This window comes from Sphingobium cupriresistens, from assembly GCF_004152865.1.
Lineage (GTDB): Bacteria > Pseudomonadota > Alphaproteobacteria > Sphingomonadales > Sphingomonadaceae > Sphingobium > Sphingobium cupriresistens.
Window position 1 is genome coordinate 1 of sequence record NZ_SEOO01000027.1, and the last position, 55,998, is coordinate 55,998.

Genomic DNA, 55,998 nt, shown 5'->3' on the forward strand with positions numbered 1-55,998 from the left:
GGCAGGGAGCGATCCCGTTGACGGTGGAAGCCATCTGGCTCAGAATGCATGCAGCGCCGATGTTTGTCGGCGCATAGATATCTGTTGGCCAAAACCCGCCGCTGCTTCCTGACCTAGGACGTTATCGCTGACCACCGTATGCGGCTTGCCGCGTATCCCGATCAGCCGCGTCAGTTCCCGCGCGACCCGCACGCCCGACAGCGACGTGTCCGCCACCAGCGCCAGGCATTCGCGCGTGTAGTCGTCTACCACGCACAGGATGCGGAACCGGCGGCTGCAGGTCAGGGTGTCGGAGACGAAGTCCAGCGACCAGCGCTGGTTCGGCCCATCCGGCAGCACCATCGGCGCCCTGGTGCCCAAGGCGCGCTTGCGGCCACCTCGGCGACGGACCCGCAGGTTCTCTTCGCGATATACCCGCAGCAGCTTCTTGTGGTTGGGCGTCATGCCCTCGCGCGCCAGCAGATAGCCCAGACGCCGATAGCCGAACCGGCGACGCTCTGCCGCCAGCTCCCGCAGACGCTGCCGCAACGGACCATCGTCCGGCCGCGACGATCGATACCGGATCACCCGCCGGCTCACGCCGACCAGGCCGCACGCCCGACGCTCGCTCAGCCCGTGGTGTTCACGAGCATGAGCGACGGCTTCCCGCTTAGCGCCGGGCGTTACCATTTTTTTGATGCCAGATCCTTCAGCACCACGTTGTCCAGCATCGCCTCGGCCAGCAGCTTCTTCAGCTTCGCGTTCTCGTCCTCGAGCGCGCGCAGTCGCCGCGCCTCGGATACCTCCAGCCCGCCATACTTCGACTTCCACTTGTAAAACGTCGCCGAGCTGATCCCATGGCGGCGACACACGTCCACCGTCGCCATGCCCGCCTCCTGCTCCTTCAAGATCGCAATGATCTGCTCTTCGCTGAACCTGCTCCGCTTCATGTTCGTCCGACTCCTTTGCGTCGGACTCTACTCAAAATCGGTCACATTTCAGGGGAGCACGTCAGACGCCGCAACAGCGCGAGGCCAATTACCGCCACGCTGTCGAAACCGCGGCAAAAGCCAAGAAGGCCGTCGTCTTCGCCTGGGCGCGGCAAAATCCCATCTTCGGCCTCACCCCTGAGCAGAACAGGCTGATCGATGATGTGAGCGCGGCCAACCCCAACACCATCGTGGTGCTGAACAGCAGCTACCCCGTCGCCATGCCTTGGTTGGGCAAGGTGAAGGCGGTGCTCAACATGTGGTGGGGCGGCGACAAGGGCGGCGAGGCGACCGTCGACATCCTGACCGGCCGGGTCAGCCCGGCGGGCCGTCTGCCCTTCACCTGGGGCAAGGCGCTGGAGGATTATCCCGCGACCGACCCCCGTCATCCCGAACGCGGCGCGCGCGAAGATGGCGTCGTCACCTATTCGGAGGGGCTGGATGTCGGCTATCGCTGGTTCGACCGGCAGAAAAAGGAGCCCCTCTACGCCTTCGGCCATGGCCTCAGCTACACCAGCTTCGCCTATTCTGGCCTGACCGTGAAGCCCGCCGCCGACGGCGGTCTGGACGTCCGTTTCACCGTCGCCAATACGGGAAAGCGGGCATCGGACGAAGTGGCGCAGATCTATCTGGGCGCGCCCGCCAATGCCCCCAGGGGCATCGCCTTCCCGGTCAAGGCGCTCGCCGGATTCGACCGCGTCCATCTGGCGCCATCGGAATCGAAGACGGTGTCGATTCATGTCGCGCCACGCAGCCTGCAATATTGGGATGAAAGGGCGGCCAGCTGGACCACGCCGCAGGGCGTGCGTGCGGTTTATGTGGGCGGCTCCTCACGCGACCTGCCGCTTGCCGCCAAAAGCCGGTAGGGGATTGCGATATGCAGGGGCAATCGCTCGCCATCCGCAGGCGGCCGATCCTTGGTGGCGCGCTGGGCGTTACCTTCGCCACCCTGCTGGCGGGACCGAAGGTGCTGGCGCAAAATAGCCGTTTTGCGCCAGCGATTGCGGGCGAACCCAATGCCGAATGGGCGCGCAAGGCCGACGCTCTGATGCCGACGCTGCATAGCATCGAGCAACAGCCGGTCGCTCTGGTGAACATGATCCCCGACCCCGCGCAGATATTGCGTTTCCGCGTGGAAAAGGCCGCCACCATCGCGGACTTCGCTACCCGCAGCTTCCGCAAGGGCGACAGCTTCATCCTCGATTTCGAAGGGCACCGGACGGGTTATCTGTCCTTCGACCTCGAAACGGTCGGGCGCGAACCGGATGCGCCGGTGCGGCTGAAACTGACCTTCGGCGAAGTGCAGACCGACGTCGCCGAACCGCTGCATCCCTATAAGGGCAAGATCAGCGAAGCCTGGTTGCCCGAAGAGATCATCACCGTCGATTATCTGCCGCAGTCGGTGAAGATGGCGCGACGTTACGCCTTTCGCTATGTCCGGGTCGACGTGATCGACACTTCGCCGGGCTTTGCGGTAAAGTTCCTCAATGTCCGCGCTCACGCGGTGACGTCGGCTGGTCCCATGCCCGCGCCCATGGGCGCGACCCCGCGCCTGCGCCGGATGGACGAGGTCGCGATGGCGACGCTGCGTGACTGTATGCAAACCAGTTTCGAGGATGGTCCGCGCCGAGACCAGCGACTGTGGGTCGGCGATCTGCGGCTTCAGGCGCTCGCCAATTATGCGAGCTTCCAGAACAACGATCTGGTCAAGCGCTGCCTGTATCTGTTCGCGGCCTATCGCGACAAAGACGGGTTGGTCGCCGCCTGCGTCTACGAAAAGCCACATCCCCGCTACGGCGGTATGCACATCGTCGATTATGCCGCGCTCTTCAACGTCACCCTGCGCGATTATGTGATGGCGACCGGCGATGTTGCGACCGGGCGCGACCTGTGGCCGGTGGCGCGACGCCAGCTGGAACTGATCGCGCGCTGGATCAATGCCGACGGGCTGTTCGTCGATCCGGGCAATATGTGGATTTTCATCGACTGGGCGGACAAGCTGGACAAGGGCGCCGCGATCCAGGGCCTGCTCACCTTCGCCTGGAGGGCGACCGCGGAACTGGCCCGACGACTGGGGATGAAGCAGGAGGATGCCAGCCTATCCCATAGGGCTGGAACGATGACCACCGCCGGCCGCGCCGCCTATTGGGACGCGCACAGCGGACGGGTGGTCAGCGGCCCCAGGCGACAGGTCAGTTGGGCCGGCGCGAGCTGGATGATGCTGGGCGGACTCCTGTCGCCGCGCGAAGGGCGCAAAGCCCTGTTCGCTACGCTGGACGATCCGGCGGCGATCAAGCCCTCTACCCCTTATCTTTATCATTATGTCGTGGAAGCGCTCATCGCATGTGGCGAAAAGAAACGCGCCATGGCGCTGCTCGAAAGCTATTGGGGGGCGATGATCGACGCGGGTGTCGATACCTTCTGGGAAGTGTTTGATCCAACCACTCCGCTGTCGTCTCCCTATGGGGACATCCATATCAATAGCTATTGCCATGCCTGGAGCTGCACGCCGTCTTATTTTCTCAGGCAGAAACTCTCCTGATGGCCCCATTCTGACATTCGCTACCAACAAGGCGTGCGCTTGTTCGATGCGGGCGAAAAAGCCTTCCATGCCCATCGGCGTCGACAAGCGATGACATCATAGGGCAGGCGAACGCTGCGATGTCGGGATCATCGAATACCGCCTCGAATATCCGTTCGATCACCCCTTGCTCGACCCAGCGATAATAGCGCCGCTTGGCCGTTGCGGGAATCGCTACAGCCTAGAAAGGGCGCGACCGGTTGCCCGGCCACGCCCTTACTGCGCGCCCGAAATTATAGTTGATCAACCCGCCAGCTGCGTTTCCAGTTCACCCAGTACGCGATAGCAATCGAACACCTTGGCGACGCTGCTGTTCGGATCGCGGCCTTCGCGGATGGCGCTGATGAATTCGCGATCCTGCAATTCGATGCCGTTCATCGACACGGCGACCTGGCTGACGTCGATCGCCTCTTCCTTGCCGTTCACCAGATCGTCGTAACGCGCGATATAGGTGTCGGTATCGCCGATATAGCGGAAGAAGGTGCCGAGCGGCCCGTCATTGTTGAACGACAGCGACAGGGTGCAGATGGCGCCGGTCTCGCTCTTCAGCTGGATCGACATGTCCATGGCGATGCCCAGGTCCGGATGGATCGGCCCCTGGAGCGCGTGCGCCGACACGATTCTGCCCGCCTGATAGGCGAACAGGTCGACCGTATGGGCGGCATGATGCCACAGCAGATGGTCGGTCCAGGACCGCGGTTCCCCCTTCGCATTGATATTCTTGCGGCGGAAGAAATAGGTCTGCACATCCATCTGCTGGACATTGAATTCGCCCGCCTCGATACGGTTGTGGACGAACTGGTGCGACGGATTGAAGCGGCGCGTGTGGCCGACCATGCAGACGAGACCGGTTTCCTCCTGCTTCTTGAGTACCGCCTGCGCATCGGCCCAGCTATCGGCCAGCGGAATTTCCACCTCCACATGCTTGCCCGCATCCATGCAGGCGATCGCCTGCGCGGCGTGCATCTGCGTGGGCGTGCACAGGATCACAGCGTCCACATCGTCACGCGCCAGCGTCTCGTTCAGGTCGGTCGTCACATGGCCGATGCCATATTTCTCCGCGACCTTCTTCGTCGCCTCCAGTTCGCGGCCGATGATCGAGGTGACGGTGACGCCATCGATATTCTTGAGGCCATCAAGATGCTTTTCGCCAAAGGCGCCGGCGCCAGCCAGGGCAATACGCATGAAAAACTACTCCAAAATAAGCCCCTCCCTTTTAAGGGAGGGGGAAGGGGTGGGTGCGAGCGAAGCGAGCCAGCGCCCATCTTGAAGGCAGAAGCGATTGCTAACGCAACCGCCCCCATCCCGACCCCTCCCCTGAAGGGGAGGGGCTTTAAGTTGGTTTATTCAGCCGCGATCGCGTTCACCGTATCGCTGCCGGTCATGTCCAGCCCTTCGCCATTGTCGGGGCGCAGCACCATATGGCCGATCGCGGTGTTGGAGCAGGGCACATGATAATGGCGATGCAGCGCGCGGGTTTTCTTGCCCAGCGCCCCGCGCATCACCAGCCACATCACCATTTCGATGCCTTCGCTGCCGGTTTCGCGCAGATATTCGATATGCGGGATGCGGCGCAGATGGTCGCTCTCGCCGATCAGCCCGTCCAGGAACATATTGTCCCATTCCTTGTTGATCAGCCCGGCGCGCGGCCCCTGCAACTGGTGGCTCATGCCGCCCGTGCCCCAGATCTGGACGTTGAGGTCTTCGGGGAAGCTCTCGACCGCCTTGCGCACCGCCTCGCCCAGCGCCCAGCAGCGATTGCCCGATGGCGGGGGATAGGTGACGACATTGACCGCCAGCGGCACGACCTTGCACGGCCAGGCGTCGGGCTTGCCGAACATCATGGAGAGCGGCACGGTCAGGCCATGATCGACGTCCATCTCGTTGATGATCGTCATGTCGAACTCGTCCAGGATCAGGCTCTGCGCCATGTGCCATGCGAGGTCGGGATGTCCCTCCACGTCCGGCACCGCGCGCGGCCCCCAGCCTTCGTCGGCCGACTTGTAACGCTCGCCACAGCCGATCGCGAAGGTCGGGATGATCTTCATGTCGAAGGCGGAGGCGTGGTCGTTATAGACCAGGATGATGACATCGGGCTTTTCGGCCTTCTCCCATGCGCGGGTCCAATCGTACCCGGCAAAGATCGGTCCGAAATAATCGTCGCGATCCTTGTTGAAGTCCGACGCCACGCCCAGCAGCGGCACATGGCTCGACGCCACGCCAGCAGTAATCCGCGCCATATCAGCGATCCTCTTTCTTCGCGGCGGCGGCCGCCGCTTCATTGGCCTTGATCGACCGGGCGCCTTCGGGCGAACGCCCGCCCCGCATCATCATTTCCCGATATTCGGGGAACGCCATGTCTGTCATGGTGCTGACCGCCTCGGCAAAGGGAACGCCGTCGGTCGAAAACAGCTTGGACAGGAAATAGACATTGCCGCCCAGGTCCAGGCACTTGTTATAATCGCGCGCCAGCACGCCCAGCTTCTGCTCCTCGGTCAGCGGCCATTCGTCCAGATAGGCGCGCTCGTCCGCCTTGAACTTCGCGCGATTTTCATCCTTCATCAGGCTCATCGCAAACTGGTTCAGATGATAGCCCTGCCGGGCGCGCTTGGCGGTGAAGACGCGGGTGCCCGGAATATCCTCCATCTCGGCGAGATATTCGTGGATGTCCTGATGTTTGGGATCTTCTGTTATCATAGTCCCCTCTCCTTCAATTGGGCGTCGAGGCGCGGGAAGACGCGACGGGCATTGCCCGCGAAGATTGCGGCGCGTTCCTCGTCGCTCACGTCCAGCGCATCGACATAGCGTTTGGTGTCGTCGAAATAGAATCCGGTGGTCGGGTCGATGCCGCGCACCGCGCCGACCATTTCCGACCCGAACAGGATATTCTTATTCTCGATCACGTCGGCCAGCAGGTCCACGCCCGGCTGGTGATAGACGCAGGTGTCGAAGAAGATATTGTTCATCAGGTGCGTCGACAGGTCGGGCTTCTTGAGCATGTCCGCCAGCCCGCGATAGCGCCCCCAATGATAGGGCACCGCGCCGCCGCCATGCGGGATGATGAAGCGCAGCGTCGGGAAATCCTTGAACAGATCGCCTTCCAGCAACTGCATGAAGGCGATCGTATCCGCCGCGATATAATAGCCGCCGGTCGCGTGCATCGCCGGGTTGCAGCTGCCCGACACATGAATCATCGCCGGCACGTCCAGCTCGACCATCTTCTCGTAGAAGGGATACCAATATCTGTCGGTCAGCGGCGGATGGGTGAAATGCCCGCCGCCCGGATCGGGATTGAGGTTGCAGCCGATAAAGCCCAGTTCGGTGACGCAGCGCTCCAGCTCCGCGATGCTGTTGCTCATGTCGGCCTTGGGCGACTGCGGCAACATGCACACGCCGACGAAGGTTTCGGGGAACAGGCCGACGACGCGCGCGATCAGGTCGTTGCAGCGGATCGCCCATTCCTTCGCCACCGCCTCGTCGCCCACATGCGGCGCCATCGCGGATGCGCGGGGCGAAAAGATCGTCAGGTCCGCGCCGCGCTCCTTGATCAGGCGCAACTGGTTCGCCTCGATCGTCTCGCGAATCTCCGCGTCGCTGATGTCGGGATAGGGCGGGCACGGCGTCCCGGCCTTGAACGCCGCCTTCTGTTCCTCGCGCCAGGCGTCATGGCCCTTGGGCAGGACGGTGTAATGACCGTGGCAATCGATAATCAGGCTCATCGCGTCTCTTTCCTCAACCCTTATTCCGTCACCCCAGCAAAGGCTGGGGCCTCAGGCGACAGCACGCTACGCCCGCCCCAAAAACTCCGTCACTTCCGCCTTCGCGGAAACGCCGTCGGAAGAAATCACCCCGATCTTCGCGCCCAGCCCTTCCGGCGGCGCCTTCACGCTCAGTGCGCCGATCGCCGCCTGCCGCGCCACCGTGCCGCGCGTCATCGCAGCCCCGGTGCCAAGGCCATCCAGTGTCTTGACGACTTCCTCCATCTCCGCCGCGCGCCGCGTGCCATGCACCAGCATCCGGTCGAGATTATAATCCGCCCGCACGCCCCAAGTCTTCGCCTTCTCGCTCGCATCGAGCGAGGCCAGCACCTCGTCCAGCACATCCGCCTGCGCCGCGGCCAGCACGCATTCGGCGGTCAACGCCTCGATCCCCTTGACCATCACCGAGCGGATCATCTTGATCGAGGAGGCCCGGCCGACATCCGCGCCCACGACCCGCGTCTTCGCAAAACCCAGCGCGCGCAACCGCGCCTCGGCATCCCCGGCTCGCGCGCCGCTCAACAGCAGCGGTACGTTGAGCCGCGCCGGATCGACCGGCGCCATCACCGCCACATCGACATAATGGCCCCCGGCCGCCTCGACCAATGCGGCAGCGGCCTGCTTGGTCTGCGGCGCAACGCTGTTCATGTCACAGAACAGCGTCCCCGGCGCGATCAGCGCCGCGGCGTCGCGCGCCACGGCCAGCGCCTGATCCGCCGTCACCAGCGACAGGATCATCGGCGCGCCCCGCACCGCGTCGTCCAGCCGATCGCGACAGGCGACGTCCATCTGCGCCATCACGCTGGCCCGCGCCGGATCGCGGTCATGCGCCAACGCGCGCGCGCCCCACGCGCCAGCCGCAGCGAATGTGCTGCCCGCCTCGCCAAATCCGATCAGGAGAATATCGGTCGTCATGGCGGGAATCTGCCCGTCGATGCGCGCGACGACAAATCGGAACAGCCGCCCGGTCATTAGCTGGCGCTAAACATCCTTTCTGTATCCCCCCGCGACACGGCCTCCAGATCGGCGATGAACTCCGCCTGCACCGTGGTCGGGCGCCAGGAGGCCCGCGTCGTCACGCCGATAGATCGGCTGGCGGGCGATACCGGCGTGTCGATCCGGCACAGCCACCCCGCCTCCAGCTCCACCGTCACCTGATCGGGTGACAACAGGGTCAGGAAATCATTGTCGATCAGCAATTGCCGGATGGTCATGACCGATCCCGATTCGATCGGCACGACCGGCAAAGCGATGCCATGTTCGCTGAATAACGCCTCCCAGCTTTCGCGCAGCGGCGCGCCCGGCGCGGCGATGATCCAGGGATAGCGCGCCAGATCGCTCATGGCGGGCTGTGTCCCGGCCAGCGGATGGCCTGCCCGCGCGATCACCACCGGCCGGTCTTCGAACAGCGCCGCCTGCTCGAAATCCGCCTCCAGCAGCGGCAGGCGCAACGCCCCCACCATCATGTCGATCGCGCCGTTGCGCAACGGCTCGATCAGTTCGGCGCGCGACCCTTCCAATATGGTGATGCGCACGCCCGGCCGCCGCCGCAGGAAGCGCGACACGGCGGCGGGCAGCACCCGCGCGCGAGACAGCGGCATCGCGCCAATGGCGATGCTGCGCGTCTCATGCCCCTTGAGCGCCGCCAGTTCGGCCAGCGCCGCCATCAACTCCACCCGCGCCAGGCGAAAGGCGCGCGCCATCCGCACACCGGCATCGGTCAGCATCACCACCTTGCCGCGCCGCCGCACCAGCGGCCGCCGCAGCGACAGGCTAAGGTCGTTGACCGCGCGATGCAGCGAAGGGATCGACAGGCCGGTCGCGGCACTCGCCGCAGGGTAACTGCCCGCATCCGCCAGCGCGATCAACGCGCGGAACCGCGCCATCGTCACATGCGGGCTGGCGATATGGTCCAGCGCGGCGTGGAAACGCGGCACCAGCAGCGCGCCCGCATCGGTCACCGTCATCCCGTCATGGCGGCGGTCGAACAAGGGTACGTCCAGCATGGCTTCGAATCGGGCCAACGCCTGGGTTATCGCCGGCTGGGTCAGGTTTACCGCCGCGGCGGCCGCATTCATGGTTCCGCGATCCGCGATTTCCACGGTTGCGCGCAGGTGACGAAGGTTGATGTCGGTCCAGTCCACATTGCCATATTTAGTGAAAACTAATGGCTTGGCCAGATTTCCTTTTTGCCCTTTCCCCCGAACGGGTCCAGCCACCATCCTGTCCCGCGCCGCCCAACCATCAGCTTGGTCCGTGCGCCGCCATGATAAGGAGAAGGTCAGCATGTCCGGCATCGTCGTCCAGAATATCGAACGGGCGGACCTTAGCGTCGTCGACGGCCTCGCCAAATGCGGCGTCGCCACCGTCCATGAAGCGCAGGGCCGCACCGGCCTGCTCGCCTCGTACATGCGCCCGATCTATACCGGCGCGCGCATCGCCGGCAACGCCGTCACCATCTCCGCCGCGCCCGGCGACAATTGGATGGTCCATGTCGCGATCGAGCAGTTGAAGGAAGGCGACGTCCTCCTCCTCGCCCCCACCAGCCCCTGCACCGACGGTTATTTCGGCGACCTGCTCGCCACTTCGGCCCAGGCGCGCGGCTGCCGCGGGCTCATCATCGACGCGGGCGTGCGCGACGTGCGCGACCTCACTCAGATGAACTTCCCGGTCTGGTCGAAGGCGGTCCATGCCCAGGGCACGGTCAAGAACACGATCGGATCGGTCAACGTCCCCGTCATCTGCGCCAATGCGCTGGTCAATCCGGGCGACGTGGTGATCGCCGACGATGACGGCGTGTGCATCGTACCACGCGCCGACGCCGCTGCGGTCCTCGAAAAGGCGCAGGCCCGCGAAGCCGCCGAAGAAGCCAAGCGCGTCCGCCTCGCCGCCGGCGAACTCGGCCTCGACATCTATAATATGCGCCCGCGCCTGGAAGAGATGGGCCTGAAATATATCTGACCGCCTGCCCCCTGTCGCGTCCCCCTCTCCGTTCGGTTCGAGCTTGTCGAGAACCATCGCGCAGGGTTCTCGACAAGCTCGAACCGAACGGAGCTGTAGATGACAGCACATAGCCAATCCCCCGTCCTGTGGATGCGCGGCGGCACGTCCAAGGGCGGCTATTTCCTCGCCCAGGACCTGCCCGCCGACACCGCCGCCCGCGACGCCTTCCTGTTGCGCGTCATGGGTTCCCCCGACCCGCGCCAGATCGACGGCATGGGCGGCGCCGATCCGCTGACCAGCAAGGTCGCGGTCGTGAAAAAGTCACAGCGCGACGGCGTCGATGTCGATTATCTCTTCCTTCAGGTCTTCGTCGACAAGGCGGTGGTCAGCGACGCGCAGAATTGCGGCAACATTCTCGCCGGCATCGGCCCCTTCGCGATCGAACGGGGCCTCGTCGCTGCGCAACAGGACGAAACCCGCGTCGCCATCTTCATGGAAAATACCGGCCAGATCGCCATCGGCACGGTGCAAACCCCCGGCGGCAAAGTCCGCTATGACGGCGACGCCAAGATCGACGGCGTCCCCGGCAGCGCCGCCCCCATCCCGCTGGAGTTTCGCGACACCGCCGGCTCCTCTTGCGGCGCCCTTCTTCCCACCGGCAACGCCTTCGACGAAGTGGAGGGCGTGCGCGTCACCCTGATCGACAACGGGATGCCCTGCGTGGTGATGAAGGCGCAGGACGTCGGCATCACCGGCTATGAAGACCGTGACACGCTGGACAATGATACGGCGCTGAAAGCCCGGATCGAAAAAATCCGCCTTGCCGTCGGCGAACGCATGAACCTGGGCGACGTAACCGACAAGTCGGTGCCCAAGATGATGCTGGTCGCCCCGCCCCGCAACGGCGGCGCAGTCACGGTGCGCAGTTTCATCCCGCATCGCGCCCATGCTTCCATCGGCGTGCTTGGCGCGGTCAGCGTCGCTACCGCCTGCCTGGTCGAAGGATCGCCCGCGGCCGAGGTCGCTTCCATTCCCGGCGGCGATCGCAAGACGCTCTCGGTCGAACATCCGACGGGCGAAACGACCTGCGTCATGGAACTGGACGACAGCGGCGCCGTCACCAGCGCCGCCATGCTCCGCACCGCGCGTAAATTGATGGACGGCGTCGTCTTTTCTTAAACCAGAAACTAGGGCCTATCGCCCTGAGCCTGTCAAAGGGCCGAACGGAGTTGGAACCAATGACCCGCATCACCTCATGGCATGGCGCGCCCTCCAGGCCGCTCTATACGCCCCCCGCCGGCGCGATCGACGCCCATTGCCATGTCTTCGGCCCGATGGCAGACTTCCCCTTCAGCGCGAAGGCGAAATATCTGCCCGAAGATGCCGGCCCGGACATGTTGTTCGCATTGCGCGACCATCTGGGCTTCGCCCGCAATGTCATCGTCCAGGCGAGCTGCCACGGCACCGACAATAGCGCGACCCTGAACGCCATCGCAAAGGCGAACGGTAAGGCGCGCGGCGTCGCCGTGGTCGATCCGGCCATTTCCGCTGCCGATCTCGCCGCCCTCCATGATGGCGGAATCCGCGGCATCCGCTTCAATTTCCTCAAGCGTCTGGTGGACGACGCCCCCAAGGACAAATTCCTCGACGTCGCCAAGCGCCTGCCGGCCGGCTGGCATGTGGTGATCTATTTCGAAGCCGACATCCTCGAAGAACTGCGCCCGTTCATGGACGCCATCCCGGTCCCGCTGGTGATCGACCATATGGGCCGCCCCGATGTGACCCAAGGGCCGGACGGCGTCGACATGAAGGCCTTCCGCGCCTTTCTGGAGAGCCGCGACGACATCTGGTTCAAGGCTACCTGCCCCGACCGGCTCGATCAGGCCAAAGATGGAATTGGTGGCGATCCCTGGAACGCCTTTGCCGACGCGGTCGCACCGCTGGTCGCCGACTATCAGGACCGCGTGCTGTGGGGCACCGACTGGCCGCACCCCAATATGCAGGACGATATTCCAGATGACGGCCATCTGGTCGATATGATTCCCCGCATCGCGCCCACCGCCGAACTCCAGCGCAAATTGCTGATCGACAACCCGATGCGCCTCTACTGGCCGGAAGAAGCATAAGTAATTGATATATAATGACAAGAGCGGCGCTGGTGGGCGCCGCTCTTGTCATTTCAATTGTCCAACTCGCCGTCTCAGTCGTCAATATTGCGGCGGAAGGTTTCCGGCAGGAACAACAGTCCGATGACCGCCGTCGCCGCCGCGATGACGACCGGATACCAGAGGCCGTAATAAATATCCCCGGTCGCCGCGACCATGGCGAAGGCGGTGACGGGCAGGAAACCACCGAACCAGCCCGCCAGATCGCCGACAGTACTCTCTAGCGTGTGGACGCCAATCGGTCGAAAAGATGAAGGATTGGCGTTCGGGCGGAGAGCGTATAGGATCAAACTAGCTTAAATGGCCATATCGTTTAATATATCATATTATATCATTGATATTAGCTTATATATTCTAGGATATGATATCCATGGGAAGGTTGTCGTGTAGGGATGATTGCGACCAAGGGACCATGGACGATGTCACCCTACTCTCTCTCTACGCCGAAGCGCAGGCGGCGCTCGCACGGATCGAGGAGCGGCGACGGCTTAGCCCGGTGCGTCGCCCTTGGAAGATACGATGCTTCATCACCGAACGCCAGGCCTTGGCATGGCTCGATACGACATCGGTTGAGGCGAGCGCGTTCACGGTCAATGGCCGCGGCAGCGTTGGTGGAGCCGCCTACGACCTCACCCATTGGCGGCAAGCCGTCGGAGCGCCGGTAACGCTTGGTACGCTGCGTGCGGACAGCATCGGCCTTCTCGATTGGCTGGGCGTGCATGACGCCCCCGCCCCTGCTGGCCCGTGGGCACCCCCCGGCCTCCCGCTCGCAGACGTCCGACAGCGGGTCGCGCAATGGCAGGCGGAAGCGGCCACCCTGCCCCCCTCCCCTCCCCTGCTCCATGGCGCGCGCCTTGCCCTGGCATGGCGGCGTCGCGCACCGATCGGACGGGGCGATGCGGTGGCCAGCTTCCTGATCGGCGATCGCCACGGTCCGGGTCGATGGGATGCATCATTCGGTGGTCTCGTCGCCCTGGGCTTTCGGGCCAGCGGCGCCGCGTGGAAGATCGCCGACCCGGCCCAGTTCGATCGTCTATGGCTTCGAGCCATCGCCTTGGGCGCCTGCGATCATCTGGATCAGGAAGTTCGTCTGCGCGCCTATGCGGAGCGCGCCGCAGCCCATATCGCATCGCGTCGTCGGCCCGGCCGTCTGAAGGATGTATTGATGATGGCAATGTCGCGACCGTTTATCACCAGTCGGCTCGTCGCCGATCAATTGAACCTGACTTCTGCCGGGGCGATCAAATTGCTGGGCATCGCAACCGACGCCGGACTCCTGCTAGAACGATCGGGGCAAAGCAGTTATCGCAGCTATATCATTCCGGTGAGCCACGCGCCGCACGCCTCTACCGCGCCAGATCCGCTTATTGATCCTCAAATCACCGATTTTTGGTCCGAAGCCTAGAAAATAGTCCTCGCTAGAAGGCCGCTGAGGGCGATCGGCAACTCTCGACATGGGATTATATGCGGAGAGGAAGATGCCGCTGAGGGCGGCTCCTGCGGCCTCTATTCGCATTTTCAGCTTTTGTTCTCTGCGCCGGTCGAATTTTTTTTTGTTCGAGCGCTCCGACCTCTCCCGGCGACCTGCGTCAAAGCAAGGACGACGTCGATTGCATGTGGCCCATACAGGCTGGCTAGCATCCATCTGGGCAACTCCGTGCCGATGCAGATCGCCAATCTATGTCGTCCACCAGATCCAAAAACACGTCTAAGCTCGCCCTCAACATCCTCTAACGTGAGATGCCCGTCTGCCTTTCGGGCTCGGCACTGAAACGGCGATACAAGGCAGAAGGGTCGATAGGGGTAGGGCGCGCGCGATGGCTTTTCACGCGATCATCGTGTTTTCAGAATCACGGCCACAGGGGCAATCGCAACATCATTTTATCGCCATCACGATCTGTCGCGCATCAGCAAAACGGTCAGACGCACGCTTTTCCCGCTATTATTAATGTCCGTTCGCACGGTCCGACAAGCGAATCAAAGCCAAGTCGCGCGATACTTCATCCGAAACACGCGATTCTGAAAACACGTCGATCGATAGCTGTCAGGGACGCAGCCGATATTTGTTGCGGCGGTGGTGTTCCTTCACGAAGCCATAAAAGCGCTTCGAATAGTTACGCGGCAGCTCATGCGGGTTTGCGCCGAGGAAAGCGTCGAATCGGCGCATCAACTCATCATAATCCCAGCCCGGAAAATCGCTGCGAATTGCGGCATGAATGTCGGCATCCAACATCTCGCGGGCGCGGCCACTGACCACCGGCGCATGACGCGCCTTGCTCTTGTCCGCACCCGGACTGCGCAATCCGCCCGCTGCCTGCGCGATCAGCTTCATCGCCTGGCGCGGATCGATCATTGCGTCGATGTCATCGGGAGCCGCCTGAGCGGTGGGGGAGGGAAGGGGGGCGGCGCGCCCGGCACGGACCCGTTCGGCCATATGGCGGCGCATCACCATGCGCATCTTGGGCTTTGGACTATCGGGATTGACGACTTCCAGACTGATGTCCGGCAACTCGTTGGTGCGGGCCAGGTCGAGCAGTTTGCGCTTGAACACTGGATAGTTGCTTTCGCTGCCGCTTTTCTGATGCAGCGTTTCGAATCCGATGACGAAGCCGTCCGCGCCATTGCCGCCAGCATGTTTGCGCGACGCGCGGTAAAGCCATTTGCCCAGCCCGCTGGTGATCTCGAAATAGAGCGGCGATATGGCGAGCACATTGCGCTTGTCCATCACGCCGTCGAAGAACCATTTGGACAGGGTGATTTCCATGCCCAGAGATCGCTGCGTCCTCTCGTCCACCAAATGCGTATAGCTGTCGATCCAGGAGAAGGTTGTCTCCCGGCTCTTGGCGCTGGCGCGAATGTTGGTCTTGATCGTTGTAGCCTGTAACCGGTCGAGCGCGCTTACCAACCGTTCATAGGCCCGGCCGCTGGTGCCCCAGCAGATCCGCTTGAGCAGGTCGCCGGGCTGGAGCCGAATGACCGGAGTCAGGTCGTTCAGCCCGCGCTCGCGCAGTTCGTTCAAGTGCGACGCCAGATAGATCATGATGTCCGCATCCCAGATGGTCGCCATGCCATATGTCGGATTGGCGGAGACATGGACCGTCACCGACCTGTCGGGACTGATATATTCAATGGGCTTCACCCGCTTGCGTTTTGAAAGGCTGAAAAAAGGGCGCTGCATCGTCTCTTGGTAGTCGCGCAGCGAAATGTCGCTGAAATCGGGCAGGGTGAAGAACATTTCGAACTGGACCTTGCGCTCCTTCAGCGCCGTCTTAAGTTCGCCTTCATTCCCCACTGCATCATCCCGTTCCCGCTGTCCCCCCAAGGGGAAATTTGCATAACAAACTGAAATATAAGGGTTATTCCGCTATTTTCAGCTTTTCATCCCCGCATGATCGCCTGTCAACGTCGTCTCGCGCTCCGAATTCGCGCTGCATCGATCACCGGCCGCAATGCCTCCAATATCGCATCGGTCGACAGGTCGGACGGTGTAAGCGACAGCATCAATATCTTCTGCTGGTCTTTCACCACCTCGCCGATCGCTTTGCCATCGCCAACCGCGATCGCCGCCTTCTGCACGCGCCCCTTGACGGTGACGGCCTTGAGCAATCGGCCCATCACCTCGGCGCCCGCGATGGGCTGCTCGTCGCCCGACCGACGGAAACTCTGCTCCGACGAAATCTGTTCGGCCGCGGCCTCCAGCTTCGTCCGGCTGGCCGGATCACGCAGTAAGGGCAGAAGCCGCTCGCCATATTTGGCTTGCAAATCCATCGGTGAATGGAAGGCGCTGACTAGGAAGGGGGGGATCTCGGTCAGGGCGATATAGCGCGACAATTGCGATTTGGAGATTTTCAACCGCTCGGCCATCCGCAACTGAACGCCGCCATAGAAGCGATCGACCGCCGCCTTATAATTGACGCCCCGCTCTAGGTCGGAAATATCCTCCCGCTCGCGATTCTCGATGTCGGCCAGCCGGAACGCCGCCTCATCGTCTAGATCTTCGATGATTGCGATCAGGTCAATGTCGGGATAATGATTGCTGTTGAGCCAGCTGATCGCCCAGTGCCGCCGCGTCCCTGTCACCAGTTCATAGGGCAGGGGGCCATTGGGCGTACGCCGCACCACCGCGGGAATACGATTGCCGCCTTCCGCCAACACCGAATCGATCAGGCTGCGCAGCCGATGTTCGTCCAGCAACGTATAGTCGCGCGCATTGCCTGGCCAGATCGAACATTCCGCAGGCTTTAACCGGATGGTCGGTCGCTTCACGATTCGCGCGGCTTCGCCAAAAGCTTCCAGGCGCTTATTGGTGAAATTGACGCGCCCGGCTGTGGCCGTCGCTTCCGCTTCTGTGGGCGCGATAGGCGCCGGTTCATTAGCGACGGCGGCCAGCGCCTCGCTGATCAGTGACCGCCGGCTCATGCCGCCACGCTCACGCCAGCATCGACGCCGGTCAGGCTGGTCGATGGCCATTGTTGGCGGATCTGCTGCTCGACTTCCCCGAACACCGCGTCCAGATTGTCGCGGCATCGCGTATAGGTTTGGTGCGATGCCGACGGCTTGGATTCATAGATGGATCGAAACGCCTGCGTTGCGTTCTTGATTTCTTCGGACGCCAATATGGGTTGCCCCAGCAACAGCCCGGCATAGGTCGCCTGCATGATCCGCCACATGTCATTCTCGCCCGGCTTGTTGGGCGAGAAGGTCGAACATACGACGCGGATGAAGCCATAATTGACCGGCGTGCCATTTTGTTCGAGAATCTCGATATTGTCCGCGATCGTGTCCATGAAATGGATGGTCGACAGATAATCCAGTTGGCGCGCCGGCACCGGGATCAGCAATCCCGTCGCCGCGGCCATCACGTTGAGCCCCAGGAAACCCATGGCTGGCGGCGGGTCGAGCAGGATGACGTCGAAATCCTTGGTCACGCTGGCGATGCCGATACGCAGCGCTTGCAAACTTTCGCGCACTGCCTGCCCGCCTTCGCGCAGGGTAGAGGTCAAATCCCATTCCGCGTCTTGCAGACCCAGGCTCGACGGCACGATCTTGATCGTCGGCCAGGGCGTGTCACGAATGGTTTCGGCAAAATTGCTGAAGGTGCTGCGCGGGGACAGGAACGCGCCAAGCGTCTGGTCGTCGTCGATCAGCGTTTCGGGCTGGATGTCGAACATAGTGGTGGTCGACGCCTGCGGATCGCAATCGATCACCAGCACGCGATAGCCATGCAGCGCCAGATAATCGGCCAGATGCTTGGTGATCGTGCTTTTTCCGACGCCGCCCTTGAAATTCTGCACCGCCAGCACGACCGCATCCTCGTCCGGTTGCTTGCCGACATGGATGCCCAACGCTTCGCGAATCTGGGTCAGATCTTCCAGCGTATAATAGCGACGGCCATTGGGCAGTTGCTTGGGCTGGGGCAGGCGCCCCTTGGCTTCCGCCTTGGCCAAAGCCTCCGGCGTGCGTCCGATCAATTCGGCCGCGACGGTCGGGCCGAATGTGATGTCGAGCGTCTTGTGCGCGTCGGGACGGAACACGATCGTCTTGATATGATCGCGCATTTGCTGACATGCTGTCGTGACGTTGCGCAGCGTGTTGACGGTAAACGACATAGCGCCCCTCATAACCGAATCATGACGATAAACTGGTTGGTGTTTTATGCGCTCAATATCGAACGAAAGTCAAACCGATCGGTAAGTGCCGCTACGAAGGCGTCCCTCATCTGCTGCGGTGCGTCAAAAGACAACCGGAAGGTGAAGCACAGCGGGAAGGGATTGGACCTGGTTGATAGCCCTTCAACCTTTAACCGCGGCATAGCCTGTGGGGCCAAGCGGCTTTAGGGATTTTATTGAGGGATTAGAGGGGTTAACCGATCAAAATCCGGTTTAAAACCCGCAAAATAACGCGAGTCGCCAATGAAGCCCAAAATCTGATCCCACGTTGATGACCGTGCGATAACACGCCACGATGATTCCGAAAGCACGATCGATCAGTTGTGATAGCACGTCGCATCATGGCGCCGATCTCAACGATCGGGGACCGCCTTGGCGCTGTCCTCCACACCGATATCCATAATCTCTGGCGATGCGGGATCATAGCGTCGCCAGCCTGGCAGCTCGCCGCCATTAGGATCGCCCTTCTGGACGAAATTGACCAGATAGCGGCTGCTGATCCGGGCGATCGCGCGATCCGTGGCCGTCGTCGCGGCGCCATATTTCACTGCGACCGTATCGAAGAAATAGGGGATTTCGCTGGCATGACCCGCGCCCTTCGTCTCCCCGTTCCGCAGCGCCTGTGCGACATAGGAAAAGCGATAATGATAGGTCGGCACGCGCGCCCGCGCGAATAGCTGCGCCATCGTGCGGGCGCCTGTCACCATCGGCCCGGCCGGCCCGCCAATATCGTCGCTCGTCGCGCCGATCATCACCGGCGCCTTGGCGAAACGTCCCGCCCGATAGGCGTCCAGACTGTCCACCGCGACGCGGCCGTCGGCGATCGGGCTGCTATGGGTGCGCGGGCCGCTCGCAAAGAGCGCCGCAAGGTTCAGCCCATCGACCACGGCGTCAGCGGGCAACGCCCGCAATTGCGCCAGCGCCTGGGGATCGTCTGGCGCTATCCCCTTCTTTCGCCCGAACGCCGCGCCGATCGCCTCGGCGGCCGCCAGCGTAGCGTCGCCCATCGGCATCGGTCCGCCGGACTGGATCACCGCCTTGTGGAACAGCCCCTGAGCCATTGGCGAGGTCAGCAACGCATGGATCGACATGCCGCCCGCGCTTTCGCCGATGATGGTGACGTTGGTCGGGTCGCCGCCGAATGCCGCGATATTGTCCTGCACCCAGCGCAGCGCCGCAATCTGGTCCATATAGCCATAATTGGCAAGCCGCCCCTCGTCCGCATCCGCTTTGGTCAGTGCGGGATGCGCAAAAGTGCCAAAGCGCCCCAGCCGATAATTGAAGCTGACCACCATGATGCCCTGCCGCGCCAGCGCCACCCCCGCATATGTCGACGGCGACGAACCGCCATTGACGAAGCCGCCGCCATAGATCCACACCATCACAGGCAGCTTGGCTGTCCGCCGCTGCGGTTTCCATACATTCATATAAAGACAATCCTCCGCCGGCGGCGTGCCGAGCGGCGCGGCATCGCTGGGGAAGGGGAGTTGCATACAGTCATGGCCGTACAGGCTGGCGTCGCGCACGCCTTGCCAGGGCGTCACTGGCTGCGGCGCGCGCCACCGCAGATCGCCCACCGGCGGCGCGGCGAAGGGAATGCCCTTGAAGGCGACGACGTCCTCTTCATTGACCCCGCGCAGCGCGCCGTCCGCGATGGTGATGACCGGCGCCGTGTCCGACCGCGCGCTGGCGACGGGCGCGGTCAGGGCAGCGGCCAACAGCAAGGCGCGCAAAGGCAAAGCCATTTCTTTCTCCCATCGTTCAAGGCAGCGGCATCGCCACGACCCGGTCCTTGCGCGCCGACAGTAGCGCCGCCTCGATGACTTCCTGCACCGCCACCGCTTCGTCCAGCAAAATCGGCGCGACGCTGCCGCGTGTCCATGTATCGGCCATCTGCCGATAAAATTGTTCCTGGCATCCCCTCGTCGCCGGACGCAACGTCATCCCGCCAGCGCCGTCATATACTGCGACCGGATCGGAATCGACGCCCCACCCGGCGTCGCCCGGCCGCATCCCGCCGATCAACTGCGCCTCCTGCGGATCAATTCGTCGTTTGATCAGCGATCCTTTATCACCATGCACGGCGAAGCGCGGACTCCCGCCGCCGCCATCATCCGGCGCATTCAGGCTGGCGTGCAACAGGACGCGCATCCTTTCATAGCGCAGCACCACATGCGCCCAATCGTCCGCGCCCGATCCGGGGCGCAGCGCGACGATATCGGCGCTCACCGCCAGCGGCCGCCCGAACAGCGCCAGCGCCTGATCGACCAGATGCGGCCCCAGGTCGAACCACACGCCCGATCCGGCCGACCCGTCCTCGCGCCAGCGGTCGCGCACTTCCGGCCGAAATCGGTCGAAATGCGACTCGAAATGCGTCACCTGACCGATTGCGCCTTCCTCTATCGCGGCCCGGATGCTGAGAAAATCGCTGTCGAACCGGCGATTGTGGAACACCGCCAATCGCCGTCCGCTGTTCCGGGCCAGCGCTGCCAGCGCCTTTGCCTCGTCCAGCGACAGGGCGAAGGGCTTGTCCACCACCACATGCTTGCCCGCCCGCAGCGCGTCCGCCGCAATCGCTGCATGTGTCGCACTCGGTGTCGCAACCACCACCGCTTGTATGGCCGGGTCGGCCAGGAGATCGGCGGTGAGCGCCACGCAGGGGATCGCCGGGTCGAGCGCCGCGACCGCCTCGGCCCGGCTGGTGACGATCGCCGCCAGTTCCAGTCCCGGCGCGGCGCGGATCAGCGGCGCATGAAAGACGCGCCCCGCCATGCCATAGCCGATCAGGCCGACCCGGATCCGCGCCGTCAAGATGGCAATGCCCCGGCAACCACCGGCGCCAGCTTGCCGACGATGACGGTCACGCCCTTGTCATTGGGGTGGATGCCGTCGGGCAGTTGCAGCGCCCGGTCGCCGATCACCCCGTCCAGCATGAAGGGATAAAGCGTCGCATCATATGTGCGCGCCAGATCGGGGAAAATGGGGTTGAATGCTGCGGCATAGTCCGGCCCCATATTGGGCGACGCCATCATGCCCGTCAGCAGCACCGGGATGCCGCGCTTCTTCAGCTCCGCCAGGATTGCGTTCAGATTGGTCCGCGTCTCGGCGGGAGCAAGCCCGCGCAGCATATCGTTGCCGCCCAGCCCCACCAGCATCAGGTCGGGCTTGCGCGGTAATCCGTCCAGTGTAAACGTCAATCTCGCCAGCCCCGCAGCAGTCGTATCGCCCGATACCCCGGCATTGACCACCCGCGCCTTCACGCCGCGCGCCTTGAGCGCCGCTTCCAGCACCGGGGCCAGCCCCTTGTTCTGGTCCAGATTATAGCCGGCATAAAGGCTGTCGCCGAACGCCACCACAAGCCGCTCGTCGACTGTCGGCGTCGCCACTATCGCCGCGTCAACCGCCTGCTTCTCATACCCGACCGGCGCTGGCGCCGCTGCTTTATCCGAACAAGCCACCGCCAGTTGGACAATCAGCGCCAACGCCCCATATTGCATCCACCTGCCCGCCAAGGAGCGCTCCTTTTCCATGCATTTGCTCATCGATCCCACCACTATCGCGATCCGCGCGCAGGATGTCACCCTTTCGCTGGGAACGCGCGACGCGCCGGTGGCGATCCTCAAGGGCGTCGACCTCACCATATTGCGCGGCGAAAGTCTGGCCATCCTGGGCGCATCTGGATCGGGCAAAAGTTCGCTGATGGCGGTGCTGTCGGGCCTGGAGCGCGCCAGCGGCGGCAGCGTCAGCGTGGGCGGCGTCGATTTCGGCGCACTGGACGAGGACGCTTTGGCCCGCGCCCGGCGTGGCCGCATCGGCATCATTCTGCAAAGCTTTCACCTGCTCCCCACCATGACCGCGCATGAAAATGTCGCCGTGCCGCTCGAACTGTCGGGCCATGCCGATGCCTTCGATCGCGCGGCCGACGAACTGCGCGCCGTGGGCCTGGGCCATCGGCTCGACCATTATCCCGCCCAATTATCGGGCGGCGAGCAGCAGCGCGTCGCCATCGCCCGCGCCGTCGCGCCGCGCCCCACCCTGATCTTCGCCGACGAACCGACCGGCAATCTCGACGTCACGACCGGCGCCACCATCATGGACCTGTTGTTCGAACGGCGGCGGGCGGCGGGCGCGACCCTGGTCATCATCACTCATGATCCGACACTGGCCGAACGCTGCGGCCGGATCGTGGAAATGCGCGACGGCCTCATCGTCTCGGACCGCGCCGCATGAACGCCATCGGTTGGGGCGCAAGCTGGCGCATCGCCCGGCGCGACCTGCATCTGGGCTTTCGCGGGCTGCGGCTGCTGTTCCTCTGCCTGTTCCTGGGCGTCGCCACGCTCGCCGCGATCGGCAGCCTGACCGCCGCGATCACGCAGGAACTCAGCGATCGGGGCCGCAACTTGCTGGGCGGCGACATCGAAATCGCCATGACCCAGCGCGAAGCGCGGCTGGGCGACAAGGAAGCCTTTCGCCAACTCGGCACGCTCAGCGAAACCATCCGCCTGCGCGCTATGGCTCAGCATGAAGGGCAGGGCAGGGGGGATGCCCCGCCTGCCGTGCTGACCGAATTGAAGGGCGTCGATGCCGTCTATCCGCTTTATGGCACGCTTGCGCTGCGGCAGGGCGCTTATCGCCCGCTCGACCCCGACCATATCCTGATCGGCGATGCCTTGGCGGAGCGGCTCGACGTCCGCCCCGGCGACCGGCTGCGCTACGGCGTCGCCAGATTCACCGTCGCGGCCATCATCGCCGACGAACCCGATCGCTTGGGCGAAGGCTTCACTCTTGGTCCGGTCGCCATCGTTTCGCTCGACGGCCTGCGCCGAACCGGCCTGATCCAGCCGGGCAGCCTCTATTCCGCCAAATATCGCATCCGCCTCGCCCCCCGTTTCGACGCCGCGACCGTGCGCGCCGACATGGAAAAGGCGCACGATGCCGACGGCTGGACCCTCAAGGACCGGGATCGCGCCGCGCCCGGCGCCAATCGCTTCATCGATCGAATGGGGCAGTTCCTGTCGCTGATCGGCCTCGCCGCGCTGGTCATCGCCGGCATCGGCGTCAGCAACGGCGTCGCCTCCTATCTCGCGGCCAAGCGCGGCGGCATCGCCACCTTGAAGGTGCTGGGCGCGACCGCGACCGACATCGGCCGCATCTACCGGATGCAGGTCGGCGCGGTCGCCCTGCTCGGCATCGTGACGGGCCTGATCGTCGGCGCGCTCTTGCCGCCGCTGATCGTCGCGCTGGCGGGCGACGTCCTGCCGGTCAGCCCCGGCTTCCGGCTCCACCCGCTGCCGCTATTGACCAGCGCCGCCTATGGTCTGCTGATCGCCTTCCTCTTCACCTTCCCGCCGCTCGGCCGCGCCCGCACCCAGCCGGCCGCCGCTATCTTCCGCGGCGCGGTGGAAAGCGGTAGCGGTACCGACCGGCGCAGCCTGGCCGCCATGGCCGGAGCGGGCGCGCTGCTGGTCGCCTTGGCGCTGCTGACCGCGCGCGAACCGCTCTTCTCCGCCGCCGTGCTCGGCGCGACGGCCGCCGTCCTGCTGCTGCTGCTCGGCCTCGGCTGGGCCGTCCGCCGCCTCGCCCTCATCGCTCCGCGCCCGCGTCGTCCGCTGCTCCGCCTCGCCGTCGCCAATCTCCATCGCCCCGGCGCGCAGACCGCCGCGCTCATCGTCGCGCTCGGCCTCGCGCTCACCCTGTTTGTGACGCTGGCGGGTATCCAGACCAGCCTCGACAGCGAAATCCGCAACGTCGTGCCGGAAAAAGCGCCCAACCAGTTCGTCCTCGACATCCCCTCGGCGCAGGTCGGCCGCTTCCGCACCATCGCGATGCGCCAAGCGCCCGAAGCGGAGCTTAACATCGTCCCGTCGCTGCGCGGCACGATCGTCGCCTATGGCGCTCAGCGCGTCGCCGACCTCAAGGAACTACCCGAAGGCGCCTGGTTTCTGCGCGGCGAACGCGGCGTCACCTACAGCGCCGTCCTGCCGCAGGGCAGCGATCTGACCGCCGGTCAATGGTGGCCGCGCGACTATGCCGGCCCGCCGCTCGTCTCGCTTGATGAGGAAGCGGCGAAGGTCATGAATATCGGCATCGGTGACACGCTGACCGTCAGCATATTGGGGCGTGAGATCACGGCGCGCATCGCGTCGCTGCGCAAGGTCAACTGGGACACGATGGGCTTCAACTATATATTGGTTTTTTCGCCCAACGCGCTGGCCGCAGCACCCCATAGCATGACCGCGACCATCACCATGGACCCCGGCCGCGACGGCGGCATGACCCGCGCGCTGCTGTCGGCCTTCCCCGGCATATCGGTGATCGCGGTCGGCGACGTCATCGATCAGGTCGGCACGATCATGACCCAGATGTCGCGCGCGATCGTTGCCGCCGCCTCGGTGGCGATCCTCGCGGGCATCGCCGTGCTGGTCGGCGCGATCGCCGCCTCGCGCCAGGCGCGCAGCTATGACAGCGTCATCCTGAAGACGCTGGGCGCGACCCGCTGGCAGATATTGGGCGGCCAGGCGCTTGAATATGGCCTGCTCGCGTCCATGCTGGCGCTCGTCGCGCTGGCGCTCGGCACGACCGCCGCCTGGTTCGTCATCGTGCGCATCTTCGACTTCACCTGGTCGCCCGACTGGGCAGTGGTGCTGGCGACGCTGGGCGGCGGCGCGCTGCTGACTTTGGGCATCGGTCTTGCCGGGGCCATCCCGCTCATGTCGGTCCGCCCGGCGCGCGCGCTGCGGCAGTTGTAGCGGCCTGACCTGCGGCAAACGGCAGAGCGCACGGCCAGGCTTTGCGCTCTTGGCGCATAGTGCCGCGCGCACCGGATATCCTGCCCCCTTCCATTCTCTCCAAGGAGGGTCGGCATGACCAGCACCGCAACCCAAACCCGCACCCGTTCCTTCATCGACCTGCGCGCCTGGGCGGCCGATGCGCGTCCCGCCACGCCGTCGGCCGATCCCTTCCTGACCGCGCGCGCAGACCTGCCGCTGGCGGACGGGCCGATCAGCGTCGGCCTCATCGCGCTGCCGCAGGGGGCGGGCGAAGTAACGCTGCTGCCCGCCGAAGAATTTATCATCGTGGAATCTGGCGCGTTGCGCATCGAACAGAGCGGCGCCAGCATCGCTCTGGCCGAAGGCGCCAGCATGCTCCTGCGCGACGGCGCGGCCTTCACCTGGTCTGCGCAAGCCGACACCCGCCTGCTGTTCATGCGCCGCCGCGGCGGTCCGGCCGGCGACGGCGCGATCATCCCGGTCGACACCGACGCCCCGCTCGAACCTTCAGGTGCGCCTTTGGCCGAACTGCTGGTCGGCCCGACGCCGCAATGCCGCAACCATGGCGATTACAAGTCGTCGGATGGCGAACTCATGGTCGGCACCTGGGATTCGACACCCTATTATCGGCGCGCCATGGCCTATCGCCATTATGAACTCATGTATCTGCTCGACGGCGGCGTTACCTTCATCGACGCAGCCGGAACCGAAGGCACGTTCGTCAAGGAGGACATCTTTCTGGTGGAACAGGGCGCCAGTTGCAGCTGGGACAGCCAGGTCCATGTGAAGAAAGTCTATTGCATCTACCGCCCGGCCTGAAACGCCTCGCGGCGTTCGCTAAACATCAATGTTCCCGCGCAGGCGGGAACACGCTATTCTATATTCACCCCATCGGATCGAGCGTCCCCAGCCAGCCCACCAGCCCGATAATGGCTACAGCCGCGCTTGTTTCCACCAGCAGCGACAGCCGCAGATGCGCGATCGCGCGTTGCGGGGTCCCGCTCTCCAGCATCGGCGTCAGGCGCCAGCGGTTCAGTCCCGCCAGCCCCAGCATCACCCCGAACAGCGCCAGCTTGGCGCCCAGCAGCCAGCCATAAAGGCTCCCCGCCAGCTCCGGCAATTGCGCCAGCCCCACGATCATCGCGCCATTGATCGCTCCACTGACCAGCAACGTGCCGACGATCAGCGTTCCCATCAGGGCGAAGCGCGATAGCATCTTGGCCACGCGCCGTATCGCCGCCGTCGTCGGCCGCAGCGTCAGCACGGCATGGCACAACACCACCAGCGCGCCGATCCACCCCGCCGCCGCCCAGATGTGGGCGATATCGGCGACGCGATGGACAGTCCCGGCGATATCCTCGGTCGCCCCCGCATGGCCGGTCCAGGCCAGCGTCGCCGCCGCGACGGCAGCGGCTACTAACGTCAGTCGCGGGCGGTTCAAGCCCGTAAAAACCAGCGCCAGCAACAGCGCGCCACCACGCACCGTCAGCACCGGGCCGATCGGCGTCATGGTCAACAAAATCTGCGCGCTGACCCAATCCGGGGCCGTGATCGGCGTGCCGGTCATCGCGGCGACGCTCGCCATCAGCCACAGCGCGGACAGCGCTATGCCCCCCAGCGCCAGCGCCACTAACACACGCCGGTCCCCCGCCATGCCCATCACCCACCAGAACAGCGGCAGTCCCATGAGCAGGGCAAGGTCGATCATCAGCGCAAACCGCGCGCCGATCAAAGCCCCTTCGATCATTACTTGACCTTGAAGCTGTAGCCGCCTTCCATCTTATGTTGGTCCGCGCCCACGATATGCCATTTCAAGTCATAGCTGCCGGCGGGCAGGGCGCGGGGAAAGGTCAGCGTCATGGTCTTGCCCTCGATCGCGGTCTTGAAACCCTTGATTGGCATGGCGGGATGGTCGCTCATGCCGGGCATCCCGGTCATCACCAGTTCAGCGCCGCTCATCGGCGCCAGGAAAGTCTCGGAAAAAGTAAGCACCAGCTTGGTCGGCTTGGCCACGGTCGCATTGGCGGCAGGGGTGGACGACAACAGCTTGCTGTGCGCGCTCGCAACGCCCGGCAGGGCCAGCGCGAAAGCGGCGACGGTCAGGAAATAACGGTTCATGGCAATGTCTCCAACAAGGGGCGTCAGGGGGAATTACGCATGGACTTGCCGGACCCCTCGACCCATGCGCATAATTTTCCGCTTCATCCGATGAGGGATGCACGTCCCCCGCGCGTATGCGGGAATGCGGATGGAGATGATGATGACCGATCTGGATCAGTTGCTGGCGACGGCGAGGGCGGTGCCGACCGATGCGCGGCTGGCGGACATGGATGCTGCCGTGATGGGCGGACTTGCCCACAGGCGGGACCAGATGACGGCGCGGCGCAGCCTGATGCTGGCGGGCCTGCTGGCGGTTGGCATCGGCTGGGTCGGCAGCATCGTGCCCGCCGCACCCGCGCAAGCTGCGCCCATGCCGATCGGCATGTCCGACTATGCGCCATCGCGCCTGCTCGGCCAATGACCCTGCGCCGCTACGCGCTGGTCGCGCTGGTCGCTTTCGCCGCCGCGCTGGCGGCGGTGCTGGTCGCACGCACCTGGCTCGCACCCACGCCGCGTGTGGAAAGCGAAGTCCACGCCCTGCTGCACCAGCGGATGACGCTCGACGCCGCGCAGGAACAGCGCATTCACGCCCTGGAGGCTGCCTTCGCCCAGCGCCGCGAAGCACTGGAGGCGGAAATGCGCGCCGACAATGAACGGCTCGCCGCCGCGATAGAGGGCGAACATGGCTATGGCCCCAAAGTGGCCGAAGCGGTCGACCGCTCGCATCATGTCATGGGGCAACTGCAAAAGGAAACGCTCCAGCACATCTTCGCGATGCGCGGCGTGCTGCGACCCGATCAGGCGGCGCAATTCGACGCCGCCATCGTCAAGGCGCTGACCCAGCCCGCCCGGTGAGTGCGGCCGACTCCGAACCCGACGACCGGACGCTTGCTACCCGCGCGCTGGCGGGGCATCAGTCCGCCTATGGCGCGTTGATGGCGCGCCACCGCGACGCCGTCTGGCGCCTCGCTCGCGGCCATGTCGGCGATGGCGATGAGGCGCTCGACATCACGCAGGAAACCTTCGTCGCCGCTTTCGCCGCGCTCGCCCGCTATGATGGCGCGCGCCCGTTCCGCGTCTGGATCGCGCGCATCGCGCTCAACAAATGCCGCGACTGGGCGCGTCGCCGAACGGTGCGGCGCTTCTTCGCCTTCGCCAAACCGCTCGACGACGCGCTCGATATCGCCGCGCCCGACGCCACGCCGGAGGAAGCCGCCCATTCCCATCGCGAAGTCGCGCGCATCAACGCCGCCATCGCCAGCCTGCCCGCCAATCTCAAGGACGTGCTCCTTCTGCGCACCATCGAACAGATGAGCCAGGCGGACGCGGCGCAGGTGTTGGGCATCACCGAAAAAGCGGTCGAAACCCGCCTCTACCGCGCCCGCGCAAAATTGACCGAAATTTTGAGGGATTAGCCGCCCACCCGCGTATGACAGGGCATGACGAACCCCATCGCCCTCGATCGCCGGACCCTCATCAAAAGCGCCGCGGCGCTCAGCCTCGCGGAGGCTTTCCCCGCCTGGGCGCGCAGCGGCACGGCGGGCCTGCGCCCAGCACCCGGCGTCCTGTCGGGCGACCATATTGCGCTCACCGTGGGGGAAAGCCATTTCGGCACCGGGGGCCGGTCCGCCCATGCGATTACGATCAACGGCACCGTCCCTGCGCCGCTCATCCGCTTGAAGGAAGGGCAGCGCGTCCAGATCGCCGTCACCAACAGGCTGAAAGAGGACACCTCGATCCACTGGCACGGCCTGATCGTCCCCTTCCAGATGGACGGCGTGCCGGGCGTCAGCTTCCCCGGCATTCGTCCGGGCGAAACCTTCACATACGACTTCCCCATCCGCCAGTCTGGCACCTACTGGTATCACAGCCATTCGGGGATGCAGGAGGCGATGGGCCATTATGGCCCGATCGTCATCGACCCCGCCGGGGTCGATCCGGTGCAGGCGACGCGCGAACATGTGATCGTGCTGTCCGACTGGTCGCCGGTCCATCCGCATGTGCTGCTGAAACGCCTCAAGCAGATGGGCGGCTATCATAATTTTCAGCGTCAGACGCTTGCTGGCCTGCTCGCGGGCAAGGACCAGAGCCTTAGGGAGCGCATGGACTGGGGCAAGATGCGCATGGACCCGACCGACATTTCCGATGTCACCGGCTCCACCTACAGCTTCCTCATCAACGGCCATGGTACGCCCGAAAACTGGACCGGCCTGTTCACACCCGGCGAGCGCGTCCGCCTGCGCATCGTCAACGCATCGGCCATGACCAATTTCAACGTCCGCCTGCCCGGCCTGCCGATGACCGTGGTCCAGTGCGACGGCCAGCATGTCCAGCCGATCGACACCGACGAGTTCCAGATCGGCATCGCCGAAACCTATGACGTCATCGTCCGGCCGGCCGAGGCGAAAGCCTATGGCCTGATCGCCGAAGCCATCGACCGCTCCGGCCAGGTCCGCGCCACCCTCGCGCCGCAGCTTGGCATGGTCGCGCCGGTCCCGGACCTGCGCAAACGCCCGCTGCTGACCATGAAGGATATGGGCATGGACATGTCCGGCATGGATATGGGGCAGGGGGGCGTGATCGACCTCAGCCAGCCCGCCAATGACAGCATGTCCGGCCACAGCATGAAAATGCTCGACCCGTCAGTCGCCCCCGACGTGCCGATGGGACCGGGCGTCGCGACCCTCTCCGCCATGCCCGCCGATCGCACCGCGGATCGGCCGACGGGTCTGGAGGATGTCGATCATCGCGTCCTCACCTATGCGGGCCTGCGCGCGCTGGAACCCAATCAGGACATCCGCACTCCCACCCGCACGCTCGACATCCACCTGACGGCGAACATGGAACGCTATATGTGGTCCTTCGACGGGGTGAAGCTGTCCGACGGCGCTGACCCTATTGCCTTCCGCCACAATGAACGGGTCCGCGTCACCCTCATCAACGACACGATGATGCCGCACCCCATCCACATCCACGGCCATTTCTTCCAATTGCTGACCGGCGACGATCCGCTCCACAACCCGCGCAAGCATACGGTGAACGTCCTGCCCGGCGGCAAGGTCAGCTTCGATCTCACCGCCGATGCGCTGGGCGACTGGGCCTTCCACTGCCACATGCTGATGCACATGCACGCCGGGATGATGCGCGTCGTCACGGTCCGTCCCGCGGAGGACGCGGCATGAAGCGCCTGATCGTCGCCACCCTGCTGGCCGGCATCGCAACGCCCGCGATCGCGCAGGACCATAGCCAGATGGACCATAGCGCGCACCAGATGCCGCATCCGGAAGAGGCTCCGGCCGCCCCAGAACCCGCCGATCCGCACGCCGGCCATAGCGACCCTGCGCCAGCCGAACCGTCCAACCCCCATGCCGGCCACGCCATGCCCGCATCCGATGACGCGGTGCCCAAAGGAGTCGCGCCTCCGATCCCCACCGATCACGCCGCCGATGCCCTCTACGATCCCGCCACCATGGCCAGCGCCCGCGCCGCCATGACGAAGGAAAATGGCGGCATGACTTTCTCCCAGCTCATGATCGACCGCTTCGAATATCGCGCGCAAAAGGGCGGCGATGGCTATGCCTGGGAAGGCGAAGGCTGGATCGGCGGCGACATCAACCGCCTCGCCATCAAGTCGGAAGGGGAGGGCGTCATCGGCGGCCGCCTGCACCAGGCAGAATTCCAGGCGCTTTACAGCCGCGCGATCGATCCCTGGTGGAATATCGTCGCGGGCGTCCGCCAGGATTTCCGCCCCCAGCCCCAACGCACCTATGCCACCATCGGCATCGAAGGCCTCGCCCCCTATTGGTTCGAACTGGAGGCGCAGGCCTTTCTCTCCGACAAGGGCGACGCTCATCTGCGGGTCGAAGGCAGCTACGACCAGCGCATCACCCAGCGCCTCGTCCTGCAACCCGCCGCCGAAGTGAATATCGCCGCGCAGGACGTGCCGGAACTCGGCGTCGGGTCCGGCCTCTCGACCATCGAACTGGGCCTGCGCCTGCGCTACGAAATCGCCCGCGAATTTGCGCCCTATATCGGCGTCAATTGGGAACGCAGCCTCGGCGACACCGCCCGTTACGCCCGCGCGGCGGGGGAGGGGGCGTCTGCCACCAGCCTGGTGATGGGCATCCGCTTCTGGTTCTAATGCAAGTCATGTCGGCATAAGCTGCCGCATCCCGGCAATAATTTGTCATCAACGCGGCGACCGGTGACAGGCTTCGCGCAATCGCGCCGTACCGCCCGTCTAGTCTCTGCCCGATACCGCAAAACGGATGAGGGTAGATGCTGCGTTCCGCCTGTCTGGGCTTGTCCTTCCTGAGCGCGCTGGTGATGGCGTCGCCGGCCGCCGCCCAGGCGGACGATAGCGGCGCATGGGCGCTTAGCGGCGGCTTCGATCTCATCGAATTGCGCGCCGGCAAGGGCGACGATGTTTTCCTGTGGGACGGCACTTTCTCCCTCGGCAACGCCACCGACCAGTTGATGCTGGTGACGCAGGGCGGCGGGGCGCTCGGCAACCAGATCGACGAAGTGCAGGCCCGGCTTTTCTACGGCCGCACCATCGGCAATGCGACGCTGCTCGTGGGCGTGCGCAAGGATTTCACCCCCCATCCGCGCGACCTCCACGCCATCATCGGCGTACAGGGCAATGTCGGCACGCGCCTCAGTTGGGAAAGCTACGCCTTCCTGTCGGACAATGGCCGGCTGACCGGCGAGGGGCAGATCGTCTATCAACTGCCGATCACCGACAGCCTCTATCTGGAACCGCGCGTCGGCGTCGGCTGGTCGGCGCAGGGGGTGGCGGTGGATGCGGTGGAATCGGGCTTTACGGAGGGGGAGGGGACGCTGCGCCTGCGCTACCGCCTGACACCCAAGCTCAACATCTATACGGCGGTCGTCCATGAACGACTGCTCGCCGGCACCCGCCGCCTCGCTCGCGCTCAGGGCGATACGCTGCAATCGACCATGGCGGTGATCGGCTTCGGCTTCAGCTTGTAATTTCTACAGATGTTCCCGCCTGCGCGGGGGCACGCAGCGCTCTAGTCACCCAACGCCAAATGCCGCTCCGCCAGCGCGACATGCAGCCTGATACCCAGTTCCAGCACATCGTCATTGAAATCATAATGCGGGTTGTGCAGCGGTGCGGACCCCTCCACCTTCGCCTGACCAAGCCAGATATAGGCGCCCTTGCATGCCTGGAGCATGAAGGCGAAATCCTCCGACGTGAAGGCCGGATCGGGCGCCAGTTGCGCGACGCCCACCGTCGCTGCGGCGTCCAGCGCCTCCTGCGTGGCTTCCGCGTCGTTGATCGTCGCGGGATAGTAGCGCTGGTAATCGACCGTCGCCGTCAGTTCGCCCGCCAGCGCCACCCCCGCCACGATCTGTCGGATCGAATCCTCGATCCGATCCTGGACGGCCGGATCGAATGTGCGCACGGTGCCTGAAACCGTCACCAGTTCGGGGATCACATTATGCGTATGCCCGCCATGGATCTGTGTGATGGACAGCACGGCCGACGCCGTCGGCGCGATCCGGCGGGACACGATTCCCTGTAATTGCTGCACCAATGCTGCTGCAGCAAATATCGCGTCCGGCGTATCCTGCGGTATCGCCGCATGGCCGCCGCGCCCTTCCAGGCGAATCTCGAACTTGTCGGCCGCGCCCATGATAGGGCCGGGCCGCGTTGCGATCGTGCCGGCCGGCAGGTCGGGCCAATTGTGCAGCCCGAACACCCGGTCGCAGGGAAAACGCTCGAACAGCCCTTCATTGACCATCTCCCGCGCGCCGCCCTGGCCTTCCTCGGCCGGCTGGAAGAAGAAATTGACCGTGCCGTCAAAATGGCGGCTCCGCGCCAGATGCTGCGCGGCCCCCAGCAGCATCGCGACATGCCCGTCATGACCGCAGCCATGGAAGGTGCCGGGCGTCGTGCTGGCATAGGGCAGGCTGGTCTGCTCCTGGATCGGCAAAGCGTCCATGTCCGCGCGCAGCCCGATGCTGCGCGAAGACGTCCCGTTGCGCAGCACCCCGACAACGCCGGTTCGGCCGATCCCCTCATGCACCTCCAGCCCCAGCGCGCGCAGTTGCTCGGCTATGCGACCCGCGGTGCGATGTTCGCAGAAACCCAGTTCGGGATGGGCGTGAATGTCGCGCCGGAACGCGACGAGCGGTTCGATCAGGTCGGCAATGTCGGTCATGCTTGGAAACTTAGCCCTATCGTTGCTCGCCGAACAGATGCTGGATCGGATAATGATGTTTGATGAAGGGCGACTTGATCACGACATAGCTGAAATATTTCTCGATGCCGTAATCGCTTTCCAGCATCCCTTCGATAATCGACTGATAATGGCCCACGCCGCGCGTCACGAATTTCAGCAGATAGTCATAGCCGCCGCTGACCAGATGACATTCGACAATCTCGTCCAGCTTGCGGATGCGTGTCTCGAACCGCGAAAAGTCGCCCGCGCGATGCTCGGTCAGCGTCACTTCGGTAAAGACCGTCAGATATTCGCCCAGCTTGTGCAGGTTGATATGCGCGCCATAGCCGGTGATGTAACCGGCCTTCTCAAGCCGCTTGACTCGCGTCAGGCAGGGACTGGGGGACAGGCCGACCGCATCGGCCAGCTCGACATTGGTGATGCGGCCTGATTGCTGAAGCTGTGTCAGGATCTTGAGGTCGATCCTGTCCAGTCTGGGTCCGCCCAACATATCCTTTGCTCCCCCTTTTTATCCCAGCGCCGCGCGAATATCCGCTTCTTCGAGCAGATCGTCCAGCGTCTTGGCGATGCGGGCGAATATCTCGTCCATCTCGCCGTCGCTTGCGCAAAGCGCGGGCGCCAGGCCGATGATATTGTCGGCGAACGCGCGGAAGATGACGCCATTGTCATAGGCTTTGGCGAACAAGCGGTCGGCCAGTTTCAGGCCCGGATCGAACCGCGCCTTGCTGCCCGTGTCCGCGACCAGCTCGATCGCGCCCAGCAGGCCCCGTCCGCGCGTATCGCCCACCATGGGATGATTGGCCAGGCCAGCCAGCCCGGCGTCGAAGCGCGTGGCGACCCTTTGCCCGTTCGCCAATATGCCGCCATCGGTATAGAGGCGCAGCACTTCCAGCCCGACGGCCGCGCTGACCGGATGGCCCGAATAGGTCGCGCCATGGCCGATCGCGACTTCGGGCGCCGCGCCATTGGCAATGCCCTCATAGACCTTGCCCGACATCAGCAACGCCCCCATCGGCACGTAACCGGCGGTCAGCCCCTTGGCCAACGTCATCAGGTCTGGCGTCACGCCTTCGGCTTCGCACGCGAACATGGGGCCAGTGCGGCCAAAGCCGGTGATGACTTCATCGGTGACGAACAGGATGTCGAGCTGCGTGCAAGTCTCGCGCATCGCTTTGAGCCAACCGACGGGCGGCACGATCACGCCGCCCGATCCCTGGATCGGCTCGCAGAAGAAGGCGGCGACATTGTCCGCGCCCAGCTGCGCCACCTTCTCCTTCAATTCCTGCACCGACCGCGCGATGATCGCGGCGTCGTCGCCCTCCAGATCGCTGCGATAGGGATAGGGCGACGCGATATGATGCTGCCAGCGCAATGGCAGGTCGAAGCCACGATGGAAATTGGCCAGCGCGGTCAACCCTGCACCCGTGCTGCTCGACCCGTGATAGCCGCGCTCCAGCGCGATGAACTGCTTCTTTTCCGGCTTGCCGATCGCGTTGTGATAATGGGTGATGTATCGGATCGCGCTGTCCACGGCGTCCGATCCGCCCAACGTGAAATAGACATGGTCCAGTCCTTCGGGGCTCAGGTCCACCAGTTGCTGCGCCAGCTTCACCGCCGGCTCGCTGCCAAAATGGAAATAGCCTGTCGCGTAGGGCAGGCGGCGCATCTGCTCGGCCGCTGCCTCGGCGATGCTGTCCTGACCATAGCCGACATTGACGCACCAAAGGCCGGCAAAGGCGTCGATCAATTCCCGGCCCTCGACATCCTTCAACCACATCCCCTTGCCGCTTTCCAGCAGCAGCGCGCCATGCGCTTCATGCCCGCGGAAGGAAGTGACCGGATGGATCAGATGGTCGCGGTCGATGTCCAGAAGGGACCGATTGGAATGCAGCGTCATCTTAGGGGCTCGCCATTGTGGTTCTGAAGTTCAGCCTATCCTTATGCGGCAGGGCGAAAGCCCGATATGGGGCGAATAGGCACCCTCGCCCGCTTTAAACGGGAACTTACGCAGCATATTCTGCCGCGTCCGTTCGCAGCGGTCAGGCCAGCGCGTCGGCGACAGCCCTGCCGCACTGCTCGGTATTCGCCTTGCCCTTCAGGTCGCCGGTGCGCAGGCCCGGCTCGGCCAGCACCGTCTCGACTGCGCGCATGATCGCGGCGGCGGCGTCCGCCTCGCCCAGATGCTCCAGCATCATCGCCGCCGACCAGATTTGCCCGACCGGATTGGCGACCCCCTTGCCGGCGATGTCGGGCGCGGAGCCGTGGACCGGCTCGAACAGCGAGGGCGCGGTGCGATCCGGGTTGATATTGCCCGATGGCGCCACCCCGATCGTGCCGGTGCAGGCCGGGCCAAGGTCGGACAAGATGTCGCCGAACAGGTTGGACGCCACCACCACGTCGAAGCGATCCGGGTTCAGCACGAACTGCGCGGTCAAAATATCGATATGATATTTGTCATGGGTGACGCTCGGATAGTGTTTCGCCATCTCCTCCACTCGCTCGTCCCACCAGGGCATGGTGATGGCGATGCCGTTGGACTTGGTCGCCGACGTGGCATGCTTGCGATCCCGCGTCGCGGCCAGTTCGAAGGCGTAGCGCAGCACCCGGTCGGTGCCGCGCCGGGTCATCACCGTTTCCTGGATCACGATCTCCCGGTCGGTGCCGGGAAACATCTTGCCGCCGACCGAACTATATTCCCCTTCCGTATTCTCGCGCACGACCCAGAAATCGATATCGCCCGGCTCGCGCCCGACGAGAGGGCAGGGGACGCCGGGCATCAACCGCACCGGGCGCAAATTGACATATTGATCATATTCGCGCCGAAACTGGAGCAACGATCCCCACAGCGAAATATGGTCCGGCACCGTATCGGGCCAGCCGACCGCGCCGAAGAAGATCGCATCGGGTTTGCCGATCTGCGCCTTCCAATCGTCCGGCATCATCTGGCCATGCTTGGCGTAATAATCGCAGCAGGCGAAATCCTGCCATTTCTGATCGATGGAAAAGCCATACAGGCTCGCCGCGCGTTCCAGCACGCGAATGCCTTCGGGCATGACTTCCTTGCCGATCCCGTCGCCGGGAATGACGGAGATGGCATAGTTGCGTGAGTTAGTCATAGCCTACTCCCGTTCGCCCTGAGCCTGTCAAAGGGCTTCACTTTTCTGCGAGTACAAGAAATGGGCTTCAACAGGCTCAGCCCGAACGGATGGAAGGGCCGATTAAAGTTTAAGCCCCGCAATGTGGAACGCCTTGGTTTCCAGATATTCCTCGATCCCCGCATGAGCGCCTTCGCGGCCCAGGCCCGACATCTTGACCCCGCCGAACGGCGCGACTTCCATGGCGATCGCCCCGCTGTTGAGCGCGACCATCCCGGCCTCCAGCCGTTCCGCCACGCGGAAGGCGCGATGCAGATTTTCGGTGTAGAAATAGGCGGCCAGGCCATAGCTGGTGGCGTTGGCCAGCTCGATCCCTTCCTCCTCATGGATGAAGCGGAACAGCGGTGCGACCGGCCCGAACGTCTCTTCCTGCGCCAGCCGCATGTCCCGCGTCGCCCCGGTCAGGATGACCGGCGTCGCAAACCGGGCACCCGTCGCATCATTGGCCGCCCGCGCGAACAAAGTCGCACCATGCGACAACGCATCCTCGACATGCGCCTGCACCTTCTCGACGGCGGCGACGCTGATCAGCGGGCCGATCGTACTGCCCGTCCTGTCGCCCGGCGCGACCTTCAGCGCGGACACCGCCCTGGCCAGCTTCTCGGCGAACTGGTCGTAGACCCCGTCCTGCACCAATATGCGGTTCGCGCATACGCAGGTCTGGCCTGCGTTGCGGAATTTGCTGACCATCGCACTGGCGACGGCGATGTCCACATCGGCATCGTCGAACACGATCAACGGGGCATTGCCGCCCAGCTCGAAGCTCACCCGCTTGATCGTGTCGGCGCATTGCCGCATCAGCAGCGACCCCACCCGCGTCGATCCGGTGAAGGACAATTTGCGCACCACCGGACTGGCGGTCAGCGCCCCGCCGATCGCCGTCGGCAGGCCGGTGACGATATTGAACACACCCGCCGGGATGCCGGCTTCCTCCGCCAGCTTCGCCAGCGCCAGCGCGGTGAAGGGGGTCAGCTCCGACGGCTTGACCACCACCGGGCAACCGGCCGCCAAAGCCGGCGCGCATTTGCGGGTAATCATCGCGGCGGGGAAATTCCACGGCGTAATCGCCGCCGAAACCCCCACCGGCTCTTTCATCACCAATATGCGGCGATTGGCCTCCGGCGCGGGCACGATGCCGCCATCGACGCGGCGGCCTTCTTCCGCGAACCATTTGATGAAGCTGGCGGCATAGCGAATCTCGCCCTCGGCCTCCGCGATCGGTTTGCCCTGTTCGGCGGTCATGATCCGGCCCAGATCGGCGACATTGGCCAGCACCAAAGCGTGCCAGCGCTCCAGCACGGCCGCGCGATCGCCTGCCGTCCGCGCCTTCCATGCCGGGAAAGCCGCCTCGGCCGCGGCGATGGCGGCCAGTGTATCGGCCTCGCCACAATCGGGCACCGTGCCGATGATCGCGCCAGTGGCGGGATTATCGACCGGCACGGTCGCGCCGGATGTCGCGCCGACCCATGCCCCGCCGATGAAGGCGCGTTCGATGAAAAGGGCGGGATTGTCGAGGATAAGGGTCATCCGAGCGCCTGCGTGGTGAGAGAGAAGGTCGTGACCGAAGGATCGATCGTCGGTTGCGGCCCGCGCACCATGCGCACGACCCGGCCGACACAGGGCAGGCCCAATTCGTCCAGCCAGCCGCCAAGCCCGCCTTCTTCGGGTATGTCCAACCGGCAGAACATGCCGCTATTGGACCCCAGCCAGTGGGATATCAGCGCCTTAGCCCCGCCCCTGTCGGGCGCGATCGTCGGCCCGACGACATAACCCCGGCCAAAGCGCCGGAACAGCGAAAAGCCCACCGGCTCATTGCTGCGCGTCAGCACCACGCCCTGCGCGCCGGGCGCCAGCGCGTCGAGTAGCGCATCGCGGTCCATCCCCGTCGCGCGGCGCGCCAGGTCATGCAATGTCCCCATATCCTTGGCGCCCAGCGGGCGCACCCGCTCGTCGGGGATCAGTTCGGCCATCGGCACGGCAAAGGCGGCGCCCTGATGCTGGAACACCGGGCCGATGGTTGCGAACCCCAGCTTGCGATAAAGCGGCGCGCCTTCGTCCGTGGCGTTCAGCAGCACGGTGCGCGACCCCAGATCGCCCAGCACCGCTTCCATCAACCGGCGGCCCAGCCCCATGCCCTGCGCCTGCGGGGACACGATCACCATGCCCAGCGTCGCGGCATCCTCGCCATAGAGCCAGGCCATGGCGGTGCCGATCACTTCCCGTTGACCCTCTGGGCCATCGCGCTCGACGACATAACCGAAACCCAGGCCGAACAGCATCTCCCAATCCTCGATGCGGTGGGGCCATTTCTGTTCGCTCGATAGGGTATGGGCGGCGGCCAGATCCTCGACGGTCATCCGCCGCAGGTCCACCATCGCCTCTATGCCTGTCGCCATGCGTCTTGCTCCTTGGCGGGAAAGGGGCGCCCGCCTGCCTCTGTTCGGAATCAATGGCCGGACATTAGAAGGCCGCGCCAAGCATTGGCTGCCGCCTTCGTCCTGATTTTGGAAGATTATCGCGCACATTTTCCCGTGCAATTGCAACAAATGCCGCGACGCGCGCCTATTTTGTCGGAATGTCCGTATGAAGGAGATTATGCCGTGGCCGGTTTCAACCCCGATCAGATCAGCCTGCCCCATGCGCATAATTTCATCGGCGGGCGCCGGGTTGCAGGTCACGGGCCGGCCCTCATCGTGCGGCGACCGTCCGACGGCCGGATACAGGCCGAACTCGACAGCGCCGATGCCGATCAACTGGTCGAAGCGGTCGTAGACGCGCAACGCGCCTATAAGCGCAGCGGCTGGGCGCAGACCGATCCGCGCGGCCGGATGAAGGTGATGCGTCGCTGGGCCGACCTGATCGAAGCCGATGCCGCGACGCTCGCCCCGCTCGAAGCCTTGGGGTCCACCCGGATGCTCAAGGAAATCACCGCCTGGGATTTGAGCTACACCGCCGAAACCATCCGCTTCTTCGCCGAATGGGCGGACAAGGTGGGCGGCGAAGTCGCGTCCACCACGCCCGACAAGCTGGGCCTCACCATCACCGAACCCTATGGCGTCGTCGCCGCGATCGCGCCGTGGAACCTCCCGCTGGTGATGGCTGCGTGGAAGATCGCGCCTGCCATCGCCGCGGGCAACAGCATCGTCCTCAAGCCGTCGGAAATGACGCCCTTCAGCATCGTGCGCCTCGCCGAACTGGCGATCGAGGCGGGGCTGCCCGCGGGCATCTTCAACATCGTGCAGGGCGACGGCCGCTCGGTTGGCGATCCATTGGTGCGCCGCCCCGAAGTGGCGAAGGTCACCTTCACCGGCTCCACCCGCACCGGCGCCGCCATCATGGCCGCCTGCGCGGAAACCGGGCCGAAGCCGGTGACGCTGGAACTGGGCGGCAAAAGCCCGCAGATCATCTTCGCCGACGCAGAATTGAACAAGGCGTCAGCCATCGTCGCCCGCGCCATCACCCTCAATGCGGGTCAGGTCTGCGTCGCCGGATCGCGCCTGCTGGTGCAGGACAAGGTCGCGGACCAGGTGATCGATCGCCTCGTCGCCGCCTTCGCCGCGCACCGGCCCGGCCCAACCTGGGCCGCCGACACCACGCTGGGGCCGATCATATCCGAAGGCCAGCTCGACCGCATGGCCGGCATCGTCGGCCGCGCTGTCGCGGCAGGGGCGGAAGCGCTCACCGGCGGCGGCCGTGCAGCCGCGCCGGAGGAGGGCAGCTATTTCGCGCCGACCCTGCTCGCCAATGTCGACCAGAAGAGCGAGGTCGTGCAGGGCGAAATCTTCGGCCCGGTCCTCACCGTCCAGAACTTCGCGGACGAGGAGGACGCCTATGCGCTGGCAAACGACAGCGACTATGGCCTGGCCGCCGGCGTCCATACCGGCGACATTGGCCGCGCCCTGCGCGCCACCCGTTCGCTGGAAGCCGGCACCATCTGGGTCAACCGCTACGGTCGCAGCAACGACTTTATCCTGCCCACCGGCGGCTACAAGCAATCGGGCATCGGCAAGGATCTCGGCCGCGAAGCCTATATGGCGAATCTCAAGACCAAGGTCGCGCTGATCGAATTCTGATATTGGGCGGGCCGGCTCCATGTGTTACAATGCACTGCATATGCAACACATGGAGCCGGCCCGCCATGAATGAGGCGACCTTCACCTTTCGCGTGGATCAGGAACTCAAGGGCCGCTTCGCCCGCGCGGCCAAGGCGCAGGATCGCACCGGCGCGCAATTGTTGCGCGATTTCATGCGCGATGTCGTACTGCGCGAGGAACAGGCCGAAAGCCATGACGCCTGGTTCCGTCGTCAGGTCGACGCCGGACGCGCATCCGCGCAGGCAGGCCACCTCATCGCCGGCGATGAAGTCGAGGCGCATTTCGCCGCACGACGCGCCGCCACGCTGCGGACATCAGACGGCGAGCGATGAGGCTGCGCTGGACGGCCGATGCCGTCAGGGATCGTGACGCCATTTACGACTATGTCGAAGCGCGCAGCCCGCGCGCGGCGATCAGGCTCGACACGCTCTTTTCGCAAAGAGCAGCCGACCTGTCCCGGCTCCCTGCCATGGGCCGGCCTGGCCGGGTGCCGGGAACGCGCGAACTAATCGCGCATCGCAACTATATTCTGGTCTATGACCTGACCGATACGGACGTGCGCATCCTGCGCCTGCTTCACGCCGCGCGCCTGTGGCCGCCACAAGAGCGGCGCTGACTCGATGAATCAGCCCGCCGCAAACCGCCCGATCCGATAGGGTTCCATCAGAATGTCCGTGCCGCCTTTCGCGATGATCTCCGCCATGGTCTCACCCACGCCCGGTCCGATCTGGAATCCCGACCCGGAAAAGCCGAAGGCGTAATAGAGGCCGCTGGTCGTCGCGCTCGGCCCCATCACCGGCTGGCTGTCGGGCAGATAGCCCTCGATGCCGGACCACACCCGGATGATATTGAGCTTGCCCAGCGACGGCGCTAGCCGACGGATCTGTTGCAACTGGCTCATCGTATTCTGCGGCTCGACATAGGCGCGATACTGGTCGGGGAAGGATGGCCCCCGCGTGCTGCCGCCCAGCACGATGTTGCCGCGCGCCACCTGCCGGAAATAGACCGTTTCCTCCTCGATCGGCGTCATCACGCCGACGGCGGGCAGGATCGCATAAGGCACAGGCTCGGTCACGCTCATATTCGGCCCGCGCGGTACGATCGGCACCGGCTCGCCAAATTGCGACGACAGCGCATTGCCCCATGCCCCTGCCGTCACCAGCAGGGTCGGCGCGCGGAACGTCCGTCCATCCGCCGCCGTGACGATGAAATCCTCGCCTATTTTCTGCGCATCCACGATCTTCGTGTTTTCGTGGATCACCGCGCCCAGTTTCCGCGCAGCGAGGGCGAAGGCAGGAGCGGCGAGCCGGGGATTGGCATGGCCGTCGGTGGGCGAATAGGAACCGGCCAGAACATCCGGCCCGAAAAAGGGAAATTTGTCGCGCAGCGCGTTGCCGCTCAGCAATTCCAGGTCCAGCCCTTCCGCGCGCGCCTGCGTCGCATACTCCTCCATCGACCCGACCAGTTCGGGCCGCTCGCGATAGCAGACCCGGATATGGCCGGACTGGAGATATTCGACATCCGCGCCCAGCAGTTCGCGCGACTTGCGCCAGATGGCGATCGCGCGATTGGCCAGCGGCAACTGGTGGATGCCGCGTCCCTGCCGCCGGACATTGCCGAAATTGGTGCCGCTCGCCTGCCGCCCGATCAGGTCGGTTTCCAGCAAGGTGACCGAGATGCTATGCCCCCGCAGGAACAGCGCGGCAGACGATCCCATCAACCCGCCGCCCACGATGATGACGTCGCTGGCGGCGCTCATTGTCCGTCTCCGATCGCGATAGGTAGCGGCTTGACCGGCGCCTGTCCGCGCAGGCGACCGACCTGTTCCACCGGCACGCCGGCTTCGGCAGCGATCAGTTCGGCGGCGGCCAGCCCGCAATAGCGTCCCTGGCACCGCCCCATGCCGACCCGGCTGAACGCCTTGGCGCGATTGGCTTCCTGCGCGCCAGTTTCGCGCATCACCGCCCGCAGGTCGCCCGCCGTCACGCCCTCGCAGCGGCACAATATGGCGTCGTCGGGCAGGGCTGGGGCCTGTCGGGCGGGCCATGGAAAGGCCTTCGCCAGCCCGCGCGCGAACCTGGCATATTGGCCGACCTCGCTGCGTAGCGAGGTCATCTCGCCCTTGTCGACCGGCAAGCCAAGATCGCCCAGCGCCGCCAGCCGCCCGCTCGCCTCGGCCGATCGCGCGCCCAATATCTTCGCGCCGTCGCCGGCCAGATAGACGCCCGCCACGCTCGAACGCCCGTCGTCGTCGCGCTCCGGCAACCATTGGCGCGTGCCGGGGTCGAAGGCGAAGGCGCAGCGCGCCAGATCGGCCAGTTGCGTCTCAGGCCGCAGATGATGGCCCATCGCCACCGCATCGCAGGCGATCGTTTCTTCACGGCCTGATCCGGCAAAAAAACGCACACCGCCGACGCCGCTTTCGGCATCGCCCATGATCTCGACCGGCGTCACGCCATGCTGCACCATCACGCCCGCGCGCTTCAGCGTCCGCGTCAGCGCCACCCCGTTCCACAGGACGGAGGGCATCGCCAGCAAATCCGGCAGCGCCTTCAACCGCGCGCCGAACGGCGACGTATCCAGCACCGCCGCCACCTCCGCACCAGCCTCCACATATTGGCTTGCGACCAGATAGAGCAAAGGCCCCGATCCCATGAACACGACCCTGTGCCCGATCGACACCGCCTGGCTTTTGAGCGCCACCTGCGCCCCGCCCAGACTATAGGCCCCCGCAAATTGCCAGCCCTTGACCGGCATCAGCCTGTCGGTCGCGCCGGTGCACAGCAGCAGCGCGTCGAACGGGATAGCCTCCTGAACCGTCGCACTCGCCGTCCAGACATGACCCTTGGCGATATTCCAAACCAATGTTTCGGGTCGATAGTCGATCGCGCCTTTCAGCCCGTCGAACGTCTCGTGCAGCGCCTGCGCCCGTCCGGCCTCGGTGCCATAGAGTTTCCTATAGGGCCGGGTGAAATTGTCCGGCTGGCGGCGATAAATCTGCCCGCCGTCGCGCCGCCCTTCGTCGATCACGATCGGCCGCAGCCCCGCCGCGACACAGGCTTCCGCCGCGCGCGTGCCGGATGGCCCGGCGCCAACGATGATTATACGTGGTTCGGCCATGACGCCCCCGGCTGGCTGGTGACGACGCGCTGGCCCGATGCGGCCAGCGTGGAACAGGCGCGCAGACGATCGCCGCTCTCGGTCCACACCCAGCAATCCTGGCACGCGCCCATCAGGCAGAATCCTGCCCGCTTCTCCGGCCCGAACTCGCTCTGGCGCAACGTCCCGCCCCCGCTCAACAGCGCGACCATCAACGTATCGCCCTCCAGCGCTGCGACCGGCGCGCCATCGACATACAGGGTCACGGGCGGGCGATCAGTTTCGCCCAGTCGAACGAACCGGCTCATGACGCGATCAAGCTTTCATCTCCATGATGGCACAATATGCGGCTGGCCCCCGCCGACCCCTTGTCCAGCCCATGGCGGGGTGGCGGGGTGATGTTGCACAGGCCGTCGACGCGCGCGGCGCAGCGCGGCAGGAATCGGCAAAGATCGGGATGGTCGCCCGCCGCGCCGATCGGCGGGGGCGCAGCCCCGGCATGGCTTTCCTCCAGCCAGCCCGTGCGCATTTCCGGGACCGATCCGATCAGCAGGTTGGTATAGGGGTGGAAGGGGGCGGTGGCGAAGGCTGTGCGCGGTCCCGTCTCGACCATCGTCCCCGAATAGAGGACCAGGATATCGTCGCAAATCGCCCGCACCGTCGAAATATCGTGGCTGATGAACATCGTCGCGATCCCCAGTTCCCGGCGCAGCTCCGCCATCAGCTCCAGGATCGCCGCGCCAACGACGGTATCCAGCGCAGACGTCACCTCGTCGCACAGGATGATTTGCGGGTCGGCCGCCAGCGCGCGGGCCAGGTTGACGCGCTGCTTCTGCCCGCCCGACAGCCCGCCGATATTGCGGTCGATCAGGCTGGCAGGGAGGCGGATCAGGTCCAGCAGTTCCAGCACTCGCAAATGCGCGGCATTGCCCTTCAACCCGGCATAGAAGGCCAGCGGTCGCGCCAATATCTGCCCCACGCTATGCGCAGGATTGAGCGCGGTGTCGGCATTCTGGAACACCAGTTGGATACGGCGAAACTGCTCGCGGCTGCGCCCGTCCAGCCCCGGCGGCAACGGTTCGCCGTCCAGCAGCACCTGCCCGCTCGCCGGGCGCAGCAGCCCGGCGATGACGCGGGCTATGGTCGACTTGCCCGATCCGCTTTCGCCGATCACGCCCAATGTGCCGCCGCGCTCGATCGTCAGGTTGATGTTGCGCAGCACCGGCACGCGCGGCAGTCCATCCTTGCCGATCCTGCCATAGCCGGCCGTCACATTGCGGATTTCCAGCAGCGGCGCGGCGGCGGGCAGGGCGACCTTGACCGGCGTCGGCCGGATCGCCGGGCGCGCTGCGGCCATCAGCGTGCGGGTGTAGTCGTCGGCCGGCGCGTGCAGGATCTGCGCCGCCGCGCCCGCTTCGCGGATGCGACCCTGGCTCAACACCACGATCTGGTCGGCCATCTGCGCCACCACGGCCAGGTCGTGCGACACATAGATGGCGGTCGCCCCGCGCTCCAGCACCACCGCCTTGAACGCGCGCAGCACTTCGATCTGCGTCGTCACGTCCAGCGCCGTGGTCGGCTCGTCCAATATCACCAGTTCGGGATCGGTGATCAGCGCCATCGCCGCCATCAGCCGCTGCAACTGCCCGCCCGACAACTGGTGCGGATAGCGCGCGCCGATCGTGTCGGGGAAGGGCAGGGCGAGCGCGCGGAACAGATCGACCGCCTTCGCCTCCGCCGTGGCGCGCGGCATCAGTCCATGGATCATCGCCGGTTCGATCACCTGATCCATGATCGTGCGCGACGGGTTGAACGCCGACGCGGCGCTCTGCGCGATATAGGCGATGCGATTGCCGCGCAGCTCTGCCAGCGCGCTGCGGTCCAGCGTCGAGATCTCCGCGTCACCTACGCGGATGCTGCCGCCCGCGATGGTCGCGCCCGGCCGGGCATGGCCCAGCAGGGTCAGTGCGATCGTCGTCTTGCCCGACCCGCTCTCGCCGATCAGCGCCAGCACCTCGCCGCGTTGCAACGCGAAATCGATGCCGCTCACGATCGGAAAGCGCTCGCCCGCCGCATTGCGCGCGGTCACGGTCAGGCCTTTGACCTCGACATGGGGCTTTTCCATCATCGGCCTTTCCCCCGTCCCGGCAGCGCATCGATCAGCAGGTTCACGCCCACCGTCAAAGTTGCGATCGCCACCGCCGGCGCCAAGATCGCCAGCGCGCCTTCGCCCAGCCCGGAAATATTCTCCCGCACCAGCGAACCCAGATCCGCGTCGGGCGGCTGGACGCCCAGCCCCAGGAAGGACAGGCCCGACAGCAGCAGCACGATGAACACGAAGCGCAGGCCGAAGTCGGCGAGCAGCGGGTGGATCATGTTGGGCAATATTTCCGTGATGGCGATGTGGAACCGCCCTTCGCCCCGCGCGCGCGCGACCTGCACATAATCCATCTGCGCCAGATTGACCGCCAGCGCGCGGGCGATGCGATAATTGCCCGGCACATAGGTGATCGCGGCGATCAGCAGCAGCAGCGGCAGCGACGACCCGAAGGCTGCGACCAGCACCAGCGAGAAGATTTTGGACGGAATGGAGATCAACATGTCCATGAAGCGCGACAGCGGCTCTTCCACCTTCGCGCCGCCGACGGCCGCAGTCAGCGCCAGCGCCGTGCCGGTCGCGCTCGCCAGCATGGCCGCGGCCGCCGCCAGACCGACCGTATAGCGTGCACCTGATAACAACCGGCTCAGCACATCGCGGCCCAGATAGTCGCTGCCCAGCCAGTGCGCGGCCGATTGCCCTTCGAACACGTCATAGGCCACGAACGCGCCGACCGGATAGGGCGCCAGCATCGGCCCGAACAGCGCTACGGCCAACCAGAAGAGGACCAGCGTCAGGCCGACCTTGCCCGACAGCGGCAGGGTTTTCGCCCGTTTGAAAGCGGAAGCGATCATTGTGCGCGCAGCCTGGGGTTGGCGAGGATCGCGGTCACGTCCGCGATCAGCATCAGGAGGAGATAGGCCGCGCAAAATATCATGGCGCAGGCCTGGAGCAGCGGCATGTCGCGGCTGGTGACGGCATTGACCATCAGGCTGGCGAGGCCGGGATAGTTGAAGATCGTCTCCACGATCACCGCCCCGCCAAGCAGGTAGGACAGGCTCAATGCCATCGCGTTGACGATCGGCGCGATCGCATTGGGCATGATATGCTTCAGCACCACCTGCACCGGCGCGACGCCCTTCAGCACCGCCATCTCGACATAGGGTCGGTCCATCTGGTCGATCACCGCCGCCCGCGTCATCCGCGCCATTTGCGCGATGACGACGACGCTCAATGTCAGGATCGGCATGGCGACCCCGCGCAGATAGTCGCCCCATCCCATCTCTTCGGAAGCCAGCGCGATGGAGGGCAGCCAGCGCAGCTTCACCGAAAAGATCAGCACCGCGATCGTCGCCACCAGAAATTCCGGCACCGCCACCATGGACAAGGTGGCGATATTGAGCGCCCGGTCGATCCTTCCCCCCCGGTTCATCGCCGATCCGATGCCGATCGTCAGCGCCACCGGCACGGCCACCAGCGCCGTCAGCGCGGCCAGCAGCAGGCTGTTGGGCAGGCGCTCGGCAATCACCCCCGCCACCGGCATATTGGCCACCATCGACTGGCCCGGATCGCCGCTGACCATGCCCGTCAGCCAACTGGCGTAACGCACATAGGCCGGGCGATCGAGGCCCATTTCATGGCGTAGCGCCGCGACCTGTTCTGCTGTGGCGCTCTGCCCCAGCGCTTCCTGCGCCGCGTCGCCGGGCAGCAGTTGCGCGATGACGAAGATCGTCACCGACACCAGCAGCAGCGTCAGCAACGACGATGCAAACCGCTTTCCGATCAGGCTTAGCGCGGCCTTCATGCCGCTTTGGGAGGATGCGCCCGCCATCAGCCTTCCCACCACACATGTTCGGCGAATTGATAGCCCATCAGGCCCCCTAGCGAGACGGGATACAGCCCCTTCAACCGCCGGTCATAGCCATCGATCAGGCTGATGAACACCGGGATGCCGACCCCGCAATGGTCGTGGACCAGCCCCTGCATCTCGCCATAAAGCTGCTTGCGCCGTGCCTGGTCCGCCTCGCCCCGCGCCTCCAGCAACAGCCGGTCGAAGCGCGGATTCTTCCACCCGCTCTCATTCCACGCCGCATCGGATTTGTAGAAAAGGCTGAACAGCAGGTCGGCGGTCGGGCGCGGGTTGGTGTTGCCGAAACCCAGCGGATGCTTCATCCAGTGGGTCGACCAATAGCCGTCCGCTGGCACCCGGTTGACGGCCAGCTTCAACCCCACGCGCGACCCATATTCCTGCAATATCGACGCCATGTCGACCGATCCGTCCGCGGCGGGCGAGGCATAGACGGGCAGGCGCACGCCGGTCAGGCCCGCGCGCTGCAAATGCCATTTCGCCTTGTCCAGGTCGAGCGACCGCTGCGGCAGGTCGGCGCGATAATAGGGGTGGAAGGGCGGGATCGGCTGATCGTTGGCGATCGTCGCATAGCCGCGATAGAGCGCCCGTTTGATCAGCGGCCGGTCGATCAGATATTGCATCGCCGCGACGAAATGCGGATTGCCGGTCGGCAACTGCCGCTGCTGCATGATGAGGTTGGTGTAGAGCCCTGACTGCGTTTCCAGCAGCGCATGGCCACGCGACGCCATGATCCGCTTGGTCGATCGCGGGTTGACCGCGATCACCAGATGGACGTCACCCGACAGCAACGCATTGACCCGGCTGACCTCGTCGGGAATGCCGATCAACTCGATCTCGTCCAGATAGGGCTTGCCCGGTTTCCAATAATTGGGATTGCGCCGCGCCAGCGTCCGAACGCCGGGCCGGAACTGAGCGCACATATAGGGGCCGGTGCCGTTGGCCGTGCGAAAATCGCGCGTGCCCGCGCGCAGGATCAGGAAATGGGACTGCGCCAATATGGTCGGCAAATCCGCATTGGGCCCGGTCAGGCGAATGGTCAGCTCATGCCGTCCGGTCGCCTTGACCTGCGCAAACTGCTCGGCGATCTGCGCCATCTTCGACCCGGTCGCTGCATCCTTGTGCCGCAACAGCGACCAGACGACATCGGCCGCGGTCAGGTCCGCGCCGTCATGGAATGTCACGCCCTTGCGCAGCCGCACATGCCAGGCGATTTGGTCGGTGCTGTCCATCCGTTCGGCCAGCGCCGGCCGCGCGATCAATTGCCGGTCCAGCACGGTCAGCCCGCTATAGAACATATAATGGCGCACATAGTCGGTCGACAATGCGCCCTTGGCCGGGTCCAGCGTGTCGGCGGTCGAGCTGGACAGGCTGGCGACACGGATGCGCCCGCCCACTCGCGGCCTGCTCGCCGCCAGCGCGCCGTCGGGCAGCAGCAGCCCGGCGCCGATGCCAAGCCCCGCGCCGATCAAGTCCCGCCGGGAAAAGGGCGACATGGCGTCCGTCAATGGATCACATCCTGCCATTTGTACCACAGGCCCACCAGAGGCAGGAACCAGGGCTTGCCGAAATGGCCCGGTACGCTCGGCCAATCCAGCCCGGTCCAGGGATTTGCGTCCGGCTCGCCGCTCATCACGCGCGCCATCTGTTGCCCCATATGGGTCGCCATCTGCACGCCATGGCCGCTATAGCCCATCGAATAATAGAGCCCGTCCGTCTCGCCCGCGCGGGGCAGGCGGTCGGCGGTCAGGTCGACCATTCCGCCCCATATATGGTCGATGCCCACGCCCTTGAGCGCCGGGAACATCTCCCCCATCGCCTGCTCCAGGATCAGCCCGCTTTTCGCGTCCGACCGGGGATCGCTGATCGCAAAACGCGCCCGCCCGCCGAAGATCAGGCGGTTGTCGGGCGCCAGCCGAAAATAATTGCCGATAGCCTTGCTGGTCACATAGTTGCGTCGTCCCGGCAGCAGCCGGTCGATCAGCGCGTCGTCCAGCGGCTGCGTCGCGATGATGAAGCTGCCGACCGACACGATCCGCCGACGGAAGAAGCCGAAAGGACCAACAGAAGGCGCGCCGCCGGTGGCGACCAGTAGCTGCTTCGCCGTTACCGTCCCGCGCGAAGACGTCACGCGCCAGCCTTGCGGTACGCGCAGGAAATCACTGACGTCGGCACCTTCGTAAATCCGCGCCCCGGCCCGCGCCGCCGCTTCCGCCAGCCCAACGCCAAACCGCCCCGGATGCACCTGCGCACTGGTCGTCTGGACCAGCGCGCCGTGGAAAGCGTCCGACCCCACTTCCTCGCGGATGCGGTCGGGCGGCACCAGCCGGACATGCTCGTCCACCTCGGCGGCCAGCAAATCATGCGCCCGCACCAGCTTGTCATAATGCGCGGGCTTCGCCGCCAACTTCACCCGGCCGCAGCGGGTGAAGTTGCAGTCGATGTCTTCTTCGCGCGCCAGCCGCTCGACCGTATCGACGGCGTCGCAATGGGCACGATAATAGGCTTTGGCGATCTCCTTCCCGAACCGGGCGGACAGCGCGCCATAGTCATGGGCCGTGCCATTATTGCACTGGCCCCCGTTGCGACCCGAAGCCTCTCCGACGACGCGCCCCTTCTCCAGCAGCACGACGCTGGCCCCGCGCTTGCCCAGCGCCAGCGCCGCCGACAGGCCGGTAAAGCCGCCGCCGATGATGGCGACGTCCGCCATGCCTTCGACTCCGCCCTCCGCCCCGCCGGTGAAGGCCGGGGCGCTGGCGAGCCAGTAGGAGAGGGGGGAGGGCGCAGTCATGATCGGATCAGAGGCCCACGACCGCGGGCAGACAACCGATATGGGGAATTTCGACGTCGCGATAGAAGGGGTTGGACGGCTCATGCCCACGCCCCACGAACACGCGGCAGCCGAAATGCAAATCGGTCGCCGTATTCTGGTCGTAGCGGAAGCTGGAGGAGACGTGCATCATATCCTCCGGGCTGGCGCCCAACTGGTCGAACATATATTCGAACGCCTGCATCCGCGGCTTGTACGCCTGCGCCATTTGCGCGGTATAGACTGCGTGGAACGGCGCGCAGAGCATCGCGACGTTATGATGGATCTGCTCGTTCATCGCGTTGGACAGGATGACCAGCGGAATCTTGTCGCCGATCTGGCTCAGGCCACCGGCGACATCATCATGCGGCCCCCATGTCGGCACGGCGGCATAGACCGCATCGGCGTCCGTCTCGTTATAGGCCACGCCCCATTTCTCGCACGTCCGGCGCAACGAATTGCGGATGATCTCCTGATAGGGTTCCCAGTCGCCCATCACCTGGTCGAAGCGGTACGCGCCCCAATCCTTGCAGAAAGCGGGCAGTTTTTCCGCATCGATGCGATCGGCCATGAAGGTGGTCGCCATATCCGTCATGCGGAAACGGGTCAGCGTCCCATAGCAATCGAAGCTGATATATTTGGGCCGGAAATTGGGCATCGGCGGAGCGTCCTTTGCGAGTTCTACAGGTGGCCCGTGGGGCCGTGTGACAGGAGCATTACGACATGGCAGGGCCGGAACATGCACCCGATTGGATCGGGTCGGGACGCAGATTTCAGGCTTTATAGCATGGGTTTCGGCATCATTTGCCGTGCGCCTTTCAAGCGCGCGATCAAGGACCGATCATAGCCGAAAAGCCATATGGCGCACAGATGCGCGGCATGGAATGTCGCACGCTCAATAGCCCCGGTCGCGCGCGACTTCGCCGTCCATCGGCCGGCCCTCGGCAAAGCGCCGGATATTGGCGATCAGCGCGCGCGCCGCGCCATCCGGGCGGGTCATGCTGGCGACATGCGGCGTCAGCATTATGCGCGGATGCGTCCAAAAAGGATGGCCGGCCGGCAGCGGCTCCGGCTCTGTCACATCCAGCACAGCGCCCGAAAGATGCCCCTCATCCAGCAGCGACAGCAGATCATGCTTCACCAGATGCGCGCCCCGCCCGACATTGATGACCGCCGCGCCGCGCGGCAGTTGAGACAATGTATTCCGGCACAAAATGCCGCGCGTCTCGTCGGTCAGCGGCAGCAGGCAGATGAGGATATCGCAGCCTGGCAGAAACGCCGTCAGCCCATCTTCGCCAGCATGACAATCGACCCCGTTGATCGCGTGGGCCGACCGGCTCCATCCCGACAGGGCAAAACCGAACGGCTGCAACGTCTGCAACACCGCCCGGCCCAGATTGCCCAGCCCCATCACGCCGATCCGCCGCTCGCCCGCAGGTGTCAGCTTGATCGGCGCCCAGCGGCCCTCGCGCTGCGCGATGCCATAATCGATCAGGTTCCGGTGCAGCGCCAGCACCGCCATCGTTGCATATTCGACCATGCCGGCCGCTATCCCCGGCTCGATCATGCGGACCACCCGCATATGGGGCGGCAGCGCGTCCATGTCGAACTGGTCGATCCCCGCGCCGATCGAAAAAAGCACGTCCAGATTGGGCAGGCTGGTGATTAACTCCGCCGATGGCGCCCAGGCGGCGAGATAGCGGATCGCGGCTGGATCATAGGATTGGGAAGGATCGACGAAGCCGATGTCGGGCGCGTCCTCCGCGAAAATCGCGCGCCAGATACGGCCGCGCGCGGGATCGGACGTGTAGAGCAGGGTCATGACATGGTCTTTCGAACGGGGCGGCGGCGCTGGGCGGCAGCCTGCCACCACAGGATGGGGCCGGAAAGGGCGAGCGCCGCCAACGCCAGCGCGATGAACAGGATCAGCGCCGGACCGGCCGGTCCCGCCACTTCGCCACTATGGATCGGCAGCACCGTCATCCGCAGCGCGCTATTCTGCTGGGCGCGGGTCGCGCCGACGATATGGGGCCGGGACAGGGTGACGATGACGCGATGCACCGCACGCGCATTGCTTTCGGGCGCGCGGAAATTGACGATCATACGGTCGCCATCGATCCGCAGGTCGCGCAGCGCGCTGTCGGGAAAGGCGCTCTGCGCCAGCGTCAGGCTGCGGTCGACCGCGGCCGCGGGGACGGCGACCGCACTCGGCACCGCGCTGGCGTCGGCCAGTTCGGGCAGGATCAGCAGCAGGCCGCTTCCGGCGAGCATGACCAGGAAAGCGGCGGCGACCACGCCGACCGTGCGATGCGCCTGCCGCAGCACCTGCCGCGGGGCCAGCGACCAGCGGATCGTCAGCGCCTTGGCGATGTTGCGCTTGGGCCACCAGAAAGCGAGGCCGCTCGCCGCCATGGTCAGCAGCGCCAGCGCGTTGATCGCGACCATCGCCATGCCGGCCTTGCCCGCCATCAGCCGATAATGGATTTGCAGCGCGGCCTCGACCGGGAAGGCGAACAGGCCGCCCGCGCGCAACACGGCGCCACCGGCCGGATCGATCGAGGCATAGCCGGTGCGACCCTCCTCGTTGGCCAGTTGCGCGAACCAGGTCGCGCCGTCGCTGTCTGGCGCGAACAGGCGGACGACATGGCGGCCCGGCATGACCCGGTTCGCCCGCGCCACCGCATCACCGGGCGACAGGGCCGCCCCGGTCGCCTGGCTCGTCATGCCCACCGGGTCGATCGCCCGCGCCGCCGGACCGCGATACAGCAGCATCGCGCCGGTCAGCGCCTGCGCCAGCAGGAACGGCGCGATAACCAGGCCGATAATGCGGTGGGTGCGGAGCCATTGTGCGCGGGTCATGATGCGCCTCTTGCTGTCGAAAAAAAGAACAAGGCCGCCGACGTCCTCAAGGCTTGGAGGGAGGCCCAAGCCTTGGAATGAGGAAAGTCGGCGGCCGATCGGAGCCTTGCGGCTCCGATGTCAGCGCATCAGAAGTTAAACGTCGCCCGCAGCGTGAACGAGCGCGGCATACCCGGCTGCACCCACAGCGCCGCATAGGAACTGGCATAATATTTTTTGTCGAACAGGTTATCGACATTGGCCGACAGCTTGATCTGGTCGTTGATCGTCACTGACCCCAATATCTTCGCGATGGTGTAGCTGGGCAGGAAGAAGGTCGTCGCGGTTTCCCCCAGACGCTTGCCGACATGGCTCACGCCGCCGCCCAACATCGCCTCATGCTCGCCGATCGAAAAATTCTTGAACAGCAGCGCATTGCCCTGATGCTTGGGAATGTTGATCAGCGGGTCGCCCTTCAGGATCGGTTGGCCGAAATTGGGATCGGTGACATTGGTCGCCCATCCTGCGTCGGTATAGGCATAGGTCAGGAACAGTTCGAACCCGGCCGGCAACTTGGCGTTGAGGTCAAATTCCACGCCCTTGCTGTCGGCGGCGCCCACCGGCTTGGAAAAACCGGGATTGGCCGGATCGGTGGACAGGACGTTGGTCTTCTTCATCTTGTACAATGACAGGGTGCTGGTGATGCGGCCGTCCGGCGTCACGAACTTGCCGCCGACTTCGTAGGATTCGCTGATTTCCGGTTCGAAAGGCTGGCCATCGGCGCCCACGCCGCTATTTGGCCGGAATCCCTTTCCATAGCTGGCGTAGACGGACAAGCTATTGGTCGGTTCGAACACCATTCCGGCCATTGGACTGAATTTGGTGTAGGATTTTCTGGGATTGGTGCCGTTCAGGCGCAGGTCGATGTCTTGGCTGAAATCATCATATCGTCCACCAAAGCGGACCTTGAACTGCTCGGTGATCTCGACCTGATCCTGGGCGTAGACGCCCCATGCCTTTTGAATTTCGGTCGCGTTCTGGATCACCGCCGTGGGGGTTGGGGCGGGGATGGCGTAATCGGGGTTGAAGATGTCGATCGAATAGCTTTGGTCGGTGGCGGTGGGCCGATAGCGGGTCTGGAAATAGTCAATCTTGAACCGGTCATAATCCGCGCCGACGCGGATATTATGGACGATCGATCCGGTTTCCAGCTTGCCGCTGATTTCGCCGCGGAACACCATATATTTGGTGCTATAGTCGCGGTAACGGCGCTGGCGCGACAGGGTCCGTCCGTCATCGTCCAGCATCTGGCGGCCGAGCACCAATTCGGGGTCGCTCGAATAGCCCTTGAAGCTGGTATCCTTATATCCCGCGCCCAGCATCAGCGTCCAATCGTTGCTGAAATCATGCTGATATTGCGCCTGGTGGCCCAGCACCTCGACCTCGGTCGGGCCATCATTTGGGTTGCTGAGATAGCGGGAATTGGGAATCGCGCCCAGATCATAGCTGATCGCGCCATTCGCATTGATCGTTGGGATCGCGACCACGCCGCGCTCGAACGGGACTTCCTGGTTCACATATTCCAGTTCGTAGGTGAAGATGTCCTTGTCCGACAACTTGGCCAGGAAAGTCGGGTTCACCGTATATTTGCGTGTTTCAACAGTATCGCGGAAGCTTTCGGCATCTTCGACAGACCCGTTGATGCGGATCGCCACGCTGTCGCTCAGGGGCAGGTTATAATCGCCCTCCACCCGGTAATTGTCCCATTTGCCTGCTGCGACGGAAAAGCTGCCGCCTTCCTTGAAGGTTGGCTTCTTGGTGACGATGTTGATCGTGCCACCCGGCTCGCCGCGCCCGAATAACGCCGAATTCGGTCCCTTGAGCACTTCGATCCGTTCGACATTGGATGCATCGCGCGGGCCGCCATAGCCGCGGCCGCCGTTGAATCCGTTGACCAGGAAGCCGCTGGGGAAATTCTCGTCGCCGGCAAAGCCGCGGATCGCGAAACTGTCCCACAGGCCGCCGAAATTATTCTGCTTCGACACGCCGCTCGCCAATTCCAGCGCGGTGTCGAGCCGGGTTATGTTCAGGCTGTCGAGCAGCTTGCCTTCCAGAAACTGGACGGCCTGCGGGATTTCCTTGACCGGCGTGTCGCCGAAATATTGCCGCTTCAGGCCGGTGACGACGATCTCGCCGTCCGCGGCTGCGGCAGCGGGTTGCTGCGCCTGTGCGGCGGAAGACAGGGCGATGGCGGCGGTGCTGGCGATAAAGGCCAGGCGAAGGGTCGATGATGTGCGCATGATGTTATCCCCTTATGAAGTCGCTGTTCCCGAATGTCCTGCGAAACGGGGACCGGCTGGTTTTCTTCTTGTTTCCCGCGCGGATGTTGCATCCTGTCGTCGGGGCCGGGCCACGGGGTGTTTTCGATCACCTCTTCTAAGGACGAGGCTAGGTTGAGTTACGGATATATTACGTCAAACTTGGCGCATGGGACGGTGCAAAATTGTGAATCGCGGGGCGCGACGGCATGAAAATGCGGCGTTCGATTGCGGCCCCGACCCATGCGAAAATCCCGAAAAAGGGCTGCTTCCAGGGCGAAGCGGCCCTGCGACCATCTAGAGATGTTTGAGCCACCAGATATCCTTGCGGCGGACGTGAAATAGCCGGTCAGTTGATAGTCGATGAGGACGAAGCCGGCGGTCATCAGCGCAAGTCTCATCAAAAAATGCGGATTATTCCGGCAGGTGGGGGAGGACGAAGGACAGCGAGGCGCGATATTCCTCATGATCGACCTTCTTGTCGGTCGTCTGGCCGACATAGATCGCCATCAGCACATTGATGCCCTGATTGCGCAGCTTGATCGTGGCGGTGCCAT

General features: G+C 64.5%; 52 protein-coding genes and 2 pseudogenes. 19 read left to right on the top strand and 35 right to left on the bottom strand.

Annotated elements, in window-relative coordinates; translation table 11 throughout:
- Positions 1 to 120: 120 nt before the first annotated feature.
- Positions 121 to 929, bottom strand: a pseudogene (locus EWH12_RS15390) (IS3 family transposase); the annotation flags it as partial.
- 86 nt (positions 930 to 1,015) lie between these two features.
- Here EWH12_RS15390 and EWH12_RS22690 point away from each other — a divergent pair.
- The 3 genes and pseudogenes from EWH12_RS22690 to EWH12_RS15400 form a co-directional block, all read left to right on the top strand.
- Positions 1,016 to 1,468 (top strand): annotated as a pseudogene (locus EWH12_RS22690) (glycoside hydrolase family 3 protein); the annotation flags it as partial.
- 114 nt (positions 1,469 to 1,582) lie between these two features.
- The gene (locus tag EWH12_RS22695; RefSeq protein ID WP_242496085.1) at positions 1,583 to 1,834 is read left to right on the top strand and encodes a fibronectin type III-like domain-contianing protein; all 252 of its coding nucleotides are present in this window, start codon (positions 1,583 to 1,585) and stop codon (positions 1,832 to 1,834) included.
- An 11-nt stretch (positions 1,835 to 1,845) separates the two neighbouring features.
- Positions 1,846 to 3,510 (top strand): alpha-L-rhamnosidase-related protein, encoded by a 1,665-nt coding sequence (locus EWH12_RS15400; RefSeq protein WP_207212417.1) that lies wholly within the window; start codon positions 1,846 to 1,848, stop codon positions 3,508 to 3,510.
- Between the two features lie 282 nt (positions 3,511 to 3,792).
- On the opposite strand, the gene EWH12_RS15410 is transcribed toward EWH12_RS15400, so the two are convergent.
- From EWH12_RS15410 to EWH12_RS15435, 6 genes are all read right to left on the bottom strand, one after another.
- A complete protein-coding gene (locus EWH12_RS15410) occupies positions 3,793 to 4,734 on the bottom strand; it encodes a Gfo/Idh/MocA family oxidoreductase (RefSeq protein ID WP_129927121.1) in 942 nt (313 codons plus the stop codon).
- Positions 4,735 to 4,892: 158 nt separating this feature from the next.
- The gene (locus tag EWH12_RS15415) at positions 4,893 to 5,789 is read right to left on the bottom strand and encodes a class III extradiol dioxygenase subunit beta (RefSeq protein ID WP_066609101.1); all 897 of its coding nucleotides are present in this window, start codon (positions 5,787 to 5,789) and stop codon (positions 4,893 to 4,895) included.
- 1 nt (position 5,790) lies between these two features.
- Positions 5,791 to 6,246: a protocatechuate 4,5-dioxygenase subunit alpha gene (ligA, locus tag EWH12_RS15420; RefSeq protein ID WP_066609102.1), complete on the bottom strand. Its 456-nt coding sequence runs from the start codon at positions 6,244 to 6,246 to the stop codon at positions 5,791 to 5,793.
- Positions 6,243 to 7,268: an amidohydrolase family protein gene (locus EWH12_RS15425; protein ID WP_066609103.1), complete on the bottom strand. Its 1,026-nt coding sequence runs from the start codon at positions 7,266 to 7,268 to the stop codon at positions 6,243 to 6,245. Before EWH12_RS15425 ends, ligA begins: the two co-directional genes overlap by 4 nt.
- A 66-nt stretch (positions 7,269 to 7,334) precedes the next feature.
- Positions 7,335 to 8,222: an NAD(P)-dependent oxidoreductase gene (locus EWH12_RS15430; RefSeq protein WP_129927159.1), complete on the bottom strand. Its 888-nt coding sequence runs from the start codon at positions 8,220 to 8,222 to the stop codon at positions 7,335 to 7,337.
- 56 nt (positions 8,223 to 8,278) lie between these two features.
- Positions 8,279 to 9,451: a LysR family transcriptional regulator gene (locus EWH12_RS15435; RefSeq protein ID WP_066609104.1), complete on the bottom strand. Its 1,173-nt coding sequence runs from the start codon at positions 9,449 to 9,451 to the stop codon at positions 8,279 to 8,281.
- A gap of 142 nt (positions 9,452 to 9,593) precedes the next feature.
- Here EWH12_RS15435 and ligK point away from each other — a divergent pair, with 142 nt between their 5' ends.
- The 3 genes from ligK to EWH12_RS15450 all read left to right on the top strand — a co-directional run bounded on the left by ligK (position 9,594) and on the right by EWH12_RS15450 (position 12,376).
- Positions 9,594 to 10,268, top strand: a complete 675-nt coding sequence (gene ligK / locus EWH12_RS15440) for a 4-carboxy-4-hydroxy-2-oxoadipate aldolase/oxaloacetate decarboxylase (protein WP_066609217.1) — start codon at positions 9,594 to 9,596, stop codon at positions 10,266 to 10,268.
- A gap of 99 nt (positions 10,269 to 10,367) precedes the next feature.
- Positions 10,368 to 11,429 (top strand): 4-oxalomesaconate tautomerase, encoded by a 1,062-nt coding sequence (locus EWH12_RS15445; protein ID WP_129927122.1) that lies wholly within the window; start codon positions 10,368 to 10,370, stop codon positions 11,427 to 11,429.
- A gap of 59 nt (positions 11,430 to 11,488) precedes the next feature.
- On the top strand, positions 11,489 to 12,376 hold the full coding sequence (locus EWH12_RS15450; RefSeq protein ID WP_129927123.1) for an amidohydrolase family protein: 888 nt from the start codon (positions 11,489 to 11,491) through the stop codon (positions 12,374 to 12,376).
- A 74-nt stretch (positions 12,377 to 12,450) separates the two neighbouring features.
- Here the strand turns inward: EWH12_RS15450 and EWH12_RS15455 are convergent, their stop codons facing one another.
- Entirely contained in the window at positions 12,451 to 12,705 is a 255-nt protein-coding gene (locus tag EWH12_RS15455) for a hypothetical protein (protein WP_129927124.1), read from the bottom strand.
- Between the two features lie 122 nt (positions 12,706 to 12,827).
- Here EWH12_RS15455 and EWH12_RS15460 point away from each other — a divergent pair, with 122 nt between their 5' ends.
- Positions 12,828 to 13,820 (top strand): hypothetical protein, encoded by a 993-nt coding sequence (locus EWH12_RS15460; protein WP_129927125.1) that lies wholly within the window; start codon positions 12,828 to 12,830, stop codon positions 13,818 to 13,820.
- A 639-nt stretch (positions 13,821 to 14,459) separates the two neighbouring features.
- Here the strand turns inward: EWH12_RS15460 and EWH12_RS15465 are convergent.
- The 6 genes from EWH12_RS15465 to EWH12_RS15490 form a co-directional block, all read right to left on the bottom strand.
- Positions 14,460 to 15,707, bottom strand: a complete 1,248-nt coding sequence (locus tag EWH12_RS15465; RefSeq protein WP_242496083.1) for a replication initiator protein A — start codon at positions 15,705 to 15,707, stop codon at positions 14,460 to 14,462.
- 107 nt (positions 15,708 to 15,814) lie between these two features.
- Complete coding sequence (locus tag EWH12_RS15470; protein ID WP_129927126.1) at positions 15,815 to 16,834, bottom strand: ParB/RepB/Spo0J family partition protein; 1,020 nt, start codon at positions 16,832 to 16,834, stop codon at positions 15,815 to 15,817.
- Positions 16,831 to 18,024 (bottom strand): AAA family ATPase, encoded by a 1,194-nt coding sequence (locus EWH12_RS15475; protein WP_129927127.1) that lies wholly within the window; start codon positions 18,022 to 18,024, stop codon positions 16,831 to 16,833. Before EWH12_RS15475 ends, EWH12_RS15470 begins: the two co-directional genes overlap by 4 nt.
- A 413-nt stretch (positions 18,025 to 18,437) precedes the next feature.
- The gene (locus EWH12_RS15480; protein WP_066609112.1) at positions 18,438 to 19,829 is read right to left on the bottom strand and encodes a carboxylesterase/lipase family protein; all 1,392 of its coding nucleotides are present in this window, start codon (positions 19,827 to 19,829) and stop codon (positions 18,438 to 18,440) included.
- 16 nt (positions 19,830 to 19,845) lie between these two features.
- Positions 19,846 to 20,895, bottom strand: a complete 1,050-nt coding sequence (locus tag EWH12_RS15485; protein WP_129927128.1) for an oxidoreductase — start codon at positions 20,893 to 20,895, stop codon at positions 19,846 to 19,848.
- Positions 20,892 to 21,614, bottom strand: a complete 723-nt coding sequence (locus EWH12_RS15490) for an arylesterase (protein WP_129927129.1) — start codon at positions 21,612 to 21,614, stop codon at positions 20,892 to 20,894. The genes EWH12_RS15485 and EWH12_RS15490 overlap by 4 nt, the downstream gene beginning before the upstream one ends.
- Between EWH12_RS15490 and EWH12_RS15495 the strand changes: the two genes are divergently transcribed.
- The 3 genes from EWH12_RS15495 to EWH12_RS15505 all read left to right on the top strand — a co-directional run bounded on the left by EWH12_RS15495 (position 21,613) and on the right by EWH12_RS15505 (position 25,673).
- The gene (locus tag EWH12_RS15495) at positions 21,613 to 22,314 is read left to right on the top strand and encodes an ABC transporter ATP-binding protein (RefSeq protein WP_129927130.1); all 702 of its coding nucleotides are present in this window, start codon (positions 21,613 to 21,615) and stop codon (positions 22,312 to 22,314) included. The two genes, EWH12_RS15490 and EWH12_RS15495, sit on opposite strands and share 2 nt — an antisense overlap.
- Entirely contained in the window at positions 22,311 to 24,833 is a 2,523-nt protein-coding gene (locus EWH12_RS15500; protein ID WP_129927131.1) for an ABC transporter permease, read from the top strand. The genes EWH12_RS15495 and EWH12_RS15500 overlap by 4 nt, the downstream gene beginning before the upstream one ends.
- Before the next feature lie 114 nt (positions 24,834 to 24,947).
- On the top strand, positions 24,948 to 25,673 hold the full coding sequence (locus tag EWH12_RS15505; protein ID WP_129927132.1) for a cupin domain-containing protein: 726 nt from the start codon (positions 24,948 to 24,950) through the stop codon (positions 25,671 to 25,673).
- 64 nt (positions 25,674 to 25,737) lie between these two features.
- Here the strand turns inward: EWH12_RS15505 and copD are convergent, their stop codons facing one another.
- Positions 25,738 to 26,601, bottom strand: coding sequence for a copper homeostasis membrane protein CopD (gene copD, locus EWH12_RS15510; RefSeq protein WP_066609117.1), 864 nt, complete (start codon positions 26,599 to 26,601; stop codon positions 25,738 to 25,740).
- Positions 26,601 to 26,972 carry a copper homeostasis periplasmic binding protein CopC gene (gene copC, locus EWH12_RS15515; RefSeq protein ID WP_129927133.1) on the bottom strand — a complete coding sequence of 124 codons (372 nt, stop codon included), beginning with the start codon at positions 26,970 to 26,972 and terminating at the stop codon, positions 26,601 to 26,603. The genes copD and copC overlap by 1 nt, the downstream gene beginning before the upstream one ends.
- Positions 26,973 to 27,114: 142 nt before the next feature.
- Between copC and EWH12_RS15520 the strand changes: the two genes are divergently transcribed.
- From EWH12_RS15520 to EWH12_RS15545, 6 genes are all read left to right on the top strand, one after another.
- The gene (locus tag EWH12_RS15520; protein ID WP_129927134.1) at positions 27,115 to 27,375 is read left to right on the top strand and encodes a hypothetical protein; all 261 of its coding nucleotides are present in this window, start codon (positions 27,115 to 27,117) and stop codon (positions 27,373 to 27,375) included.
- The gene (locus EWH12_RS15525) at positions 27,372 to 27,809 is read left to right on the top strand and encodes a periplasmic heavy metal sensor (protein WP_129927135.1); all 438 of its coding nucleotides are present in this window, start codon (positions 27,372 to 27,374) and stop codon (positions 27,807 to 27,809) included. Before EWH12_RS15520 ends, EWH12_RS15525 begins: the two co-directional genes overlap by 4 nt.
- Positions 27,806 to 28,369 (top strand): RNA polymerase sigma factor, encoded by a 564-nt coding sequence (locus EWH12_RS15530; protein ID WP_129927136.1) that lies wholly within the window; start codon positions 27,806 to 27,808, stop codon positions 28,367 to 28,369. Before EWH12_RS15525 ends, EWH12_RS15530 begins: the two co-directional genes overlap by 4 nt.
- A gap of 24 nt (positions 28,370 to 28,393) precedes the next feature.
- On the top strand, positions 28,394 to 30,136 hold the full coding sequence (locus EWH12_RS15535) for a copper resistance system multicopper oxidase (RefSeq protein ID WP_129927137.1): 1,743 nt from the start codon (positions 28,394 to 28,396) through the stop codon (positions 30,134 to 30,136).
- Positions 30,133 to 31,095: a copper resistance protein B gene (locus tag EWH12_RS15540; protein WP_129927138.1), complete on the top strand. Its 963-nt coding sequence runs from the start codon at positions 30,133 to 30,135 to the stop codon at positions 31,093 to 31,095. Before EWH12_RS15535 ends, EWH12_RS15540 begins: the two co-directional genes overlap by 4 nt.
- 137 nt (positions 31,096 to 31,232) lie before the next feature.
- Positions 31,233 to 31,946 (top strand): copper resistance protein B, encoded by a 714-nt coding sequence (locus tag EWH12_RS15545; RefSeq protein ID WP_129927139.1) that lies wholly within the window; start codon positions 31,233 to 31,235, stop codon positions 31,944 to 31,946.
- A 41-nt stretch (positions 31,947 to 31,987) separates the two neighbouring features.
- On the opposite strand, the gene EWH12_RS15550 is transcribed toward EWH12_RS15545, so the two are convergent.
- From EWH12_RS15550 to EWH12_RS15575, 6 genes are all read right to left on the bottom strand, one after another.
- Positions 31,988 to 33,142, bottom strand: a complete 1,155-nt coding sequence (locus tag EWH12_RS15550) for a M20 aminoacylase family protein (RefSeq protein WP_129927140.1) — start codon at positions 33,140 to 33,142, stop codon at positions 31,988 to 31,990.
- Between the two features lie 16 nt (positions 33,143 to 33,158).
- Positions 33,159 to 33,653, bottom strand: a complete 495-nt coding sequence (locus tag EWH12_RS15555) for an Lrp/AsnC family transcriptional regulator (RefSeq protein WP_066609125.1) — start codon at positions 33,651 to 33,653, stop codon at positions 33,159 to 33,161.
- Between the two features lie 18 nt (positions 33,654 to 33,671).
- Complete coding sequence (locus EWH12_RS15560; RefSeq protein WP_129927141.1) at positions 33,672 to 35,060, bottom strand: aminotransferase class III-fold pyridoxal phosphate-dependent enzyme; 1,389 nt, start codon at positions 35,058 to 35,060, stop codon at positions 33,672 to 33,674.
- Positions 35,061 to 35,202: 142 nt separating this feature from the next.
- Positions 35,203 to 36,279, bottom strand: a complete 1,077-nt coding sequence (locus EWH12_RS15565; RefSeq protein ID WP_129927142.1) for a tartrate dehydrogenase — start codon at positions 36,277 to 36,279, stop codon at positions 35,203 to 35,205.
- 102 nt (positions 36,280 to 36,381) lie between these two features.
- Positions 36,382 to 37,845, bottom strand: coding sequence for an NAD-dependent succinate-semialdehyde dehydrogenase (locus EWH12_RS15570; protein WP_129927143.1), 1,464 nt, complete (start codon positions 37,843 to 37,845; stop codon positions 36,382 to 36,384).
- On the bottom strand, positions 37,842 to 38,714 hold the full coding sequence (locus EWH12_RS15575) for a GNAT family N-acetyltransferase (RefSeq protein ID WP_129927144.1): 873 nt from the start codon (positions 38,712 to 38,714) through the stop codon (positions 37,842 to 37,844). Before EWH12_RS15575 ends, EWH12_RS15570 begins: the two co-directional genes overlap by 4 nt.
- Positions 38,715 to 38,918: 204 nt before the next feature.
- Between EWH12_RS15575 and EWH12_RS15580 the strand changes: the two genes are divergently transcribed.
- From EWH12_RS15580 to EWH12_RS15590, 3 genes are all read left to right on the top strand, one after another.
- A complete protein-coding gene (locus tag EWH12_RS15580; RefSeq protein ID WP_242496084.1) occupies positions 38,919 to 40,391 on the top strand; it encodes an aldehyde dehydrogenase family protein in 1,473 nt (490 codons plus the stop codon).
- Positions 40,392 to 40,456: 65 nt separating this feature from the next.
- On the top strand, positions 40,457 to 40,744 hold the full coding sequence (locus tag EWH12_RS15585; protein WP_066609130.1) for a CopG family ribbon-helix-helix protein: 288 nt from the start codon (positions 40,457 to 40,459) through the stop codon (positions 40,742 to 40,744).
- Positions 40,741 to 41,028, top strand: a complete 288-nt coding sequence (locus tag EWH12_RS15590) for a type II toxin-antitoxin system RelE/ParE family toxin (RefSeq protein WP_066609131.1) — start codon at positions 40,741 to 40,743, stop codon at positions 41,026 to 41,028. Before EWH12_RS15585 ends, EWH12_RS15590 begins: the two co-directional genes overlap by 4 nt.
- Before the next feature lie 9 nt (positions 41,029 to 41,037).
- Here the strand turns inward: EWH12_RS15590 and EWH12_RS15595 are convergent, their stop codons facing one another.
- The 13 genes from EWH12_RS15595 to EWH12_RS15655 all read right to left on the bottom strand — a co-directional run bounded on the left by EWH12_RS15595 (position 41,038) and on the right by EWH12_RS15655 (position 55,827).
- Positions 41,038 to 42,171, bottom strand: coding sequence for an NAD(P)/FAD-dependent oxidoreductase (locus EWH12_RS15595; RefSeq protein ID WP_129927146.1), 1,134 nt, complete (start codon positions 42,169 to 42,171; stop codon positions 41,038 to 41,040).
- Positions 42,168 to 43,532 carry an FAD/NAD(P)-dependent oxidoreductase gene (locus EWH12_RS15600; RefSeq protein WP_129927147.1) on the bottom strand — a complete coding sequence of 455 codons (1,365 nt, stop codon included), beginning with the start codon at positions 43,530 to 43,532 and terminating at the stop codon, positions 42,168 to 42,170. The genes EWH12_RS15595 and EWH12_RS15600 overlap by 4 nt, the downstream gene beginning before the upstream one ends.
- Positions 43,514 to 43,819, bottom strand: coding sequence for a (2Fe-2S)-binding protein (locus EWH12_RS15605; protein WP_129927148.1), 306 nt, complete (start codon positions 43,817 to 43,819; stop codon positions 43,514 to 43,516). The genes EWH12_RS15600 and EWH12_RS15605 overlap by 19 nt, the downstream gene beginning before the upstream one ends.
- Complete coding sequence (locus tag EWH12_RS15610; RefSeq protein ID WP_129927149.1) at positions 43,816 to 45,639, bottom strand: ABC transporter ATP-binding protein; 1,824 nt, start codon at positions 45,637 to 45,639, stop codon at positions 43,816 to 43,818. Before EWH12_RS15610 ends, EWH12_RS15605 begins: the two co-directional genes overlap by 4 nt.
- The gene (locus tag EWH12_RS15615) at positions 45,636 to 46,463 is read right to left on the bottom strand and encodes an ABC transporter permease (RefSeq protein WP_129927150.1); all 828 of its coding nucleotides are present in this window, start codon (positions 46,461 to 46,463) and stop codon (positions 45,636 to 45,638) included. Before EWH12_RS15615 ends, EWH12_RS15610 begins: the two co-directional genes overlap by 4 nt.
- Entirely contained in the window at positions 46,460 to 47,440 is a 981-nt protein-coding gene (locus EWH12_RS15620; protein ID WP_207212418.1) for an ABC transporter permease, read from the bottom strand. Before EWH12_RS15620 ends, EWH12_RS15615 begins: the two co-directional genes overlap by 4 nt.
- Positions 47,440 to 48,984: an ABC transporter substrate-binding protein gene (locus EWH12_RS15625; RefSeq protein ID WP_129927151.1), complete on the bottom strand. Its 1,545-nt coding sequence runs from the start codon at positions 48,982 to 48,984 to the stop codon at positions 47,440 to 47,442. The genes EWH12_RS15620 and EWH12_RS15625 overlap by 1 nt, the downstream gene beginning before the upstream one ends.
- On the bottom strand, positions 48,981 to 50,267 hold the full coding sequence (locus EWH12_RS15630; RefSeq protein WP_129927152.1) for an NAD(P)/FAD-dependent oxidoreductase: 1,287 nt from the start codon (positions 50,265 to 50,267) through the stop codon (positions 48,981 to 48,983). The genes EWH12_RS15625 and EWH12_RS15630 overlap by 4 nt, the downstream gene beginning before the upstream one ends.
- A 7-nt stretch (positions 50,268 to 50,274) precedes the next feature.
- Positions 50,275 to 50,943, bottom strand: coding sequence for a haloacid dehalogenase type II (locus EWH12_RS15635; protein ID WP_129927153.1), 669 nt, complete (start codon positions 50,941 to 50,943; stop codon positions 50,275 to 50,277).
- Between the two features lie 237 nt (positions 50,944 to 51,180).
- Positions 51,181 to 52,107, bottom strand: coding sequence for a 2-hydroxyacid dehydrogenase (locus tag EWH12_RS15640; protein WP_129927154.1), 927 nt, complete (start codon positions 52,105 to 52,107; stop codon positions 51,181 to 51,183).
- On the bottom strand, positions 52,104 to 53,144 hold the full coding sequence (locus EWH12_RS15645; protein ID WP_129927155.1) for a PepSY-associated TM helix domain-containing protein: 1,041 nt from the start codon (positions 53,142 to 53,144) through the stop codon (positions 52,104 to 52,106). Before EWH12_RS15645 ends, EWH12_RS15640 begins: the two co-directional genes overlap by 4 nt.
- Positions 53,145 to 53,272: 128 nt before the next feature.
- A complete protein-coding gene (locus tag EWH12_RS15650) occupies positions 53,273 to 55,423 on the bottom strand; it encodes a TonB-dependent siderophore receptor (protein ID WP_129927156.1) in 2,151 nt (716 codons plus the stop codon).
- Between the two features lie 158 nt (positions 55,424 to 55,581).
- Positions 55,582 to 55,827, bottom strand: coding sequence for a hypothetical protein (locus EWH12_RS15655; RefSeq protein ID WP_129927157.1), 246 nt, complete (start codon positions 55,825 to 55,827; stop codon positions 55,582 to 55,584).
- Positions 55,828 to 55,998: the final 171 nt, after the last annotated feature.

What these genes read in the sequence shown, in the direction of transcription:
- EWH12_RS15400 (WP_207212417.1), top strand. Translation starts at nt 1,846, where the DNA reads ATGCAGGGGCAATCGCTCGCCATCCGCAGGCGGCCGATCCTTGGTGGC.
- EWH12_RS15410 (WP_129927121.1), bottom strand. Translation starts at nt 4,734, where the DNA reads ATGCGTATTGCCCTGGCTGGCGCCGGCGCCTTTGGCGAAAAGCATCTT.
- EWH12_RS15415 (WP_066609101.1), bottom strand. Translation starts at nt 5,789, where the DNA reads ATGGCGCGGATTACTGCTGGCGTGGCGTCGAGCCATGTGCCGCTGCTG.
- ligA (WP_066609102.1), bottom strand. Translation starts at nt 6,246, where the DNA reads ATGATAACAGAAGATCCCAAACATCAGGACATCCACGAATATCTCGCC.
- EWH12_RS15425 (WP_066609103.1), bottom strand. Translation starts at nt 7,268, where the DNA reads ATGAGCCTGATTATCGATTGCCACGGTCATTACACCGTCCTGCCCAAG.
- EWH12_RS15430 (WP_129927159.1), bottom strand. Translation starts at nt 8,222, where the DNA reads ATGACGACCGATATTCTCCTGATCGGATTTGGCGAGGCGGGCAGCACA.
- ligK (WP_066609217.1), top strand. Translation starts at nt 9,594, where the DNA reads ATGTCCGGCATCGTCGTCCAGAATATCGAACGGGCGGACCTTAGCGTC.
- EWH12_RS15445 (WP_129927122.1), top strand. Translation starts at nt 10,368, where the DNA reads ATGACAGCACATAGCCAATCCCCCGTCCTGTGGATGCGCGGCGGCACG.
- EWH12_RS15450 (WP_129927123.1), top strand. Translation starts at nt 11,489, where the DNA reads ATGACCCGCATCACCTCATGGCATGGCGCGCCCTCCAGGCCGCTCTAT.
- EWH12_RS15460 (WP_129927125.1), top strand. Translation starts at nt 12,828, where the DNA reads ATGGACGATGTCACCCTACTCTCTCTCTACGCCGAAGCGCAGGCGGCG.
- EWH12_RS15470 (WP_129927126.1), bottom strand. Translation starts at nt 16,834, where the DNA reads ATGAGCCGGCGGTCACTGATCAGCGAGGCGCTGGCCGCCGTCGCTAAT.
- EWH12_RS15475 (WP_129927127.1), bottom strand. Translation starts at nt 18,024, where the DNA reads ATGTCGTTTACCGTCAACACGCTGCGCAACGTCACGACAGCATGTCAG.
- EWH12_RS15480 (WP_066609112.1), bottom strand. Translation starts at nt 19,829, where the DNA reads ATGGCTTTGCCTTTGCGCGCCTTGCTGTTGGCCGCTGCCCTGACCGCG.
- EWH12_RS15495 (WP_129927130.1), top strand. Translation starts at nt 21,613, where the DNA reads ATGCATTTGCTCATCGATCCCACCACTATCGCGATCCGCGCGCAGGAT.
- EWH12_RS15490 (WP_129927129.1), bottom strand. Translation starts at nt 21,614, where the DNA reads ATGGAAAAGGAGCGCTCCTTGGCGGGCAGGTGGATGCAATATGGGGCG.
- EWH12_RS15500 (WP_129927131.1), top strand. Translation starts at nt 22,311, where the DNA reads ATGAACGCCATCGGTTGGGGCGCAAGCTGGCGCATCGCCCGGCGCGAC.
- EWH12_RS15505 (WP_129927132.1), top strand. Translation starts at nt 24,948, where the DNA reads ATGACCAGCACCGCAACCCAAACCCGCACCCGTTCCTTCATCGACCTG.
- copD (WP_066609117.1), bottom strand. Translation starts at nt 26,601, where the DNA reads ATGATCGAAGGGGCTTTGATCGGCGCGCGGTTTGCGCTGATGATCGAC.
- copC (WP_129927133.1), bottom strand. Translation starts at nt 26,972, where the DNA reads ATGAACCGTTATTTCCTGACCGTCGCCGCTTTCGCGCTGGCCCTGCCG.
- EWH12_RS15520 (WP_129927134.1), top strand. Translation starts at nt 27,115, where the DNA reads ATGACCGATCTGGATCAGTTGCTGGCGACGGCGAGGGCGGTGCCGACC.
- EWH12_RS15525 (WP_129927135.1), top strand. Translation starts at nt 27,372, where the DNA reads ATGACCCTGCGCCGCTACGCGCTGGTCGCGCTGGTCGCTTTCGCCGCC.
- EWH12_RS15535 (WP_129927137.1), top strand. Translation starts at nt 28,394, where the DNA reads ATGACGAACCCCATCGCCCTCGATCGCCGGACCCTCATCAAAAGCGCC.
- EWH12_RS15540 (WP_129927138.1), top strand. Translation starts at nt 30,133, where the DNA reads ATGAAGCGCCTGATCGTCGCCACCCTGCTGGCCGGCATCGCAACGCCC.
- EWH12_RS15545 (WP_129927139.1), top strand. Translation starts at nt 31,233, where the DNA reads ATGCTGCGTTCCGCCTGTCTGGGCTTGTCCTTCCTGAGCGCGCTGGTG.
- EWH12_RS15550 (WP_129927140.1), bottom strand. Translation starts at nt 33,142, where the DNA reads ATGACCGACATTGCCGACCTGATCGAACCGCTCGTCGCGTTCCGGCGC.
- EWH12_RS15555 (WP_066609125.1), bottom strand. Translation starts at nt 33,653, where the DNA reads ATGTTGGGCGGACCCAGACTGGACAGGATCGACCTCAAGATCCTGACA.
- EWH12_RS15560 (WP_129927141.1), bottom strand. Translation starts at nt 35,060, where the DNA reads ATGACGCTGCATTCCAATCGGTCCCTTCTGGACATCGACCGCGACCAT.
- EWH12_RS15565 (WP_129927142.1), bottom strand. Translation starts at nt 36,279, where the DNA reads ATGACTAACTCACGCAACTATGCCATCTCCGTCATTCCCGGCGACGGG.
- EWH12_RS15570 (WP_129927143.1), bottom strand. Translation starts at nt 37,845, where the DNA reads ATGACCCTTATCCTCGACAATCCCGCCCTTTTCATCGAACGCGCCTTC.
- EWH12_RS15575 (WP_129927144.1), bottom strand. Translation starts at nt 38,714, where the DNA reads ATGGCGACAGGCATAGAGGCGATGGTGGACCTGCGGCGGATGACCGTC.
- EWH12_RS15585 (WP_066609130.1), top strand. Translation starts at nt 40,457, where the DNA reads ATGAATGAGGCGACCTTCACCTTTCGCGTGGATCAGGAACTCAAGGGC.
- EWH12_RS15590 (WP_066609131.1), top strand. Translation starts at nt 40,741, where the DNA reads ATGAGGCTGCGCTGGACGGCCGATGCCGTCAGGGATCGTGACGCCATT.
- EWH12_RS15595 (WP_129927146.1), bottom strand. Translation starts at nt 42,171, where the DNA reads ATGAGCGCCGCCAGCGACGTCATCATCGTGGGCGGCGGGTTGATGGGA.
- EWH12_RS15600 (WP_129927147.1), bottom strand. Translation starts at nt 43,532, where the DNA reads ATGGCCGAACCACGTATAATCATCGTTGGCGCCGGGCCATCCGGCACG.
- EWH12_RS15605 (WP_129927148.1), bottom strand. Translation starts at nt 43,819, where the DNA reads ATGAGCCGGTTCGTTCGACTGGGCGAAACTGATCGCCCGCCCGTGACC.
- EWH12_RS15610 (WP_129927149.1), bottom strand. Translation starts at nt 45,639, where the DNA reads ATGATGGAAAAGCCCCATGTCGAGGTCAAAGGCCTGACCGTGACCGCG.
- EWH12_RS15615 (WP_129927150.1), bottom strand. Translation starts at nt 46,463, where the DNA reads ATGATCGCTTCCGCTTTCAAACGGGCGAAAACCCTGCCGCTGTCGGGC.
- EWH12_RS15620 (WP_207212418.1), bottom strand. Translation starts at nt 47,440, where the DNA reads ATGGCGGGCGCATCCTCCCAAAGCGGCATGAAGGCCGCGCTAAGCCTG.
- EWH12_RS15630 (WP_129927152.1), bottom strand. Translation starts at nt 50,267, where the DNA reads ATGACTGCGCCCTCCCCCCTCTCCTACTGGCTCGCCAGCGCCCCGGCC.
- EWH12_RS15635 (WP_129927153.1), bottom strand. Translation starts at nt 50,943, where the DNA reads ATGCCCAATTTCCGGCCCAAATATATCAGCTTCGATTGCTATGGGACG.
- EWH12_RS15640 (WP_129927154.1), bottom strand. Translation starts at nt 52,107, where the DNA reads ATGACCCTGCTCTACACGTCCGATCCCGCGCGCGGCCGTATCTGGCGC.
- EWH12_RS15645 (WP_129927155.1), bottom strand. Translation starts at nt 53,144, where the DNA reads ATGACCCGCGCACAATGGCTCCGCACCCACCGCATTATCGGCCTGGTT.
- EWH12_RS15650 (WP_129927156.1), bottom strand. Translation starts at nt 55,423, where the DNA reads ATGCGCACATCATCGACCCTTCGCCTGGCCTTTATCGCCAGCACCGCC.
- EWH12_RS15655 (WP_129927157.1), bottom strand. Translation starts at nt 55,827, where the DNA reads ATGACCGCCGGCTTCGTCCTCATCGACTATCAACTGACCGGCTATTTC.